Origin of the sequence: Campylobacter sp. CH186 (genome assembly GCF_004378925.1) — a bacterium.
Lineage (GTDB): Bacteria > Campylobacterota > Campylobacteria > Campylobacterales > Campylobacteraceae > Campylobacter_D > Campylobacter_D jejuni.
This window is the reverse complement of the sequence record NZ_RYYB01000005.1, coordinates 1-57,671: the sequence shown is the minus strand read 5'-3', so window position 1 is coordinate 57,671 and position 57,671 is coordinate 1. Positions and strand designations below refer to the sequence as shown.

The following is a 57,671-nucleotide window of genomic DNA, read 5'->3' as shown; positions in this document are numbered from 1 at the left end:
GGTGGTATAGGTATTTTAATGCTTGTATTTGCTTTTCATATAAAGCCTGGAAAACCAGCCATAGATGTTATGCTTACAATTTTAGCGGTAGTGGTTGCGAGTGCAACTTTGCAAGCAAGTGGTGGTTTAGATGTTATGCTTCAAATAGCAGAAAGAATTTTAAGACGCAATCCTAAGTTTTTAACAATATTAGCGCCTTTTGTAACCTGCTTTTTGACTATACTTTGTGGAACAGGACATGTGGTTTATACTATTATGCCTATTATTTATGATATAGCGATTAAAAACGGTATTCGTCCTGAGCGTCCAATGGCAGCAGCTTCTATATCATCACAAATGGGTATTATTGCATCTCCTGTATCTGTGGCTGTTGTGAGTTTGACTGCTTTGCTTTTAAATGCTAATCATAAATTAGTAGGTTTTGATGGTTATATCAATCTTCTTCAAATTACCATACCTAGTACATTATTTGGTGTATTGTGTATAGGAATTTTTTCTTGGTTTAGAGGAAAAGATTTGGATAAAGATGAAGTATTTCAAGAAAAACTTAAAGATCCTGAATTTAAAAAATATGTTTACGGGGATTCTAAAACACTTTTAGGCGTTAAACTTCCAAAAAGCAATTGGGTTGCAATGTGGATTTTCTTAGGAGCTATTGCTTTAGTAGCTTTATTAGGTGTATTTGATTTCTTGCGCCCAAACTGGGGACAAGTTGTAAAAAATGGCATTCCTCAAGTAGATGCTTTAGGCAACCCTAAAATGGATGTTTTATCCATGGTTTCAGTTATTCAGATGTTTATGCTTTTAGCAGGTTCTTTGATTATCATCTTTACTAAAACAGATGCAAAGAAAATCGGCTCTAATGAAATTTTTAAATCAGGTATGATAGCACTTGTTGCGGTTTTTGGAATTTCTTGGATGGCTGATACTATGTTTGCAGTTCACACTCCTATGATGAAAGCAGCGCTTGGAGATATAGTAAAAGAGCATCCTTGGACTTATGCTGCAATGCTTCTTTTAATTTCAAAATTTGTAAACTCCCAAGCAGCAGCTATTTCGGCTTTTGTTCCTTTGGCTTTAGGAATTGGTGTTGAACCTGGTGTAATTGTTGCCTTTGCGGCTGCTTGTTATGGGTATTATATTTTACCAACTTATCCAAGCGATTTAGCTACTATACAATTTGATAGATCAGGTACTACTCACATTGGTAAATTTGTTATCAATCATAGTTTTATTTTGCCAGGTCTTATAGGTGTAATCACTTCTTGTATAGCAGGATATTTTATTGCTATGGCAGCGGGTTATCTTTAACAATTTTTAGCAGGATTTTTCCTGCTAAATTCTTCATTTATCTTTTTATTTAATATAGATAAAAATTATAAATAAATCATAAAATTAGTATTAATCAAAATATAAGCTTAACAAGGATAGAATAAATCCTATTTTGAATCAATGAGAAAGGGCTATCCTATGGATGTTGTCTTTGCTTTGCTTCTGCTTTTAGCTTTTGGTAGTTTATGGTTTTTTATCCGTTTTTGTGAAATTCAAATTAGGATACGCGGATGATATTTTTGCTAGTTTTAAGCTTAATACTTGCTCTTTATTTATTTTATGCTCTATTATATCCTGAAAAATTTTAAAGGAAAAATATGCTAGAAATTTTAATAACACTGATTATAGCTTTTATATTGGCTTTAATTTTTGGAAATTATCTTTATAAAATTGCAAGCTGTAAAAAAACTATTTTTGATTTTATTTTTAATCCAATTGATAACTTAATTTATAAAATTTGTGCAATTGATAGAAAAAATATGACTTGGCAAAAATATTCTTTGCATTTAATTGCTTTTAATGCCTTAGTGGCTATTTTTTCTTTCGTGATTTTTTATTTGCAAGATAAACTTTTTTTAAATCCCAATTCGATAAATTCTATGAAAGGGGATTTGAATTTAAATACTGTAATTAGTTTTATTACAAATACAAACCTTCAGCATTATAGTGGAGAGAGTGCTTTAAGTTTGCTTTCGCAAAATACAGGCATTTTACTTGCTATGTTTGTTTCAAGTGCAAGTGGATATTCTGCTTGTATGGCTTTTTGTCGTGCTTTATGTGGTATGCAAATGGGAAATTTTTATGAAGATTTTACGCGTATTATTACGCGTTTGATGTTGCCTTTAAGTTTTATTTTGGCTGTAATTTTTATCTCTGAAGGCGTAGTGCAAAACTATCACGCAAATTTTAGCGTGCTTACTTTAGAAAATAAATTTCAAAGTATTGCCACAGGTCCTGTTGCAGCTCTTGAGTCTATAAAACATTTAGGGACAAATGGGGGTGGTTTTTTTGGTGCTAATTCAAGCATGCCTTTTGAAAATCCTACTTCACTTACAAATTTTTTACAAATTTTATCCATGATGCTTATTCCTAGCGCCTGTGTTGTAGCTTTTGGATTGATGGTTTATCATAGAAAAGAAAGACAAGGTTTTGCTCTTATGGGAAAAGAAGGGGGAGTTATTTTTGGTGCAATGGGGATTATTTTTATCATTTCTTTGCTTTTAATTTATTTTAGCGAAAAAATGTCAAATCCAAATTTGGATTCTTTGGGTTTAAATGCAAATTTGGGAAATTTAGAAGGTAAAGAAATAAGATTTGGCACAGATGGTTCGAGTTTATTTAGTGCTGTAACTACTGCTTTTACTACAGGAAGCGTCAATAATATGCACGATAGTTTAAATCCTTTAAGCATCAGTGCTACTTTGTTAAATATGATGTTAAATGTAGCTTTTGGTGGCGAAGGAGTAGGGCTTATGAATATGATTATTTATGTGCTTTTAACCGTGTTTATTTGTGCATTAATGATAGGCAGAACTCCAGAATTCTTGGGTAAAAAAATAGAAAGCGCACAAATGAAGCTTATAGCTTTGGTAATTCTTATCCATCCTTTATTAATCCTTGTTTTAAGTGCATTAGCTGTTGTTTTTGCAAAAGATAGTATAAGCAATCCTAGCTTTCATGGCTTGGCTCAAATTTTGTATGAATTTAGTTCTTCGGTAGCAAATAATGGTTCAGGACTTGAAGGTTTAAAAGATGATAATTTATTTTGGAATTTAAGTACAGCTTTTGCTATGTTTTGTGGGCGTTATTTGGTTTTAATAGCTCAGCTTGCTATAGCTGGATCGCTTTTGGCTAAAAATACACAAGAAAATACTGCAAATTCTTTAAAAACGGATAATTTAACTTTTATGTTTGTGCTTGTTTGTATTATATATATTTTTACTGCACTTACTTTTTTTCCAGTGCTTACTTTATCAAGCGTTGCAGAATATTTATCTTTATGGCATTAAGGAGAGTCAATGTCTAAAAAACAAAATAAACTCATTACAAAAGAAATTTTAAATAATGCCATAAAAGGAGCATTTTTAAAATTTGATCCACGCTTTATGATAAAAAATCCTGTTATGTTTATGGTGGAAGTTGGATTGATTCTTACTTTGATTTTAAGTATTTTTCCTACTTTGTTTAATGGAAATTCCGATGAAAGAATTTATAACATCTTAATCACTTTTATTTTATTTGTAACCTTGCTTTTTGCAAATTTTGCAGAAAGTATTGCAGAAGGAAGGGGTAAAGCCCAAGCAGCTACCTTAAGACAAAGTAAAAAGGATTCTAAAGCTAGACGCATAAAAAGTGATGGCAGTGAAGAAATGCTTAATTCTAGCGAGTTAAAAATAGGTGATATAGTTTTAGTTAAAGCAGGTGAACTTATACCTAATGATGGAGAAGTTATAGAAGGTGCTGCAAGTGTTGATGAATCAGCTATTACAGGTGAAAGTGCTCCTGTTATGCGTGAAGCGGGCGGTGATTTTTCTTCTGTTACGGGCGGGACTACGGTTTTAACTGATTTTTTAAAGATTAAAATTTTAGTTGGAGCTGGGGAAAGTTTTTTAGATAAAATGATCAATCTTGTAGAAGGTGCTGCGCGTCAAAAAACTCCAAATGAAATTGCTCTTAATACTCTTTTAATTGTGCTTAGTTTGAGTTTTTTAGTAGTGGTTGTAAGTTTATATCCTTTTATGCAATTTTTAGGTGTGAGTTTGCCTATTTCGTGGTTAGTAGCATTGCTTGTATGTCTTATTCCTACAACTATAGGGGGGCTTTTATCGGCTATAGGAATAGCAGGTATGGACAGGGTAACGCGTTTTAATGTGATCGCACTTTCAGGCAAGGCTGTTGAAAGTTGTGGTGATGTTGATACCATGATTTTAGATAAAACAGGAACGATTACTTTTGGAAACCGTTTGGCAAATGAATTTTATGAAGTCCAAGGTATAAGTAAAGAAGAAATGATTAAAGCTTGTGTTTTATCCTCTTTAAAAGATGAAACTCCAGAAGGTAAAAGCATAGTTACATTGGCTCAAAAAATGGGTTATGAATTAGAAGGTAATGATATTAAAGAATTTATCGAATTTAGCGCTCAAAATAGAATGAGTGGTGTGGATTTGCAAGATAATACAAAAATTCGCAAAGGTGCTTTTGATGCTATAAGAGCTTATATAAGCGAAATGAATGGAAAAATTCCTAGCGATTTAGAAACTAAGGTAATGGAAATTTCAAATCTCGGTGGCACTCCTTTGGTAGTGTGTAAAAATGAAAAAATTTTAGGAGTAATTTATCTAAAGGATACTGTAAAACCAGGGCTTAAAGAGCGCTTTGATGAGCTTAGAAAAATGGGCATAAAAACTTTAATGTGTACCGGAGATAATCCTTTAACAGCAGCTACTATAGCCAAAGAAGCAGGGCTTGATGGATTTATAGCAGAATGCAAGCCTGAAGATAAAATAGAAGCCATTAAAAAAGAACAAGCCCAAGGTAAGATAGTAGCCATGACAGGAGATGGAACCAATGATGCTCCAGCTCTTGCACAAGCTGATGTAGGTATAGCTATGAACTCAGGAACTCAAGCAGCCAAAGAAGCAGCCAATATGATAGATCTTGATTCTAATCCTACTAAAATTTTAGAAGTGGTTGAAATAGGAAAAGGTTTGCTTATTACTAGGGGTAGTCTTACAACTTTTAGTATGGCAAATGATATTGCTAAGTATTTTGCTATTTTACCTGCTATGTTTAGTGTGGTTTTACCTCAAATGCAAATTTTAAATATTATGCATTTGGCTACCCCGCAAAGCGCTATTTTATCAGCACTTATTTTTAATGCTATTATTATACCTTTGCTCATACCTATTGCTATGCGTGGAGTTAAATTTAAGCCTATGAAAAGCGAGCATTTGCTTTTAAGAAATTTAAGTATTTATGGTTTAGGTGGTATGATCGCACCTTTTATAGGGATAAAAATAATTGATATTCCTACAGCTTGGATACTTAGAATTTTAGGAGTGTGATATGCTTAGAACTTTGCTTAGTTTTTTTGTGGTAATGCTAATATTGTGTACTTTTGTTTATCCTTTTGCTTTAAATACAGTTGCAAAATTTATTTTTCCTTATCAATCAAGTGGAAGTTTAGTGGATAAAGAAGGTCGTCCGACTTTGGATATAAGCAAAGCGGTAGGTTCAAAGCTTTTGGGTCAAGATTTTAATAAGCCTTATTTTCTACATTCAAGAGCATCTGTATCAAATTACAATACAAGTGATACAAATGAAAGCAGTGTAAGTTCAGGTGGATTTAATTATGCTATGTCAAATCCTGCTTTAAAAGAGCGTGTGCAAAAAGATTTGCAAAAATTTTTAGATGAAAATCCGCAAATTACAAAAGAACAAATTCCTTTGGATTTGTTAAGCGCTTCGGGATCAGGACTTGATCCTCATATCAGTCTTCAAGCAGCCCTAGTGCAAATTCCTAGGATAAGTCAATCTTCAAAAATTACCAAAGAAGAACTAGAAAAAATCATTCAAGAAAATACCGAGTCTAAATTTTTAGGGATTTTTGGGGAAGAAAAGGTTAATGTTTTAGCTGTTAATATAGCTATTGCTAAAGCCATGAAAAAAGAATAAACATGCAAAGACAAAGTCCTGAACAAATTCTTAAAAAACTTGAGGTTAAAGCCAAGGAAGAAGAAAAAAACAAACTTGCAAAATTAAAAATCTTCTTAGGTTATGCTGCAGGTTCTGGAAAAACTTATGCTATGTTAAGTGAAGCTAGAACTTTAAGGGATAATGGAGTTGATGTTGTTTTAGGCTATATAGAGCCTCACGATAGACCTGAAACAATGGCTTTAACACAAGGTTTTGAAAGTATAGCTAATCTTGAAATTCCTTATAAAAATATAGTATTAAAAGAATTTGATTTAGACGCTACCCTTAAGAGAAAACCTGCTTTGGTTTTAGTAGATGAGCTTGCACACACTAATGCTAAAGGCTTGCGTAATGAAAAGCGTTTTCAAGATATAGAAGAACTTCTAAAAGCAGGGATTGATGTTTATACTACTTTAAATATACAACATTTAGAAAGTTTAAATGATTTAGTCGCTAATATCAGTAAGATAGAAGTTAAAGAGCGTATTCCTGATCGTATTTTTGATGAGGCTGATCAGGTTGAACTTGTTGATATTGAACCTAATAAGCTTTTAAAAAGAATGCAAGATGGTAAAATTTATAAGGAAAAACAAGCTAAACTAGCACTTGAAAATTTCTTTCGCCAAGAAAGACTTATAGCTTTGCGTGAGATTGCCTTAAGAAGACTTGCTTCAAGAGTGAATTTAAGAGCAAGTGAACAAAGACTTATTAATGATGATTTAGCTTATCATACTGGAGAGCATATTTTAGTTTGTATTAATGCTTCAAATGCAAAGGTTATTCGTGCAGCTGCAAGACTTGCTTTAGCTTTTCATGCTAAATTGAGTGCGCTTTATATAAAAAATCCCAATATTAAAGAAGAAAAAGCCTTAGAAGAAAATATAGAACTAGCTAAAAGTTTTGATGCTGAAATCATTAGCGTATATGATGATGATATAGCAAGACAAATTGCAGAGTATTCAAGCCTTAGCAATGTTTCTAAAATTGTTTTAGGTAAAAATAAAGATAAAAAAAAGTTTAAAGAAGAGATTTTTGAAGCTGTTGCTAAAAAAGCACCCAATATTGATTTATATCTTGTTAATGAAAATCAAATTTCTGCTCCTAAAATACGAAGTAAAAAAGGTTTTGATTTTTTAGGTTTTTTAAAAATCACAGGAGTTTTACTTTTAGCAACTTTTATAGCTTTTGTATTTCATAAATTTAATACTCAGCCAAGTAATATAGTTATGATTTTTATTTTAGCAGTTTTTGCTTCTTCTTTTATTTCTGATAATAAAATTTTCGCCTTTTATTCTTCTTTGGTAAGTGTTTTGATTTATAATTTTTTCTTTTTAGAACCTATTTTTAGTCTTAAAGTTCATGATAGTGGAAATATTATTACTTTTACAACTATGTTTATAGTTGGATTTTTAACAGCTGTTTTTACTAGAAGATTAAAATTGCAATCTAAAGAACTCACTGAAAGAGCTTATAGAACGGCTATTTTGCTTGAAAATAGTGAAAAGTTAGCAAGAGTGAAAAGCAAACAAGAGCTTTGGGAACAACTTGGAAATCAAGCTTTAAAATTATTAAATTTACCTATTATTATTTATCCTATAAATAAAAACAATATTTTATCGAAACCTTTGTTGTTTTTTAACGATGATAAGCAAATGTTAAAAAATTGTTTTAGTGCTGATGAGATTGCTATTGCTCAATGGGTTGCAACAAATAAAGAAAGAGCAGGTGTTTGTACAAATACCTTGCCTAATGCTAATGCTATGTATTTACCTATAGAAGATGGGGAAAAAACTAAAGGGGTCATAGGTATAGTTTTAAAAGAAAAACGTCCCTTGCAAGACTTTCAGTATGAAATTTTAAGTGCTTTACTTAATGAGGCAGGAGTTAGAACAAGGGATATATTTTTATTATAAATCCCTTAATTTATTAATCTCATCTCTAATAGCAGCAGCTTTTTCAAACTCAAGTGCTTTAGCTGCTTCAAGCATTTGCTTTCTTAACTCTTTGACAATTTTTGCTCTTTCGTTAGCAGGCATTTTTTCTAGTTTTTTACCTTTGCGATAAATTTCGCCTAAATCCTCTTCATTTTTCAAGCTCTCTTCAATATGGCGTTTGACTGAAGTTGGCGTGATATTGTATTTTTTATTATAAGCCATTTGAAGTTTGCGGCGTTCATTGGTGGTATCCATAGCTTCTTGCATGGATTTTGTGATTTTTTTGCAAAAAAGCAAAACCTTACCATTGACATTTCTAGCTGCTCTTCCCATGGTTTGGATTAAACTTGTAGTGCTTCTTAAAAAGCCTTCCTTATCTGCATCCATAATGGCAATGAGTGAAACTTCAGGCAAATCAAGTCCTTCTCTAAGTAAGTTAATGCCAATTAGCATATCAAAAGCACCGCTTCTTAAACCTCTTATGATTTCATTGCGTTCTATAGCATCGATGTCTGAGTGCATGTATTTGACTTTTATACCAAGCTCTAAATAATACCTTGTAAGTTCTTCAGCGAGTTTTTTAGTTAGCACGGTTACTAAAACCCGTTCGTTTCTTTGTATGACTTTTTTAGCCTCATCAAATAAAATTTCAACCTGATTATCACTATCTTTTAATTCTATTAAAGGATCAAGCAGTCCTGTAGGACGCATGATTTGATGAAAGATGTTTTCTTTGCTAAGTTCAAGTTCTAAAGGTGCAGGTGTAGCTGAAACAAAAAGAAATTGACAATTTTTATGGATAAATTCATCAAACATTAAAGGACGGTTATCCAAGGCTGAAGGCAAACGAAAACCATAATCCACCAAGGTTTGTTTTCTGCTTCTATCTCCTGCAAACATACCTCTAAATTGTGGTAAAGATACATGGCTTTCATCGACTATAACAAGAAATTTCCTATCTTTAATCGCAAAATAATCAAAAAGTGTATAAGGAGTATCACCTTCTTTAAGTCCTGTTAAATGCCTTGCATAATTTTCAACGCCTTTACACATTCCTGTGCTTGTAAGCATCTCAAGATCAAATTCAACTCTTTGTTTAAGGCGTTGATATTCTACGAGTTTATTTTCATGCTCAAAATAAGCAAGGCGTTCGTTAAGTTCTGCTTTGATATCTTTTATCGCTTGTTTTAGTCTTGTTTCGCCCACGCTAAACTGGCTTGTAGGATAGAGTATGAAGCGTTTTAAATCTTTGCCTTTTTTATTTTCTAAAACATTGTAATGATACATAGCATCAAGTTCATCGCCAAAAAATTCAAGTCTTACTACTTCATCTTCATAATAAGCTGGATAAATGTCTATAATATCTCCTTGAACTCTAAAATCTGTACGATCAAAAAAATTATCATTTCTTTTATAACCCATATCTACAAGTTTTTTTAAAAGTTCTTTTTGTGAAATTTGCATACCTAGTTCAAAGATTAAAACCATGCCTATGTATTCATTTGGATTGCCAAGTCCATAATTTGCTGAAACACTAGCTATACAAACCACATCTTCATAACTTAAAAGAGAAGCAGTAGCACTCAGTCTTAAACGCTCTAAGTCTTCATTAGTAGAGCTGTCTTTTTCTATGAAAACATCAGTGCGTGGGATATAGGCTTCAGGTTGATAATAATCATAATAAGATATAAAATATTCCACATGATTTTTAGAAAAAAAGCCTTTAAATTCGCTATAAAGTTGTGCACAAAGGCTTTTGTTGTGACTCATGATAAGGGTAGGTATATTAAGTTCTTTAATGACATTTGCCATGGTAAAGGTTTTTCCACTTCCTGTAACGCCTAGTAAGGTTTGATATTTGTTGCCTTTTTTTATACTTTTTACTATACCTTTTATGGCTTCTTGTTGATCGGGACTGAGTTTAAATTCGCTGGTAAGTTCTAACATTTTTCTACTTTATTTTTATTTTTGAAAAAATTTTAAAAGAAAATGCTTTAATTAAAAATTAATTGACAATAAAAACCTAAATTTAAATTTTTTTCTGCTACAATATCAAATAATATTTTCCATAAATTACAAATTTCTTAAGAAGGTAAAAATATGTTTGATGAAAAAATAATCAATACTATGACAGATAAAGTAAATGAATTAATTGAAAAGTATAACGAAGTTTGCGAAGCCAATGAGGCTTTAAGAAATGAGCTTGTAAGTGTGAAAGCACAAAATGAAGCAAAAAGCAATCAAATCATGCGTTTAGAAGAAGAACTTAAATCTCGCAATATAGAAAGCGAAGATATTTATAAGAAAATAGAGGCTGTTCTTGGCAGATAATCTAAAACAAGTTATTGTTAATGTCAATGCAAAAGATTTCATTGTTAAGTGCAGTGAAGAATTTGCAAATTTTTTAGAAGATGATATCGCTTTAATTTCTGGCGGTACTAAAAAAATAGAACTTAAACGCTTTGTAGATGCGTTTGTTAAAAAAAGTTATGAAAATTATATTTTAGAAAGAGAACTTAAGAAACTAATAAAAGCAATCAATGAAGAACTCCCGACAAAATGAATAAAGCTTTTACTTTGCTTGAGCTTGTTTTTGTGATTTTGATTTTGGGAATTTTATCAAGCTTATCTTTATCTTTTATCAATACTACAAAAGATGAGGTTAAAATTTTAAAATTAAAAATGGACTATGAAATGCTAAGCTCAGCTCTTGCTTTAATGCGTAGTCAAATGAGACTTAAAAATTTAAATTTTCCAGAAATTTTAGATAATGCACAAAACAATCAAGCCAAAGAAAAACTCTTTTATTGTTTAAATGATTGTGATTATTCTTTGCTTGATACACCTATTTATTCTGATTTTAAATCTTGGATAAAAATAGGTAAAAATCACTATAGATTTGCATTAAATGCCAAAGAGATGGTTGAATTTATTTATGATTCTAAAGAAGGTTTGTTAAAGTGTATAGGAAGTTCTAGATGCAAAGATCTGATATAAGATATTATGAACTTGCAATTTGTGGTTTGTATTTGGATAATTTAACTTTTCATAGTTTTGATGAAATCAAACCTTTAACACAAGTATTAGTGGATTTAAAAACTAAAAAAAACCTTAAAGCTATCGTGCTTAAAGAATGTCAAAAACCTGATTTTAAAACCGTAGAAATTAAAGAAATTACAGGGTATTTTCTAACTCCTTTGCAGTTTGAATTGGTAAATTTTATTGTTTATTATTATGCTTCAAAACTTGGTTTTGTTTTGGGTTTTTTTGAAACTAGTCCTAAGTATAAATGTCACAAAATGTTTTTTAAAGATACCCCTAAGCTAAGCAATCAACAACAAAATGCCTTAAGTTTTCTTCAAAAAGAAAATAATTCCTTGCTTTTTGCTGATACAGGTAGTGGCAAGACTGAAATTTATATTTCTTTGATAAAAGAGTGTTTAGAACAGGGTAAACAAGCTTTACTTTTGATGCCAGAAATCGCACTCACTCCACAAATGCAAAAGCGTTTGGAAGTGTATTTTAAGGATAATTTTTTCCTGTGGCATTCTAAAATTTCAAAGAAAAAAAAGCAAGAATATTTAGAGCGTTTTTGCAAGGGAGAAGTGCTTTTAGTAGCGGGTGCAAGATCGGCTTTGTTTTTGCCTTTTAGAAATTTAGGACTTATTGTAGTAGATGAAGAACACGATAATTCTTATAAGGCTTCTAATCAGCCTTTTATCAATGCAAGAGATTTAGCACTTTTTTTGGGTCAAAAAAATAATATTAAAGTGGTTTTAGGTTCTGCAACTCCATCTTTAACGAGCTTTTATAAACAAAAAAGTTTTAGATTAAAAGGAACTTTTTTTGACAGTAAAAAACATTTTTTATATGATGAAAATGAGCTTGGTATAACACCTATGCTTTTAAGCGAATTAGAAAAAAGTTTAAAACATCAAAAACAAGCTATAGTGTTTTTACCTACAAGGGCTAATTTTAGACAAATCATTTGCAAGGATTGTGGGGAAACGATAAAATGTCCTTTTTGTTCTATCGCTATGAGTATGCATAAAAAGAAAAATGTTTTAAAATGTCATTATTGTAATTATACTTCTTTGATAGAGCAAAATTGTCCAAGTTGTAAAGGAGAAATGTTAGAAGCTAGAAAAATGGGGACTGCTGAACTTTTAGAGCTTTTGCAAAATGCTTTGCCTTTAGCAAAAATAGTAAAATTTGATAGCGATGAAATCACAAGCGTTAAAAGGCTTAATACTATTTTAAAAGACTTTAATGAAAATAAGATCGATATACTTATTGGCACCTCTATGCTTGCTAAAGGGCATGATTATCATAGTGTGGATTTGAGTGTGATTTTAGGGCTTGATGAGTATTTGTTTCGTCCTAGTTTTAGAGCGAGTGAAGAAACTTTAGCTTTAGCTATGCAAGTTGCAGGTAGGGCAGGGCGTAAAGGCGAAGCAAGAGTACTTTTGCAAACAAAAAATAGAGCTTTTTTTGAAAGGTATATAGAGGATTATGATGCTTTTTTAAAAGATGAGTTAGAAAATAGAAAAGATCTTTATCCTCCATTTAAACGCCTTTTAAGAGTTCTTATAGAAGATAAGGATCAACAATCCTCACAAAAGCTTTGCGAAAAACTTGCCTATCAATTTAAAAATATCAAACAAGTAGAATTGGTAGGCTATGGAATTTGTGGAGTTGAAATGCTGCATGGAAAATATCGTTTTTATTTATTACTTAGAAGTGAAAATCACAAAGCTTTAGTGGCAATTGAAAATTATATTTTGCAATTTAAAAATGTAAGTGCAGATATTGATCCTATTGATTTTGTGTAAGCAAGATAATTATTTATCTTTGTATATCTTTTCAAATTCTTTATAATATTTCCAAGAGTCAATAATATGAGGATGTGTTTGTTTTAAATGATTTAGTTCATTTTCAAATATATTAAAAAAAGTATAAATAAGTGATTTATTTTTTATAAAATAATCTATCACATCTTTTTCTTTCATCATTTTTGTTTCTGTTTCGTCTATGGTTATTTTAATTTGATGTAAAAAATTATGTAAATAATGTTTAATTGTTGAAAATAAAAGATTGTTTTGTTCTAATTGCTTAAAATTATTTTTATCAATATATACACCCATATCATTACATAGGTCATTTTTTATAATTTCTTGTATTATGTCTATTTTTTCATTATTAATGTGTTTTCTGTCTAAAATTATGGGAATGCTAGAAGTTTTATCAATATTAAAATTTTTATTATTTTTAGGAGTATTAAGATAAAAGGTATTGTTAATATCCTTAGAATTTGCATAAAGTGTAATAGGAAAAAGATAGCGAATATAACCTCTAAATTCTTTAATTTTAAATAAATCTAATTTATCTTTATGGGGGGGGGTAAAATTAAAATTTATAGCAAGTAAATTCATAGTATCGAAGGCCTTTGATTGGCGGATTTCTTCCATATCAAGATAGTATACATTGTCTTTGTTAAAATATTTTAATAAATAAGAGATGATAAAAACTCCTTGTTGTAGTTCGTTTATATCGATTTTAATTTTATGATTTTGATGAGTAAGATAGTCAATATAATAACGCCAATCATAAGTTAGATTAAATTCAGGGGGATAGTTTCTTAAAACTTTACTCCAATCTCTTCCCCAGTTATGCTTTAAAATTCCTATTGGATCGCGAACTCCACAAATAATTTTAGAGTTAAAATCCAATAAAGATAGATATTTATCAAAATAAGATAGATTAATTTCTGATATATTAATAGCATATTGAGTAATTGTATTGTCATTTAGACACATGTAATTAAGACAATATCTTTCTTTGGCATCAGGTGGTAAAACCCAGGAGGCAAAACAAGTTACATCGCAACATTGATTAAGGTATCTTAAAAATGCTGCTGCTCCAACGCCATGTGGAGAAATATAGATAAATTTATAGTGTTTAGGCAGGGGCAAATTTAAATCCCAAGCTAATTCTGCGCAATGTCGACTAGCATCTATTTCTATAAAATTAGGATTGATTAAAGGTGGATAAGGATGTTTTGTTGATAAATATCTATTCTCAAATTCGCTAGAATTGAGCCAAGTGCAAATTGTTTCAATATTTTCCAAAACAAAGGTAAAAAATTTTTCATTATTCGAATTTTTTAAAGCTTGTAAAAGAATTTGAGCCAAGGTTGGAGTTAGGTTATTTTTTATATAGAGTAAAAGATTTTGCATATAACCTCTTTTAATTGTATTTAATTTATATGTATAATTCATAAATATTTAAATGTCGTGAAATTTAAATATATTATCAAAAATAAACTTTAATTAAAGCAATAAAAAGTTAAAATTTGATATTAAAATTTTTCAAAGAGTGAAGTTATGGAGTATAAAAGATTCAAAACCAGACAAATCAAAGTAGGAAATGTTTTAATAGGCGGTGATGCACCTATTTCAGTTCAATCGATGCTTTTTACTAAAACAAGAGATATAGAAGGTTCTTTAGAACAAATCAATCGTCTTTATTTTGCAGGAGCAAATATAGTGCGTTTGGCGTGCTTGGATATGGCTGATGCAAGGGCTTTAAAAGAGATTAAAGCTAAAAGTCCTTTGCCTTTAATCGTAGATATTCATTTTAATCATAATTTGGCTGTATATTGTGCTGAATTTATCGATGGAGTGCGTATAAATCCTGGCAATATAGGCTCTAAAGAAAATATCAAAGAAGTGGTAAAAGCATGTAAAGAACAGGGTATCCCTATACGCATCGGTGTAAATCACGGCTCCATAGAAAAACAATTTAGCGATAAATTTGGCTATGGTGTCGATGCTATGCTAGAAAGTGCGATGTATAATATCAAGCTTTTAGAGGATTTAGACTTTTTTGATATTAAAATTTCCATGAAGACTTCAGATGCTCAAAAAACTATAGAAGCTTATGAGAGATTAAGACCGCTTTGTGGCTATCCTTTTCACTTAGGGGTAACTGAAGCAGGAACTAAATTTCATAGCACCGTAAAAAGTTCTATAGCTTTAGGAAATTTACTTCTTAAAGGTATAGGCGATACTATGCGTGTTTCTATGACGGGCGAACTTGAAGAAGAAATTCGTGTAGCAAGGGCGATTTTACAAGATAGCGGAGTGCAAAAAAGCGGAGTAAATATCATCTCTTGTCCAACTTGCGGTAGGATTCAAAGTGATTTGTTAAGTGCGATTAAAATCGTAGAGGAAAAAACCAAGCATATAAAAGAACCTTTAAATATCAGTGTCATGGGCTGCGTGGTAAATGCTTTGGGTGAAGCTAAAGGTGCTGATGTGGCTATAGCCTTTGGAAAAAATCAAGGACTTGTTATAAGACATGGTGAAGTTGTAGCTAAATTAAAAGAAAGCGAACTTGTAGATAGATTTTTAACTGAAGTTGAAGATGAGGTTAAAAGTAGGGCTGCAAAAGAATAAAAGCCAAGAAGCAAGGTTTAACCTTGCTTTTAGAATGGCCATATCGCTTCTATAACTTTACTACCCCAAGGTTTTCTTGTGCTTCTATCCACTTCACCTTCTGTTTTATAGAGAATTTTAGCATCTGCTATATATTTACTATCTATAGTATTGTCTTGACCGATGTCATAAGGACGAATAACACCGCTTAATTGTATGATTTGTTTTTCTCCGTTGATTAAAAGCTCTCTTGAACCTTCGATAAAATAGTTACCATTTGATAAAATTTTAATTACACGTGTTGAAATTGTAGTATTGAAACTTTCATTTCTGCTTTGTGAGCCTGTTCCTGTGTAGTTGTTTGAACTATTGGTTTGAAAGCCTATATTAGAATAAGCATTGACTTTATTAAGAGCATTAGCTACCACTCCTGAACTTCCTTTTAAAGCACCTCCGCCTAAATTTGAGGTATTAGTTCTACTTGTTGCTTTATTGGCTTGTGTGCTTTGAGTGGTGCTTTCTTGTATAATAACTGTAACTAAATCATTTACATTCATAGCTTTTTTATCTGAAAATAAAGGATTATCCCCTTTGCCAAAAAGAGATCCTGGTGCACTTTCTATATTATTACTTTGTTTTGGTGCAAGTTCTTCTACATAAGCAGGTGGTTTCATTGAAATTTGTGGATCAACCGTTGCAGAACAACCAAAAAACGCAAACGGTAACACATAAAATAAAACTTTTTTCATTTTCGTCCTTTAAAATATAAATTTTTTATTTTTATTTTGTTAAAATTAGAAAAAGCAAAGAGTGTTCCACATTTATAAATTCAAGGAGAAAATGATGGCAAATCTTTATTTGATGAGATCTAGAAGTGATGAATTAAATACTATTATTAGTACAAATTTGCTTAAAAATTATAGCAAAATTTACAAAAATATCGCAATTTATTGTCCTGTGATATACATACATCGTGTCCCTGTTTTGCAAGGTTGGTTGGAAGAATTTAATATTAACCAAACCGTAAAAAGTGCTTATGGTTTTACCTTTAGAGAAGCAATGGAGGAATTTAGCAAAGATCCTCATAATTTTTTTAATGTTATTTTAGAAGAATACGAAGAGTTAAAACGCAAATACGATTTTGTGCTTGTAAATAGCTTTTGTGAATTTGGAATACTTGATGGATTTGATCTTAGTATAAAATTGGCTAAAAATCTTAATACCCCTATTGCTGCTATTATTAACGATGAAGATAAACTTATAGCTCAAAAATATTTCGATCATGCCCTAGATGGTCGTAATTATGTTTTGATTAATGAAAATTTTAATTTTGAAGAAGTGCAAAAGCTTGAAGAGTATGATTTTATAACTCCGCATCGTTTTAAATATGAATTGATTAAACAAAGCGTAAAAAATAAAAAAACTGTTGTTTTGCCAGAAAGTAATGATGAGAGAATTTTAAAAGCTGCTGAAATTTTATTAAAAAGTAAAGTTGTTGATCTTATTTTATTGGGTGATGAGGAAAAAATCAAACAAGATGCTGCTAGATTAAGTCTTGATTTAAGTACTATACAAATTATGAATCCACTCAATTCAGAATATAATCAAGAATTTACTTCCATTCTTTACGAGGCAAGAAAATCTAAAGGAATGAGTTTAGAAGAGGCTAAGATGCTAGTTCAGGATAAAACTTATTTTGGAACTTTGCTTATACATACTGGAAAAGCTGATGCTATGGTTAGTGGAGCATCGACTACTACGGCTGAAACGATTCGCCCTGCATTGCAACTTATTAAAACCAAAGAAGGTATTAGTTCTGTTTCGGGAATTTTCTTTATGGGGCTTGAAGATCAAGTTTTAGCTTTTGCTGATTGTGCTGTAAATCCAAATCCAAGTGCTGAACAGCTTGCAACTAGTGCTTATGTAAGTGCTATGACTGCTAAGTCTTTTGGACTTGAACCAAAAATAGCTTTGCTTTCTTATTCTAGCGGTGATAGTGGTAAAGGGGAAAGTGTAGATCTTGTAAAAGAAGCATTAAAGATTGCTAAAGAAAAATACCCTGAGTTAAATATAGATGGTCCTATGCAGTTTGATTGCGCTTACGATCCAAAAACTGCAGCAAAGAAAATGCCAAATTCTAAGATAGCAGGCCATGCAAATGTATATATTTTTCCTGATCTTAATGCAGCAAATATTTGTTATAAAGCAGTTCAAAGAACTGCTAATGCTTTAGCAATCGGTCCTATTTTACAAGGTCTTAAAAAACCTGTTAATGATTTAAGTCGTGGATGTTTGGTAGATGATATTGTAGATACTGTTATTTTAAGTGCTATACAAGCTCAATAGAAAGGAATAATAAATGAAAATTTTAGTTTTAAATTCGGGTTCTTCATCGATTAAATTTAAATTTTTTGATAATAAAGTCGTTAAAGCGAGTGGCTTAGTAGAGAAAATCGGAGAGCAAAATTCAAAAGTTATATTAAAAAATGTTTTAAATAATGAAAGTTTTGAAAGAGAATTAACGATAAATAATCACGAAGAAGGACTTAGTATAGTCAATGAGCTTTTTAAAGAATCAGGAATTTTAGCGGATTTAAATGCTCTTGATGGCTGTGGTCATCGTATAGTTCATGGGGGAAGAAATTTAAGTGAGCATTGTTTAGTAGATGACTATGTTCTTAAAGAGATAGATAGGGTTAGTATTTTTGCTCCTTTGCATAATCCTGCCCATTTAGCAGGTATAAAAACAATGATTAAAGCTGCACCTAGTGTTGCAAATGTGGCTATTTTCGATACAGCTTTTCATCGCACTATGCCTGATTTTGCTTATATGTATGCTTTGCCTTATGATTTTTATGATAAGCATAATATTAGAAGATATGGTTTTCATGGGACTTCTCATGCTTTTGTCAGTTCTAGAGCGGCAAGTTTGCTTGAAAAAGATAAAAGTGAACTAAATGTTATCTCCGCTCATCTTGGAAATGGTGCAAGTGTATGTGCCATAGAAAAAGGTAAGAGTGTAGATACTTCTATGGGATTTACTCCACTTGAAGGACTTATTATGGGAACGCGTTGTGGAGATTTAGATCCTGCTATTTTACCTTTTATTAGTCATCTTAAGGGTTTAACTATAGAAGAAATAGATACACTGATGAATAAAAAAAGTGGAGTATATGGAATTTGCGGTTATAATGATTTTAGAGATATAGAAAGAGAGATAGAACAAGGTAATGATAAAGCACGCTTGGCTCTTGATATGTTTTGTTATCGTCTTGTTAAATATATAGGATCCTACTTTGCTGTGTTGCCAAAAACCGATGCTATTATTTTTACAGGTGGCATAGGAGAAAATGATAGTTTGGTTCGACAAAAAGTATGTGAGAGATTAGCTCATCTTGGTATCGAGTTAGATTTTGAACTTAACAAACAAAGGATTTCGGGCGAAAGAATGATAAATCATGCAAATTCTAAAGTTAAAGTGCTTGTTATTCCTACAGATGAAGAATTAGAAATCGCTAGAATCACAGAAGAACTTATCGGTAAAAATTAAATTTTAAAAACTATATAAATCTTTCATTTATATAGTTTTTAGCAAGGTTATATATTCACTTTGCTTTTCATTTAAAACTTTAAAAGTGCTTATCATATAAGAAAATTCATCATCGCTTAAACCATAAAGTTCTTTAACTAATAAATCATTTTTTGCTCTTAAGATATCATAAGCTTTTTTCGTTTTTGGAATTTCTTCATTTTGTATATTAAATTCTTGTTTTAGTTCATCAAAATGATGATTTTTATCATTGTAAAGTTGTAAAAGCAAGGCATTTTTAGTTAGAGTTTTATAGATTTCATTGTTTTGAATTTTTTCATCGCTTGGTTGAGGCAGAGGAATTCTTTCTAGGTAAGTTTTATTTACATTGATTTGCACCATATTTCTTATGATAAAATCAACCACTAAAGAATTAAACAAAGCCAAAACAAATAAAATCTTTTCATAAGGCATTATATCTATACAAATTTTATCATCTTTTAAAATATATTGTTTTGGAATGTTAGAATAAACACTATTTCCACATCCACAATTTTTTGGCAATAAAGAAGCTATCAAAGTTCTTTCGTTAGTGTCACTTGCAACAGCTCTATATCCAAGTCTAAAAAATTCTCTATCGTATTTTATCAATTTAGGATTTAATTCTTTTTGTGTAGCTTTTTTAGCTCTTGAAAGTTCTTTGCTTTTTAAACGCTCATCAAATTTAGACTTTTCTAAAAAATAAGTAGTTTGGCTAAAATTTGCATCAAATTGATGTATCATTTTGCCTTCAAATAAAGGTAAAAGTCCTTCCCTAAACTCTTCTATAAACAAATCTTTATCATTTGTCATATCAAGTTCTCTTCTAAAATCTATATAATCAAAAGATAAGTTTTGAAAAGCATTGTAGCATTTTCTTAGAATTTCTAAAGCCTGTTTGTCTTTTAACTCCATTAAGGCTAGGTGAGTTGGGCTTAGCTTTTTGATATCTTCTAAATTTAGAGTTAAAATTTCATCTTTGTTTTTTAGTGAGTTTATATCTGTTTTATAAAACATCGTTTTGATTTGATGAGTGTGATTTGCTTGTGTGTTTTTTACTTGCATAAGAGCAAATTTATACCTTGAATCCACATCAGCAAATATAGCTTGTCTATTTTCAAAACTATAAAAATATTCTAAAGTTTTATTTTCTAAAATTTCTTTTCTTAAAGTTAAGCTTCCATCTTCAAACATCAAAGCACTAGGTAAAACATAAGCTAAATTTCCATCTTGTTTTAAAAGAGAAAGATTTTTTTCTACAAAAAGACGAAATAAATTTCCATCTCCACTGCCTTTGTTTAAAGGATAAGCTTTTTTATAATACTCGTTTAAATCATTTATATATGCTTTTTGTTTTTCATAATTTTGCTTTATATAATCTTTAGCCAGCAAATTTGCTTGAATTTCTTTTTTCTTGCTAGCGATTAAGCTTCTATAATCGCTTTTATATTGTGGAAAGAAATCATCATCACTAAATTTAGTTTTATCCCAAGGTGGATTACCTATGATGATATCAAAGCCTTTAAAGACTTGATTTTCTATGATTTCAGGAAATTCTAACTCATAGTTAAAGAAATTAAATTCTTTTTGATATTTGCTAATGATGTTTTTTGCTTGTTCATTTTGGCTTAAATTTTGTATATCATCTTGACTTAGGGCTTTTAGAATTTGTAATTCTTCTTTGTTGACAAAATGAAGCGTGTTGATATAGTTTAGATATAAATTTAGTTTATTAAGTTTTGGTGTGATTTCATTTTGATAGATTTGTTTAGATTGTTTGATTTGTTCTTCGTTGGTATCTTTTAGATTGTCAAGTTTTTCAAATACTTCTTGTAAAATTTCAAATTCTTGTGTTATGGAATTTGTAAAAAGGTTGCTTGAGTTTTGTTTTATCAAATCTTTAAAATCACTTAGATTAGAATTTATCAAGGCATTGCCGCACTTTATGTGGTGTTCTATAAAAGAAAGTGGGGTTCCAAAGATAAAACTATCTATCCAAAGGCTAAGTTTAGTAAGCTCTATGCTAAAAGGGTTTAAATCCACCCCATAAATAATGCGTTTTAGTAAAAGTCGTTTTAAAATATCACTCTCATCTACTTCATAGTCTTGCACAAAATCTTTTATATAGTTTAAAATATTTTCTTTTTCTTCTTCGTAAAGTTCTTTTAAATTTGTAAAATGATCAAAATCTGATAAAACAATGTGTGTAATAGCATTTAAAACTCCAACTAAAAAATGTCCACTACCGCAAGCATTGTCTAGTATTTTAAATTTCAAAATATTTTCATTGTTTAGTTTGTCTTTTAAAGCACTTTGGATTAAAAAATTAGCTATGGATTGAGGTGTGTAAAAGCTTGCGCTTGCTTTTCTTGAGTTGCTAGTATTTTTAAGGTAAATTTGCCCTTTTTTGTAAAAGGTGTATTTTTCTACTTTTTTTGATTTTTCTAAAATTTTAAAATCATAATTATCAAAATAACATTCTATTTCTTTTGATTTTTCTTTATAGCTTACATAGTAAATATCTTCATTTGCTATTTCAAAAAAATAAGAAAGCAAGCCTTCATAAATCGTTCCTAAATGTTCTACACTTAAAGTTTTGTAATCTCTTTTAAAGCTTAGATTTTTATCTTTAAAATTTAATAATTGGTTTAAAATGAATTTTAAATCTTTATCGTTAAAGATTTTTGGCGTGCTTAAAAGAGCGGTTTTGCTCTCATCAAACAAACCGCCATTAAAAACAGGCATGTCAAAATTTCCCTTGCCTTTGTTGTAAATGTTGAAAATATTTTCAAGTTCTCCAAAACCACCACTTGAGCTTTCATCTTCTTGTAAATTTTCAAGTAAGGTTCTAAGACTGATTTTACTTTTAAAATACTTATGTTTTTCTAGTATAATTTCAAATTTATCTTCAAAATAAGCAATAAATAAAAGCCTAAAGATAAAATATAAAGAATTTTCATAGATTAGTTTTAAATCCGCCTTTGTTTTATTGTAAATTCTAGAGCCTATGAATTCAAATAAAGATTCATTTCCATTGGTTCCATAAATGATAGATTTTAAATCATCTTCTATTTTGATTTTTGAAAGTTTATTGTTTTGTAGAGTTATTTCTAAATGATCTTCTTTTTCTGTGAAATTAAAAGCGCTAAATACGCTATAAAAATACGCAAAAGCTTCAATATTTTGATCTTCAATGATTTTTTCTAGATTGATTTCGTAAAAAACTTTGTTTGAATTCAGTATAGAATTGTCATAAAAACGCCAAAATCTACCATTGGTTAAAAAACCATAATTTTTCTTAAGATTACCTAGATATCTTAGAATTTGAAAGTGTGGGTTGTCTTTTACTTTTTTATTGTCTATTTCTATATTATAAGCTTTTGACTCTAAAATGATTGTGAAATCATTGCTTGATTTTTTTGTTTCTTTGTCTAAATTTTCGTATTTTGATTTTAATTTGTCATTGCTAAAAAGTAGAAAATCGGGTTTTTCTACTTTTCCTTGTATGATTTTTTCATCCTGTCTTACAAAGTACCACCCTAAAATTTCTAATACTTTTGATATAAATTCATCTTCAAATTGATGTTCATTTTGTTTTGTAAATTTGTTTTTGTCGTAAATTTTTGTAATTTTAGTTAAAATATCTTTAAAGGCTTTTTGATTTGCGTTAAAATTGTAAATGTTAGGAAAGTCAATTTCTAAAGAATAGCTTGTAAAAAGATTATTGTTGAGGTATTTTTTAAGTTCTTGATAGTAATTCATGGCTTTCTTTCTAAAGTATTTTTAAAAATTTGACATTTTAAATTATATCTAAAAAATTTAAAGACTTGTGCTTATTTATGAAAATGATTTTTTAGTTGGAATTAATTTTCTTTGGATAAAATTTTAATTAAAAAATAAAGCATGGATTATGAAAAAATTTAAAGAATTTAGCCTTCGTTTTTTATTTAAAGTATCAGAACAACCTGTTCTTATAAAAGATTTATTAGAAGCAAATGCACTTTTTAATGACGGTATGCTTGTAGATCCCTCTAAGCTAAATTTTAATTTCAAAATTCTAAATTCTTATATTTATTATGGTGTTTTTTGTGCTGTGGTTTTGTTGCCATTGCTTTTAATTACTCATTATTTTTTAACAAAACTTGACTTTCATATAAGCATAGTGAGTGCTGTTATGGTTACTGCTTGTGTATTTATAGGATATGATATTTTTAAAGTTTATACTCGCAAAATAATCTCAAAAAAAATAATACAAAAAGCCTGGGCTTTGCATTTTCCTTATTTTACTTATGAAAAATACTCTATAATGGCAGGTGAAATTTATAAGGAAGCCTTAAAAGAAGAAATTCCAAAAGCAAATTTAGAGCAGTATGTTTTAGATAAAATTATTCATTCTAAATAATCTAAAATTTGATTTTGGAATCGCATATTTTCAAGCCTTCTTTTTAAATCTTTATTTTCTTCGTTTAAAACGCTTTCTTCTGTTCTTAATGTAGCAATTTCTCTACTAAGATAATAAATTTGATTTCTAATATAAATTTGTGGAGCAAATAAAAATAACGCAAAACTAACAAGCAAAGCCGCAAAAAGAAGATGATTGAAATTTAGGTTTCTATCTTCTTTGGTGGCATTAGAGAAGCCTTCTAGTAAAACATTTTTTGCTTTTTGAGTATCTTCATCATTTTGTTGTTTTTCTTGAGCTTGATTAGGTGGTTTTGGAAGTTCTTGTTTATTTTCTTGTGGTGTTATCTTTTTTTGTAAATTTTCCAAACTTTGTTTAATATTGGGTTGTTTTTCTATAGTTTGAGAAATTTGTATCTTGGGCTCAGTTTTTTGAATTTTTTCTATAGATTTTATGGATTCTTTTTTTTCTTTTTTATCTTGGATAGGATTTTGATCATTTTTTGTTTGAATTTTTGGTTTGGTTTGAATATTTTTTATCTCGTTTATTTTTTTTCTTCCAAACGAAAAAATCTTTTTAGTTTTTTTATTTTCTTCTTTTTTTCTTTCTTTCATTTTGGAAAAAATTTTTTTAGCAAGAGATTGCTTTTCTTCTAATTTAACATTGATCAGATCTTCTTTTAAATATATATTTGATTTTTTAGTATGTTTTGACTCATACTCTTCATCGAGTTCTTCTAAGAATTTATTAGGAGTCTTTTTTTTAAAACGACGTCTTAAAATATCATCGCTAGAAATTTCATCTCTTAAATCATCATCAAGCGGTTTGCCTTGATTTATGGCACGAGAAAATTTCAGCATTTTTTGGCGTATGTTTTGGCGTTCTTTTATAAAATCATCTTCTAGCATTATTTATTATCCAAATTATTAAAATAAAAAGCCCGCATTTTAGCACAACTAGAGCGAGAATTTTTTAAAAGTTCTTCCTTGCTTACGCTTATAGCTTTTTTGGTTATTATTTGCCCTAGGCTATGGTTATTTCCACATTCGCAACGCATTATTTTTTCATCACAAATGCAGTTTTTTGACCATTTTTTGAAAAAATTTTTTACTATTCTATCTTCCAAAGAATGAAAACTAATGATTGCTAAAATGCAATTTTTTGGTTTTAAATTTTCTAAATGCCCAAGAAAATCTTTAAGCACTTTAAGTTCTTGATTTACTTCTATTCTAATGGCTTGAAATGTTAAAGTAGCTTTGGAAATTTTTCTATGATTTTGTTTGCCTTTTCCTATGATTTGATAAAGTTCCTTGGCACTTTTGATTGGATTTTTACTTCTTTCTAAGCAAATTTTTTCAGCAATAAAATGTGCATCGTGTAATTCTCCATATTCTTTAAAAATGGAAATTAATTGCTCTTTTGTATAAGTATTAATAATCTCATAAGCCGATATTTTGGAGTTTTGATTCATTCTCATATCCAAAAAGTCAGAATTTACGCTAAAACCTCTTTCGTTATTATCAAGTTGAAATGAAGAAACTCCAATATCTGCTAAAATACCTCTTAATTCTTCTTTGTGTGAAATTTTTTCTAAAACTTCACTAAAATTACTTTGTATAAAAGTTATCCTATTATGAAAATCTTTAAGACGTTTTTTAGAAAATTCTAAAGCTTGTTGATCTTGATCACAAGCAATGAATTTAAGATCAGGATGATTTTTAAGCAAAGCTTCACTATGTCCGCCAAATCCTAAAGTGCAGTCTAAAAAATAACCTGTTTTAAGATTTTTAAAAATCTCTTGAACTTCATTAAGTAAAACTGGGATATGAGGAATTTCCAAAATCAATCCTAATAAATTTTTATAAGCTATAATTATAACTAAATTTCATTGTAAAAATCATAAAATTTAAAGAACAAATATTTTTTTGGTAAAAATTATATAATTAAACTCCACTTAAACACTTCTACGATACAATATCTAGTTTAAATTCAATCAAGGAATGATATGCTTACTTGGATGCAACATCACAAAAAATATCTTGTTGTTACTATATGGGTTAGTACTATAGCTTTTGTTGGCGCTGGCTTTTTAGGTTGGGGTGCTTATGATTTTAATCTCAATAGAAGTTCGAGTGTTGCAACTGTAGGAAATGAAAAGATAGGTTTTAGCGAATTTGATACTAGATATAGACAAATTTTAAGTTATTATAATCAAATTAGCAATGGTGCTTTAACTCCAGAAAATGCTGAGCAACTAGGCATTAAAAATATAGCTTTAAGCTCTCTTGTTGAAGATAAGCTTTTGTTAAATTTTGCCAAAGATTTGGGTATTGGCGTAAACGAGAATGAAATTTTACAAAAACTTGCAAATACTAGAGAATTTCAAGATCCTACAGGGGATTTTAACAAAACAATTTATTATGAACTTTTAAATGCCAATAATTTAACTCCAAAAGATTATGAAACACAACTTGCAAGTGAAGTAATTACCGATAAACTTAATCAAATTTTTAATATTCCTAGCAAAGATGAAGAATTAAAAATGTTAGCTTCTAGTTATTTCATGCAAGATGCTTTAAGTATTGCAAAAATTGATTATGACAAAAAAAATATTAAGATTAACGAAGAAGATTTAAAAAAGCTTTGGAATGAACATAAAGAAGATTATAAAACTAAAAAAATATATGAAATTTCAACTTATTTTTTGCCAGTTAGCAATGAGAAAATTGACGACAAAGAATTAGAAAAATTTTATAATCAAGATGAAAATAAACTAAAATATAAAGATTTTGCAGGTAAAGTGATGGATTTTCAGTCTGCTAAAAATGAAGTTGCTAAAGATTATGCTTTAATGCAACTAAAGAATGTGGCTAATGCTAAATTTTTAGATTTAAAAAATGGGAAAGATAATTTTCAAAAAGATCAAAATATTAGTGAATCTGATGTTTATTATCCAATTGATCTTTTGAATAAAGCTAAAAATGGAGATGTTTTGCGACCAGTACCTTATAATAACGGATATATCATAGTTAAACTAAATAAAGTAGATCCTATAAGAAATAAAACTTTTGAAGAAGCTAGAGAAGAAGTTTTACCTATGTATTTAAGCGAACAAGCTAGAAAAAATTTAGAAGAAAAAGCTAAAAATAGTTTAGTAAATTTTAAAGGCGATGATATAGGCTTTGTAAGTCGAGATAGTTCTCGAGAGAGTGTAAAGCTTAGCGATAAGATATTAAATGATTCTGAGTTTGCTTATTTTTTAATGAATGTATTTAATACTGACCAAAATAGTTCTTATGTGGTCATTAATGACAATAAAGCAATATTATATAAAATAAATAAACAAAAATTAGATATGAACTCCGATAAATTTGAACAATACAAAACTATGCTTGAGCAAAATTTGCGAAATTTAAAAGTAAATGAGCTTAAGCAAGAACTTGTTGATGAACTTAAAAAGATATATCCGATAAAAATTTATTATAAAGGGAATTGATTTTGAATATATTAGGAATTGACTTAGGCTCAACCCAGACTTGTGCCATTATTGCTCAAAAAGATGAAGATGGATTAAAAATTATTGGTTTTTCCAAGTCGAAAACTAACGGGGTTAAAAAAGGTGCCATTACCAATATAGAGCTTGCTTCTAAATCTATCGAAGAAGCTGTTAGAAGTGCTGAGATGATGAGCGGCGTTCATTATGATAAGGTTGTGGTGTCTATATCAGGTGCTTATACTAAAAGCGTTGATAGTATAGGTGTTGTTAATATTCCAAATCATGAAATAGGCATTAAAGAAATTCATCGTGCTGTAAGTACAGCTAAGCATACTGCCAATCTACCAAGTGGTTATGAAATTATCCATGTTTTGCCTTATAATTTTAAGGTTAATGATCTTGAACATGTTGATGATCCTTTGGGAATGAGTGGCAATCGTTTAGAAGTTTCAACCCATATAGTGATTTCGCAAGAATCTCATATTAAAAATCTTAAGAAAGCAGTTGAATTAGCTGATTTAAGAGTGGATAATATAGTTCTTTCAGGATATGCTTCAGCTATAGCTTGTTTAGATGATAGCGAAAAGGAATTAGGCGCTGTTTTGATTGATATGGGTGGAGCGATTTGTGATATGGTTGTTCATACTGGAAATTCAATTAGATATAATGATTGTTTGCAAATTGGCTCGATTAATATTACCCAAGATTTATCAATGGCATTGCATACACCTTTAAAAGAAGCAGAAAAAATCAAGCTTAATTATGCAGCTCTTTCGCAACAACCTAATACCCTTATACAAATTCCTTCAATGGGTGATGAAAGAAAGGTTAATGAAGTTTCTTTGGATATTATTTCAAATGTAATTTATGCAAGAGCGGAAGAAACTTTGATGATTTTGGCAAAAATCTTAAGTGATAATCGTTATGCCAATGCTATAGGCGGTGGAGTTGTTTTAACAGGTGGAATGACTAAGTTAGCAGGTATTGATGAGCTAGCTCCTGCAACATTTGATAATCGCTCAGTTAGACTGGCTACTGCAAGAAAAGATTTGATTACTGGTTTTAGTGAAATTTTTAACGATCCTGAAAATACTTGTGCTATAGGACTTTGTTTATATGGAGCGGGGTATTTTACGCCTTATGAACTTGATTCTAATGAGAAATTAAGATATAAAGGGGAAATTGAAAATTTTAATCGTCAAATTAAACAAGATATTGTTTTGCAAAAAGATACAGAAAGTGGAATAAAATCTGATTTTTTTGATGAAAATTTGCAAGAAAATGATACAATTGCAATACAAGAACAATTAGATTTTAAAGAGCCAAAAGAAAAAAAACCTAGCGTTTTTTCAAATATCTGGCATAAAATTATGAATCAATTTTAACAAGGAGAAATTTTTATGAGTGAATTTTTAGTAGAAGAAATGCAACATAATAAAGGTGCAAAAATTAAGGTTATAGGCTGCGGTGGCGGTGGCGGTAATATGATCAACCATATGGTTAAAATGGGATTAAATGATCTTGATTTAATTGCAGCAAATACTGATGCACAAGCTATTTCAATTTCATTAGCAAAAACTAAAATTCAACTTGGCGAGAAAAAAACTAAAGGTTTAGGCGCTGGTATGCTTCCTGAGGTAGGTGCAGAAAGTGCTAGAGAAAGTTTTGAAGAAATAAAAGCAAGTCTTAGTCAAAGTGATATTGTATTTATTGCTTCAGGTTTTGGTGGAGGTACTGGAACGGGTGCCACTCCAGTTATTGCACAAGCAGCTAAAGAGATTGGAGCTTTAACTGTTTCTGTTGTAACTATGCCTTTTGCATTCGAAGGAAAACAAAGAAAAAAACTTGCTGAAAGCGGTCTCCTTGAGCTTAAAAAAGAAAGTGATTCTATTCTTGTAATTCAAAATGAAAAATTATTGAGCATTATTGATAAAAAAGCAGGCATTAAAGATGCTTTTAGATTGGTTGATGATATTTTAGCTCGTGCTGTAAAAGGTATGGTGTCTATCTTGCTTGATAATGGAGATATTAATGTTGACTTTGCAGATGTAAGAACCATCATGAGTCATCGCGGACTCGCACTTATGGGTGTTGGTAGTGCTAGTGGTGAAAATGCTATAGAAGAGGCTCTTTCAAACGCTATAGAATCTCCTTTGCTTGATGGAATGGATATTAAAGGTGCCAAGGGAGTTATTTTACATTTTAAAACAAGTTCTAATTGCTCTTTGTTTGAAATTTCAGCAGCAGCAAATAGTATACAAGAAATTGTTGATGAAAATGCTAAGATTATTTTTGGTTCTACCACAGATGATAGCATGGAAGATAGAGTTGAAGTAACTATTATTGCGACAGGGTTTGAAGATAAAGATACAGTAGCTAAAAAATCTACCGAAGAAGCTCAAGCTTCTAAGAAAAATCCTTATTTAAGTCTTAAAAAGGTAAGCGGTGGTTATGATGAAGAGATAATGGCGCAAATTGAAACACCAACTTTCTTGCGTCGTCAAATGGATTAAAATTGATTTTTAAAGCAAGATTGAGTCAAATCTTGCTTTTTATAGTTTAAAATTCTCTCCTAACAATCTTTCAAATATTTATTTTTCTTTGTTTCTAAAAGTTGGAACACTCTTTGCTTTTATAGCTATAAAATCTTAATTTTATAGGTGAAAATATGCAAAATGGATATTATCAAGCAACTGGTGGAATGGTAACTCAGTTTAATAAACTTGATGTGATTACTAATAATCTTGCCAATATTAATACAAGTGGGTACAAAAGAGATGATGTGGTTATTGCAGATTTTAAAAGGATTTTTAAAGAAACTCAGGATGAGTTGCCTATAGAAAATCACACAAGAGATGCATCTCGTTTTGTAAATACTACAATAGATGGAATTCCGCAAGTTTCTCAAGAATATACAGATTTCAGCCTAGGTTCTTTAAAGGCCACAAACAATCCTTTGGATTTGGCAATGACTAGAGAAGATGCTTTTTATTTGGTTCAGTCCAAAGATGGAGAAGTAAGATTAACTAAAGATGGAAATTTTCAACTTGATGATGAGGGTTATTTGGTAAATAAGCAAGGATACAAGGTATTAAGTAGTGATTATTTTAATAATCCTCAGAATGCTGGCATACGCATTCCTAATGGTGCTGTTCAAATTAGCGTTGATAAAAACGGAAGCATTGAGGTTGATGGAGCTCAAAATGCAAGATTATTTGTAGCACAAGTAGATGATATAAGAGCTTTGCAAAAAGATGGGGATAATGTCTATAAAATAGATGATCTAACCCGCATTAGAGATTTGGAAAACTCCAATGCTATTCGCCAAGGTTTTTCTCAGGGATCAAATGTTAATCCAGTTACTGAAATGGTAGGACTGATTGAAGCAAACAGAATGGTAGAAATGTATCAAAAAGTTATGACAGCTCATATGGATGACTTAAATCAAGAAGCTATCAATAAGCTTGCAGCTGTTAAATAATTTAAAATAAAATAAAAAAAAGGATTAAAAATGATGAGATCACTTCATACTGCTGCTACGGGAATGGTAGCGCAGCAAACACAAATTGATGTTACTTCAAATAACATCGCCAATGTTAATACAGCAGGTTTTAAGAAAAGTCGTGCAGAATTTGCTGATCTTATGTATCAAGTTATGAAGTATGCAGGAACTTCAACTTCAGCTACTACTCTTTCTCCTTCGGGTATAGAAGTGGGTGTGGGTGTGCGTCCAACAGCGGTAACTAAAGTTTTTACTGAAGGAAATTTAAAATCAACAAGTACTGATGGTCTTGATATGGCTATTGCAGGTAATGGGTTTTTTCAAATACAACTTCCTGATGGCACTATAGGATATACTAGAAATGGGCAATTTACAAAAGATAATGAAGGTAATATTGTAAATTCAGATGGTTATAGACTTTTACCTGAAATGACAATACCTGAAGGCGCAACAGCAATTAATGTTGCTACAGATGGAACCGTTTCTGTAATGCTACCAGGGGAGCAACAAGAAACTCAAATTGGCCAAGTGGAGCTAGTTCAGTTTATAAATCCAGCAGGTCTTCATTCTATGGGTGATAATCTTTATCTTGAAACAGGAGCAAGCGGTGCACCTGTTGCGGGTATAGCAGGACAAGATGGACTTGGAACGATAAGACATGGATTTATAGAACTTAGTAATGTTCAGCTTGTTGAAGAAATGACAGATCTTATCACAGGACAAAGGGCTTATGAAGCGGGTTCTAAAGCAATTACAACAAGTGATGATATGCTAGGAATTGTAAATCAGCTTAAGCGATAGTTGATGCAAAATAAATAATTTTTTAATTCTTTTTTAGTTTAATGGCGTGTTAAACGCCATTAAATTTTTTAGCAGGAGTAGCAAGTTTTAAATTCATAAGCAGTTGGACGAGCTTCTACTGGCCAAACTTGTGTTTCAAATTTTAAATGCTGATAGTCATCGATAAAAATATCGCTCATTACAGGTTTTAAATAAGAATTATGTCGGATTAAAGCTTCTAAACTTCCTCTTAGAGTATGTGGTAATTGCTCTATCCCTTTTTCACGTATTTCATCCAAAGTAAGATCAAATAAATTTTCATCCATGGGACCCACAGGAATGGTTTTATTTTTGATTCCATCAAGACCTGCCATTAAAAGACTAACAAAAGCTAAATAAGGATTAGCAGTGCTATCAGGGAAGCGAATTTCTATACGAGCTGAATTTTTACCTATACCATAAGGAACGCGACAACTTGCTGATCTGTTTTGACAAGAATAAGTTAAAATACAAGGAGCTTCAAAGCCAGGAACTATTCTTTTGTAAGAGTTGGAACTTGGATTTGTAAAAGCTGCAACACTTCTAGCATTTTTTAAAATTCCACCTATATAATTTATAGCAGTTTGACTAAGTCCACTGTATCCATCTTTATCGTAAAATAAATTTACTCCATCTTTCCATAAGCTCATATGAACATGCATACCATTGCCATTATCTCCGTATAAAGGTTTTGGCATAAAAGTGGCAGTTTTGCCATTTAAATGAGCTACCATTTTTACAACATATTTATAAATTTGAACATTGTCAGCTGCTTCTACAAGCGTGCCAAAATTTACTCCTATTTCAGCTTGTCCTTGTGCAACTTCATGATGATGAACAAAAGTTTTAAGACCTACTTTTTCAAGGGTTTGAACCATTTCAGAACGAATATCTACTAAAGAATCAATTGGCTGAACTGGAAAATATCCACCTTTGTTTCTTGGCCTGTGTCCAGTATTGTAGCTATCGGTAAATTCTCTATCATCATTCCACTCTCCTTCTTCGGTATCAACTTCATACTTAGAACAATGAGTAGTATCAACTATTTTTACACTATCAAAAACAAAGAATTCATTTTCTGGTCCAAAGTAAGCAGTATCAGCTATGCCACTATTTTTAAGGTGTTCCATTGCTTTTTTTGCTATGCTTCTTGGACATTTTTCATACATTTGTCCTTTGTAAATATCATACACATCACAAAATACTATGATAGTAGGATCAGCCGTAAAAGGATCTAAAAAAGCACTTTGCGCATCAGGTTTTAAAATCATATCTGATTTTTCTATAGGTTGCCATCCATGGATTGAGCTTCCATCAAATGGAATGCCAGTTTGAAATGTTTCTTCATTGATTGCATGAAGATTATAGGTAATATGATGCCAAGTTCCTATCATATCCGTAAAACGAAAATCAACAAAAAGCACTTCATTTTGTTTGCAAAATTTGAAAAAATCATCTATATTATTAACAAATTTTCCCATATTTTTACTCCTTTATGTAATTAAATTTATAAAATTATATCATAAAATTTTTAATTAAGATTTAATTAATATATTTTTTTTAATAAATTTAAAAATTTAATTTAAAAAGATTAAAAAAATAAAAATTTATATTTTTGTTTTAGATAAAATTGATTATAATTTTGAGCAATTATTGAAAATCTAGATTTAAAAAAAGGAAAAAAATGACTCAAGAAGAGCTTGATGCTTTGATGAATGGTGATGTTGATCTTGATTCAGAGACAGAAGCAGAGGTAAAAACCGAAGAATCGAATACCGAAGAAGATGCTTTGATGCTAGAAGATGTCAAAATAGCTGATTACAAACCTAATCCTAGTGTAGTATGGCCACCACCCCCACCAAATCAGGAGCATAAAGTTGTACATCAGTTAGATGATGTTACAAAAGATAGCGAGCTTAAAGCAACGGAAATGATGGATAAGCTTGAAAGTATTAATAATTTTTTTGCGGATTCTGAAAGTTTACTCAAAGAAATAAATAAAGCAATAGAAAAAAATATTGATATTTTTTCTAAACTTAATGAAAAATTTCCTAATGTGGAAAGTTTCGGTGAAGCTTTAGAATTAAACAATCAAGCTAAAAAAAGTTCTAAGGAGATTGTCGGAAATCTTCAAAGTGGACAAGATGAAGTGATGATGGCAATGGATGCAATGCAGTATCAAGATATACATCGTCAAAAAATCGAACGTGTTATTAATGTAATGCGTGCTTTAAGCCGTTATATGAGTTCTTTATTTGAAGGTAAAATTGATGATAAAAAACGTGTAAGTTCTGCAGTGCATATTGAAGGCGATAGTACTGCTGATGTTGTAAGTAATGATGATATAGAAGCTTTAATTGCAAGTTTAGGGCAAAAATGATCATTCCTGAAATAGTAGCTCCTGCAGGAAATTTCACAAAATTAAAAATTGCTTTGGCTTATGGCGCAGATGCGGTTTATGCGGGTGTGAATAATTTTTCTTTAAGATCACGCACTGCAAGAGAATTTAATTATGAAAGTTTTGAAGAAGCTATCAAATATACTCATGAGCGTGGTAAGAAAATTTATGTTACTTTAAATGGTTTTCATTTAAGCTCTCAAATTGAAGGTTTAAAAAGACATATATTAAAATTACGTGAGATGAAACCTGATGCTTTTATCGTAGCTTCTGTTGGAGCTATGCGTCTTGTTAAAGAACTTGCACCTGAAATTTCTTTACATGTTTCTACTCAGGCAAATATTTTAAATTATTTAGATGCTCAAGTTTATAAGGATATGGGTGCTAAAAGGGTTGTAATTGCCAGAGAATTAGGGCTTAAAGACGCTAAAGCTTTAAAGGAAAATTGCGATATTGAACTTGAAGCTTTTGTGCATGGTTCTATGTGTTTTGCTTATTCAGGGCGTTGTTTAATAAGCTCTGTGCAAAGTGGAAGAATGAGCAATCGTGGATCTTGTGCAAATGATTGTAGATTTAATTATGAGCTTTATGCTAAAAATCCAGAAAATGGCACTTTATTTCGCTTAGAAGAAGATGAAAATGGTACTCATATTTTTAATTCTAAAGATTTAAATCTTTGTTCTTATATAGAAAAAATCATGCAAGAAAATTGTATCAGTGCTTTTAAAATAGAAGGGCGTACTAAAAGCGAATATTATGTTGCGCTTACAACAAGGACTTATAAAATGGCTATACAAGATGCTTTAGAGGGTAAATTTGAGTCAAGTAAGTATGAAAAAGAGATTGCTACACTTAAAAATCGTGGTTTTACAGATGGCTATCTTGTTTCGCGTCCTTTGGAAAAAACCGACACGCAAAATCATAATACAAGCATAGAAGAAGGTTCTCATCAAGTGCATGCTATAAGCGAAGATGGAAGCTTTTTTAAATGTAAAGGGAAAATCGTTTTAAACACGCCTTATGAAATTTTAGCCCCTTTAGGCGATGTGATTCAAACTTGCGATAATGAACTAGGTAAAATTTATCAAAAAGAGGATAAATATTTTATAGAGTTTAAAAAACTCATTGCTAAAAACAATAAAGAATTTAGCGAAATTCATAGTGGCAATGAACATGAAATCCAATTACCAAATAAAATCAGTGCATTAAGTTTTTTAAGAAAGGAAATATAGATGAATTTTGTTTCTATTTTAATGGGAAGCAAGAGTGATTATGAGACTATGAAAGAGGCTGCTAAAACTTTAGAAAGTTTTGGGGTAAAGTATGAACTTATTATCTCATCAGCTCATCGTAGTCCAAAAAGAACAAAAGAGTATATTGCAAATGCTGAAGAAAAAGGTGCGAAAGTTTTTATAGCAGCAGCTGGAATGGCAGCACATTTAGCTGGAGCTGTTGCAGCTTATACAACAAAACCTGTTTTGGGAGTGCCTATGTCAGGAAGCAATCTTGCAAGTATGGATTCTTTGTTTTCTACGGTGCAAATGCCTAGTGGAATTCCTGTAGGAACTTTAGCTATTGGTAAGGCTGGAGCGATCAATGCTGCTTATTTGGCTATGCAAATTTTAGCTATTTATGATGTTGGTTTAGCACAAAAGCTTAAAGAAGATCGTCTTGAAAAAGAAAAAAAACTTGTATCTGATTCAAAAGAAGTAGAAGTTTTATTATAAGGGATAAAAATGCAAACCTATCTTGAACTTGAAGAATTTTGTAAACTTGTGCATTTAAATGAAGATGTGGTTAAGGGTATGATGGCCAATGGGGCTTTAAATTTTAAAGAAGAAGAGGGTAAAATTTACATCGAAGCTCATCAAGGCACTTTTAGTGTAGTGCCTAGTTCTGCAAAATCTCAAACTGCAATGGTAAATTCAATGACTTTAGCAGGAGAAAGTTTTGTTGAAAAAACAATAGGAACTATTTTAAATTTACATGAAAAAGTTTTAGATGCTAAAGATGAAACACTTGAAGCATTAAAAAATGAGAATAAATTTTTAAAAGACGCTCTTTATTCTATGCAAGAACTTTATGATGAAGATAGAAAAACTATAGAAACTTTAAATAATGAGTTAAAACATGCGCGTGAAGAGATAGAATTTCTCAAGCGTAAATATAAATTAATGTGGAGTAAAACCGCAGAAATTTTTGGAGCTAAGACAGAGCCTGATTTGGAAATGAATAAAAATTTAGAAAAACCTATTGAAAATATGGAACAATAAAGAGAGAAACAATGACTTTTTCACAAATGATACTTAATTTACAAAATTATTGGCAAGAGCAAGGTTGTGCGATTATGCAACCTTATGATATGCCAGCAGGTGCAGGAACCTTTCATCCAGCAACTTTTTTAAGAAGTTTAGGAAAAAAACCTTGGGCAGCTGCTTATGTGGCTCCAAGTAGAAGGCCTACTGATGGACGTTATGGTGAAAATCCTAATCGCTTAGGCGCTTATTATCAATTTCAAGTTTTGATTAAACCTAGTCCTGATAATATTCAAGAATTATATCTTAAAAGTCTTGAAAATTTGGGTTTTGATTTAAAAAGTCATGATATTCGTTTTGTTGAAGATAATTGGGAGAGTCCAAGTTTGGGTGCTTGGGGTTTAGGCTGGGAAGTATGGCTTGATGGTATGGAAGTCACTCAATTTACTTATTTTCAGCAAGTTGGCGGTATAGCAGTAGATTTAGTAAGTGCTGAAATTACCTATGGTCTTGAAAGAATAGCCATGTATCTTCAAAATGTTGATAATGTTTATGATATAGTTTGGAGTGAATTTAATGGAGAAAAAATTAAATACGCAGATGTGCATAAGCAAAGTGAATATGAATTTAGTAAATACAATTTTGAAGTAAGTGATGTTAAGATCTTAAATGAGCAGTTTGAAAATTCTTACAAAGAATGTAAAAATATTTTAGAACAAGGACTAGCTTTACCTGCTTATGATTATTGTATGCTTGCTGCACATACTTTTAATCTTTTAGATGCAAGAGGAGCAATTTCTGTAGCACAAAGACAAGATTATATGTTAAAAATTCGTGAGCTTTCGAAAAATTGTGCTGAAATTTATAAGAAAAATTTAAATGAAACTGAGTGAAATTTATAATTTTTTAGATCAATTAAGTCCCTTTGATATCCAAGAATCATGGGATAATAGTGGAATTTTGCTTGGAGATAGGGATAGTGAAATTTCAACTGTTTATTTAAGCTTAGATATTGATGAAAATATCATTAAAGAAGCGAGTGAAAATTCTTTAATTATCACACACCATCCTTTGATATTTAAAAGTTTAAAAGATTTATATGACAAGACTTATCCTAGAGCTTTTATTAAAGAAATGATTTGTAAAAATATTTCTTTAATCAGTATGCATACAAATTACGATTTAAGTCATTTAAACACTTATTTTACGGAAGAAATTTTAGGTTTTAAAATTTCTTTTAAAGATGAATTTTTAATTTATGTCGAAAATTCTATGTCTTTTGAAGCTTTGTGTGACTGGGTGAAAAAAAAGTTAAATTTACAAATTTTACGTGTAAGCAATTGTGGTAAAAAAGACATTAAGCGTATTGCTATATGTACTGGAAGTGGTGGGGATTTAATTTCTAAAGTAGATGCGGATTGTTTTTTAAGCGGAGATTTTAAATATCATCAAGCTTTAGAGGCACTTAGTAATCAAATCAGTCTTATTGATTTGGGTCATTTTGAAAGTGAGAGATATTTTTCTCAATGTTTAGCAAAAGACTTGAAAAATTTGCCGCTACAAGCTATAATAACAGTTTCAAAAAATCCATTTCAATATTTTTAAGGAAAATAAATGAATAAATATCTCGAACAATTAGTGCTTTTATCAAAAATAGATCAAGAAATTGATAGTTATGAACCAAAAATAGACAGTATTAATAAGACTTTAAAAGATGCTGAGTTAAAAATAGGAAAAATCAACACAGATTTAGAAAAAATCGATGAAGAAATCAAAGATATAGAAAATCAAAAAGTACAAAATAATGCTCATATTTCTGAGTTTTCGGCAAAAATTAAAGAGCTTTCTAAAAAAAGTAGTGCAGTAAAAACAGAAAAAGAAGCTAATGCTTTAAAAATTGAAGAAGATATTGCAAAAGAGCAATTAGACGCTGCAAATGATGAAATTGTAAGACTGGATAAAATTTTAGAGAATAAAGAAACTTATAAAAAAGAACTTGAAGAAGAAAAAATTAAACAAGAGCAAAATATTAATGAGATTAGAGTAAGCATTAAATCTGAAATGGAAGTTCTTGAAAAAGATAGAATGAGTGTTTATGATAAAAAAACCAAACTTGTGGGCGAGATGAATCAAAAAGTTTTAAGTTTTTATGAAAAAATTCGCAAATGGGCGAAAAATACTGCTGTAGTTCCTGTTAAAAAACAAGCATGCTATGGATGTTTTATGAAAATTTACGATAAGACTTATCTGTCTGTTGTAAAAGGTGAAGAGATTGTAACTTGCCCTCATTGTGGAAGAATTCTTTATAAAGATCAAGAAGAACAAAATTGATCTTTTTTTATTATTTTTTAACTTGGGCGGCATTTTTATTTTGTGCCGTCTTTATTCTTTTGCTTTCTTTTTTAAAATCCAAATATAAAACTAGTTTAAAATCCCGATTTTTTCTTTATAAAAATTTACATCAAGAAAAAGCTGATGTACATTTTCATGCTTGTTCTTACGGGGAGGTAAGAAGTATTAAAACTTTGGTTTTGAAATTTGATTCAAGAATAACTACTATTACTCAAACAGGTTTTGAATATGCAAAAGAATTTTGTAAAAAGGTAAATTATCTTGCTTTTGAAAATTTTTTGCCTTTTTGGTTTAAGCCTTGTAAGGTTTTGGTAATTTTTGAAGCAGAATATTGGCTTATGCTTATTTTCATGGCACACATTTATAAAACTAAGATTATTTTGCTTAATGCAAGAATATCTGATAAATCTTATCATTCTTATCAAAGATTTTCTTTTTTTTATAAAAAAATTTTTTCTTATATTGATGAAGTTTTTGCTCAAAGTGAATTAGATAAAGTAAGACTTGAAAGTTTGGGAGCTAAAAATGTTAAAATTTTTAAAAATATTAAGGCAAATTTAGAAATTAAAAATAATAAAATTTATGCCAAACCTAAGGAAAAGCTTATCATTTTTGCTAGTACGCATAAAGATGAAGAAGAGCTTTTGCTTGATCATTTTAAACTAGAAGAAAATGAAAAACTCATTATCGCCCCACGACACCCTGAGCGTTTTAAAGAAGTTGAAAATTTGCTTTTAAACAAAGGTTTGAAATTTGAAAAATTTAGTTCTTTAAAAGATGAAAATAAGAAATTTGCTAAAAAAATTTTGCTTTTAGATGCTTTAGGAGAGCTTGTAAATTTTTATGCAATTTCTGATGTTGTTGTGCTTGGAGGTTCTTTCATAGAAGGCATAGGAGGACACAATCCTATAGAAGTGGCATATTTTGACAATGTATTAATCAGTGGGAAATTTATTCATAATCAAAAGGCTTTATTTGAAGAAGTAGAAAATGTATATTTTTGCGAAAATTTAAAAGATTTAAATGATAAAATTCATTATTTAAATTTAAAAGCTAAAATTTCCAAAAAAGAAAATTTAGATCTTATCATACAGACCATACAAAAGGGAATTGATGCAAGAAAAAGCTTATAAACTCTTAGCTTTGCAAGAAAAAATTTCAAATCGTGAAGCTAAAGATTTGATTGATAAGGGTTGTGTTTTTTCACATGGAAAAAAAGTTGTGGTTGCTAGAGCTTTGATGAGCGATAAGGCAAGATTTAATGTGATAAAAACCAAAAATCCTCAAATTATTTTTGAAGATGATAAGATTATTGCTATTAATAAACCTTATGCTTATGTGAGTGAAGACTTGGAGAAAAAATTTAATGCCAAGCTTTTAAATCGTTTAGACAAAGAAACAAGCGGTGTGATTTTGCTTTGCAAAGATGAAGATTTTAGAAAGCTTTGTATAGAAGAATTTAAAAAACACAGGGTTTATAAAAGTTATATTGCGGTTTTAGATGGGGTTTTGGCTGAAGAGGTTGAAGTGAATGAGCCTATTTTTACCATAAAAGCAAAAGGTGGGGCATTAAGTAAAGTTTCAAAAGATGGTTTAAGTGCCTTAAGTATCATTACTCCTATCATGATGCAGTCAAAAAAAACCTTAGCAAAAATAGTCATTCAAACAGGTAGAACTCATCAAATCAGAGTGCATGCTAAATTTATAAAACATGGCGTTGTAGGTGATGAAAAATATGCTAAAATTTCAAGCGATAGAATGTATTTACATAGTTATGAAATTAAAATTTTTGATTATTATTTTAAGGCTGAGCTAGATAATAGTTTTACAAAAGTTGGCTTTGAGATAAAAAATTTAGATTTTTAAAGCCATTTAAGAAAAAATTTTGTATAATGCAAGGTTTAATTTAAAAATTTTATAGAAAGGTAATAAAGTGTTTGAGTTAGTTAGCGAATCTTTTAAATCAGCGATTAATAAATTACGTTTTGTTGATGATGAAAAAGCACTTAAGAACGCTTTAGAAACCTTAAAAAAAGCTCTTTTAAAAGCAGATGTTCACCATAAGGTAACTAAAGAGCTTTTGACTTTGATAGAAGAAGATGTAAAGCAAAACGGAATAGGTCAAAAACAATTTTTAAATGCCATTAAAGTAAATTTAGAAAATATTTTAAGTGTCAATGGCAAAAATCAAGGTTTTGTTTTTGCTTCTAAACCCCCAACAGTAGTTCTAATGGCAGGTTTGCAAGGGGGCGGTAAGACTACAAGCACTATCAAACTTGCAAATTATTTAAAATTACGCAATAAAAAAGTTTTAGTTGCAGCTTGTGATTTACAGCGTTTAGCGGCAGTGGAGCAGCTAAGACAACTTTGTGAAGCTAATGAAATTGAACTTTTCTTCATAGAAAATGAAAAAGATCCTATTAGGGTTGCTAAAGAGGCCTTAAAAAAGGCTGAAAGTTCTATGGTAGATGTTTTGCTTGTGGATACTGCTGGACGTTTGGCTATAGATGAGGCTTTGATGAATGAATTAAAAGCAGTTAAGGATGTTTTAAATCCTGATGAGATTTTCTATGTTGCTGATGCAATGAGTGGTCAAGATGGGGTTAAGACTGCGGCTAGTTTTAATGAAGTTTTAGGTATCAGCGGGGTAATTTTATCAAAATTTGATGCAGATACTAAAGGTGGAGTAGCCTTAGGTATAGCAAAACAAATCGGTATTCCTTTAAGATTTATTGGTGTGGGTGAAAAAGTAGCAGATTTAGAAGTTTTTATACCAGATCGTATAGTAAGTCGTATTATGGGTGAGGGTGATTTGGCAACTTTAGCTGAAAAAACTGCTGCGATTATTGATGAAAAAGAGGCTAAAAAACTTAATCAAAAAATTAAAAAAGGTGAATTTAATTTTAATGATTTTCTTAATCAAATGGAAAGTATTAAAAAATTAGGAAGTATGAAATCTTTAATTGGCATGATACCAGGACTTGGCGGAATGGCAAATGCGGTAAAAGATATAGATTTGGATAATTCTAAAGAAATTATACGCATTAAAGCAATGATTTCTTCAATGACTCCAAAAGAAAGAGAAAATCCTGATTTGTTAAATAATACTAGAAAACGTCGTATAGCAGATGGAGCGGGTCTTTCTCAGGTAGAAGTCAATCGTTTTTTAAAACAATTTAGCAATGCAGCAAAACTTGCAAAAAGATTTTCAGGTAAAAAAGGAATGGAAAGTTTAACACAGATGATGAGTCAAGCTAGAAGACAATTTTAAATTTTATTTATAAATACTTTTTATAGTATCTATAAATAAAATTTTTAATTTTTAAGGAGTATAAATGACAGTTATTAGACTTACAAGAATGGGTAGAACTAAAAGACCATTTTATCGTATTGTAGTTACAGATAGTAGAAAACGTCGTGATGGTGGTTGGATAGAAAGTATTGGGTATTATAATCCTATGGTAGAACCTGAGGTAATTAAAGTTGATGCAGAGCGTTTAGCTTATTGGAAAAGTGTTGGTGCAAAACTTAGCGATAAAGTTGCTTCTATCACTAGTAAATAATCATGGTAGAGAATTTTCTTAGAGAATACGCAAAATTAATTGCAGATTATCCTGAACAGATTGATACTCAAAAAATTGAATTAAGTGAAAATTTTTTTGAGATTGTTCTTTTTGCACATAAGGTTGATACAGGTAAGCTTATAGGTAAAAATGGAAAAATGATCAATGCTATAAAAACCGTAATCTCTGCTTATAAGAGTAAGGATGCAAGTTCTTATAGAGTAACGGTAAAAGCACTTGAGTGAAAAAGATTTTGTTCAAGTTGCAAAACTTGGTAAAACTGTGGGTCTTAAGGGTTATGTAAAATTGCATAACCTGAGCGACTTTTCTTCTCAATTTAAAAAAGATGCTACTTTTTTTATAAAAAACACCAAAGAAATGTTAAAGATTAAGCATTATAATGCAAGCAATTCTACTGTTTTATTTGAAAATTATGAAGATATAGAAAAGGCCAAAGAATTAACTAATCTTATTCTTTTTCAGAGTATCGAGAAAAGCAGACAAACTTGTAAATTAAAAAAAGATGAGTTTTTTTATTTTGATATTTTAGAGTGTGAAGTTTTTGAAGAAGATAAAAGATTAGGTAAAGTGGTTGATATCTTGGAAACTGGAGCTTCTTATTTATTTGAAATTCAAAGTGATGAAAAATGGGTGGAAAAAAAATATCCTAAAATATTTTTTATTCCATATTTAGATAAATTTATTAAAAATATAGATATAGAAAAACGACAGATTTTTTGCACGCAAGATGCTTTTTTAATTTTAGAAAATTCATGAAATTTAGTTTCGTTTCTTTGTTTCCTAATCTTATGGAATTTTACTTTCAAGATTCTATACTTGCAAGAGCAAAAGAAAAAAAACTTTTTAAACTTAATTTTTATAATCCAAGAGATTTTTCTAAAAATTCCTATCATAAAGTCGATGATTATAAAATAGGTGGCGGAGCTGGACTTTTGATGCAAGCTGAACCTATGTATGAGGTGTTAAGAAGTATTCAAGAAAAAAAAGAAAATCCCTATTTTATTTTTTTAAATCCAAGTGGTAAAACCTTTAATCAAAAAGATGCCAAACGCTTAAGTAAAAAAGAACATATAGTTTTTGTATGCGGGCGTTATGAAGGTATAGATGAAAGAGTGCTTGAAATTTTTGCGAATGAAGTTTTTAGCATAGGGGATTTTATTTTAACAGGAGGAGAATTACCTGCGCTTGTAATGTGTGATGCGATTTTAAGAAATGTTAACGGGGTTTTAGGGAATATGGAAAGTTTGGAAGAAGAAAGCTTTGAAAATAATTTACTCGAAGCGCCTGCTTTTTCAAAACCTTTTATTTTTGAGAAAAAAAATAAAAAATTTTATACTCCTTCAGAGTTTTTAAAGGGTAATCACGCTAGAATTGCAAGTTTAAAAACTACTTTGGCGTCTTGCAAAACGAAATTTTTTCGTCCAGATTTATTTTTAGAGCATGAACGCAAAAAATAAGGGATTTTTTATGAAAAATAAATATATAGAACAATTTGAAGCAAAACAAATTGAAGGTAAAAATGTTCCAGATTTTCGTGCTGGTGATACTTTAAAGCTTGCAATTCGCATCAAAGAAGGGGATAAAACAAGAATCCAAAATTTTGAGGGTATTTGTATTGCTAGAAGAGGTAATGGCGTAAGTGAAACTTTTATCGTGCGTAAAATGGGTGCTAATAATGTTGGCGTTGAGAGAATTTTCCCTATTTATAGTGAAAGTTTAGAAAGTATTACTGTTTTGCGTCGTGGTCGTGTACGCCGTGCAAGATTATTCTACTTAAGAGATAGACGCGGTAAAGCAGCGCGTATTAAAGAGCTTAAAAAATAATTTATAATTATTTTTTATTATAAGTCTAACAATTAAATAATTATAATTAATTTATAATTTTTATTATTTGATTTTAATTATTAATAATACTCTTGTATAATATTCTTTGTAAATATTATACAAGGAGAGAAAATGTTTTCTATTAAAAAAACTTTATTAATACTAGCAAGCGTGCCAATGTTTTTGAGTGCTACTGAATATCAATTAAGTACTCATGTTTTGGATATTACTTCTGGACAACCTGCTCCTAAAGTAAAAGTTGAGCTTTATAAGTTGGAAGCAAATCAACAGTGGAAAAAAGTAAGTGAAGAATTTACCGAAGAAAATGGTAGAATAGGAGATTTATTACCATATGAAAAAGCTGAAAATAGGGCTTTTGGAATTTATAAGCTTAAATTTTTCACAAAAGACTATTACACATCACACAAAATAAATACTTTTTATCCTTTTGTAGAGGTAAGTTTTGAGCTTTCTAAAGATCAAAAACATTATCATGTTCCAATAACCCTTTCTCCTTTTGGTTATTCAACTTATAGAGGAAGCTGATAAATAAAACGAAAGAAAAAACTATGTGGACTAAGAATTCTTGGAAAAACTATCCTATAAAACAGCAACCTATCTATCCAGATCAAGAGGAAATGAATAGAGTTTTAGCAAGACTTGAGAAGCTTCCTCCTTTGGTTTTTGCTGGAGAAGTGAGAAATCTTCAAAAGTCTTTAGCAAGAGTTTGTAAAAAAGAAGCTTTTTTACTTCAAGGTGGAGATTGTGCTGAAAGCTTTGAAAATTTTGGCGCTGTAAATATCCGTGATATGTTTAAAATTTTACTTCAAATGGCTATAGTGCTTACATTTGCCGGTGGATGTCCTGTTGTAAAAATTGGTCGTATTGCAGGGCAGTTTGCCAAGCCAAGAAGTAGTGATTTTGAAGAGTTAAATGGTATAAGTCTTCCTAGTTATCGTGGTGATATTATTAATGGTTTTGAATTTAGCGAACAAGCACGCATTCCTGATCCACATAGAATGCTTGAAGCTTATTATCAAAGTGCAACAACGCTAAATTTGTTGCGTGGATTTGCTAAGGGTGGTTTAGCAGATTTGCATGAAGTGCATCGTTGGAATTTGGGCTTTTTAAAAAAGAGTGAACTCCATAAGCAATATACTGATATCAGTGAAAAAATTTCACAAGCTTTAGCTTTTATGGAAGCTTGTGGAATTAATACAAGTAATACGCCGAGTCTAAGAGAAGTTAGCGTTTATACTTCACATGAAGCTTTACTTTTGCCTTATGAAGAAGCTTTAACTAGAGTGGATAGTTTAAGTGGGGAAATTTACGATTGTTCAGCTCATATGCTTTGGATAGGTGAAAGAACAAGGGCGCTTGATGAAGCTCATGTACATTTTTTAAGAGGAGTAAAAAATCCTTTAGGGGTTAAAATAGGACCTAGTGCAAGTGCAGATGATATCATAGCTTTAGCAAATGTTTTAAATCCAAATAATGAAGAAGGAAGATTAAATATTATTATCCGCATGGGTGCAGATAAAATTATCAATAATTTGCCAAAAATTTTCTCTAAACTTAAAAGTGAAGGTTTAAATTTAGTATATAGCATAGATCCTATGCATGGAAATACAGTAAAAGCAGGTAATTTTAAAACACGTGAGTTTGATAAAATCATGCAAGAAGTGAGATCTTTTTTTGAGATTGCAATAAGCGAAGGAGTTTATCCAGGTGGAGTGCATCTTGAAATGACTGGTAAAGATGTAACAGAATGCACAGGTGGTGCAAGCAATGTTACTGCTCAAAGCTTGGAAGATCGTTATGAGACTCAATGCGATCCAAGACTTAATGCGGATCAAGCATTAGAGCTTGCTTTTTTAATTGCAGATTTAGTAAAAAAGGCTAGAAAATGAAACTTTATGGTATTAAAAATTGCAATTCTGTAAAAAAAGCTATGGATGCTTTAACACAAAAAGGCATTGTGTTTGATTTTATGGATATTAAAAAGATTAGTCAAGATATTTTATATACATGGTTAAAACAAAAATCTTTTGAAGAACTTATCAATACTGCTGGATTAACTTCTAAAAAACTTGGTTTAAACAAAGAAAAAGTTAAAAGTTTAAATGAAAAAGAACTTGAAAAAATTGTATTAGAAAATCCAAGTTGTATTAAGCGTCCTATTATCGAGTATGAGCAAAACATATATATTGGTAAGGAATATGAAAAAATGTTATAATAGAGTGTTTGATTACACTCTATTTTTTATCAATTGATTAATTTCATTTTGATGTGGAAATCTTTCACTTTCGCAATTAATAAGTTGTGTTTTAGAGAAGATAACTTTTCCGTCTACTTCAACGATAAAATCACCTCTGCCGCCAATTTCAAATTCTACTTCAACATCTTTGAAATCGCTTTGTAGTTCTTCTGCAACCCTTGCAGCTTGTGGGTGATAATTTCAAAGATTGCAATAAGCAATTTTTACTTTCATCATTTCATCCTTTGAAAAGTTCTTTTTATTAAGATTAAAATCTTAGATTTTATTATAGTTTATTTTGGCTGAATTTTTGCCTTTTTGTCAAAATTTAAGTTGAAATTTAGGGCTAATTTCTTTCAAATTCAGCGAGAAAAATTTATAATTTTTATCAAAATTAAAATAAGCCTTAAAAAATTAAAGGAAGAAAATGAGCCAATTTACACACTTGCATTTGCATACAGAATATTCTTTACTTGATGGAGCTAATAAGCTTAAAGAATTAGCTTTGACTTTAAAAGAACAGGGTGCTACAAGTGTGGCTATGACAGATCATGGAAATATGTTTGGGGCAATTGATTTTTATCAAACAATGAAAGCACAAGGTTTAAAACCTATCATTGGCATGGAAGCGTATTTGCATAATCACGATGAATTAGATGATAAAAGTTCTCGCCAGCGTTTTCACCTTTGTTTGTATGCAAAAAATGAGATTGGATATCAAAATTTAATGTATCTAAGTTCTCAAAGTTATATTAAAGGCTTGTATTATTATCCGCGTATCAATAAAAAGCTTTTGGAAGACTATAGTGAAGGTCTTATTTGCTCTTCTGCTTGCTTGCAAGGTGAAGTAAATTGGCACTTAAATACTTATAGTGAAAGAAATGTGCGTTTTGGTGCAAAAGGCTATGAAGCAGCAAAAGAAGCGGCATTATGGTATAAAAAAGTTTTTAAAGATGATTTTTATTTTGAAATCATGCGTCATGGTATAGGCGATCAAAGAATGATAGATGATGATATTATCAGACTTTCTAAAGAATTAAATATAAAAATTATTGCTACAAATGATACGCATTATACTTTTAAAGAAAGAGCGGCTGCCCATGAGGTTTTTATGTGTATAGCCATGGGAAAAAAACTTAACGATCCTGATAGAATGCGTCATAGTGTGCATGAATTTTATGTTAAAAGCCCTGAGCAAATGAGTGAGCTTTTTGCAGATATTCCAGAAGCTATAGAAAATACACAAGAAATCGCGCAAAAATGTAATTTAGAGCTTAATCTTGGCAATCCCACTCCACCGAATTTTAAATTTACAAGAGAATATGCTAAAGATCATAATATTATCTTACCTGAAGAAACAAAAGAATTTAGCTTTGATAATGATGACATAGTTTTTGAAGAACTTTGTAAAAAAGGACTTGAAGAGAGATTAAAATTTATTGATGAAAGTAAGCATGAAGAATACAAACAAAGACTTGAAGTAGAAATTAACATCATTAAAAATATGAAATTTTCAGGTTATATGCTTATTGTTCATGATTTTATTAAAGTGGCTAAGGATAAAGGTATTCCAGTAGGCCCTGGAAGAGGATCAGCTGCAGGAAGTTTGGTTTCTTATTGTTTAAGGATTACGGATTTAGATCCTATTCCTTATAGTCTACTTTTTGAGCGTTTTTTAAATCCTGAGCGTGTGAGCATGCCTGATATTGATGTGGATTTTTGTCAAGACAGACGTGCTGAAGTGATTGATTATGTGATTGATAAATATGGAGCGGATAAGGTTGCACAGGTGATTACCTTTGGTAAACTTTTGGCTAAAGGGGTGATTCGTGATGTGGCTAGAGTTTGTGATATGAGTATTCAAGATGCTGATGAGCTTGCTAAACTTGTGCCTGAAGAGCTTAAAATCACTCTTGATGCTGCTTATGAAAAAGAACCTAAAATCAAAGAATTTATCGATCGTCATCCTAAAGGTCCTGAAGTTTGGGAGTATGCAAGAGCTTTAGAAGGATTAAATCGCAATGCGGGTATGCACGCAGCAGGTGTTGTAATTTCTAATGAAAGTTTATGGAAGAAAACTCCGCTTTTTAGACAAAGTAAAAATGATGAAAGACATTTAGTAACGCAGTATTCTAAAGATCATTTAGAAGATGTGGATTTGATAAAATTCGACTTTTTAGGTCTTAAAACTTTAACAGTAATCAATAATGCGATCAAGCTTATTAAAAAGCGTTACAATAAAGACATTATTTGGGAAACTATAGATGTAAATGATAGCAAAGTTTATAAAACCATACAAAGTGGAAATACTTTGGGAATTTTTCAAATCGAATCAGGCGGTATGCAAAGTTTAAATGCACGCTTAAAACCAGAGCGTTTTGAAGATATCATTGCGGTTCTTGCGCTTTATCGTCCAGGTCCTATGGAATCAGGAATGCTTGATGATTTTATCGATAGAAAGCACGGTTTAAAAAGCATAGAATATCCTTTTGACAGTTTAGAAAAGGTTTTAGAACCTACTTATGGGGTTATTGTTTATCAAGAGCAAGTTATGCAAATTGTTCAAATTATAGGTGGCTTTTCTTTAGGAGGTGCTGATGTAGTGCGTCGTGCTATGGGTAAAAAAGATCCTGAGAAGATGAAAAAGCTTAAGACTGATTTTGCAGATGGAGCAGAAAAACAAGGATATGATAGAGCAAAAGCTGAGGATTTATGGGAGCTTATCGTAAAATTTGCAGGATATGGTTTTAATAAATCTCACTCTGCGGCTTATGCGTTGATTACTTTTCAAACAGCTTATTTAAAAACTTATTATCCTAGTGAATTTATGGCAGCGCTTTTAACAAGCGAAGAAAACAATGTGGATAAAATTGCTGTTTATATTGATGAGATGAAAAAAATGAATATTAAACTTTTACCTCCATCGATTAACAAAGCGATCCGTGAATTTAGTGCTTTAGAGCAAGATGGCAAGGATGCTATTATATACGGACTTGGGGCTATAAAAAGTGTGGGTATTCCTGCAGTTGAAAATTTACTTGAAGCAAGACAAGATGGAGAATTTAAGGATATTAATGATTTCTTAGGTAAGATAGATCCTACCAAAATAAACCGTAGAACATTAGAAAGTCTTATTAAGGCAGGGGCTTTTGATGAGTTTGGTTTTACTAGAAAAGCTTTGTTTGATAATATGGAAAATCTTAGCGAAGCATCGCGTAAAATGGCTGAAGTAAGAAAAAATGCTGCAAGTTCTCTTTTTGGTGAAGAGGAATTAACTTCAGGTGTTCAAGTAAATTTTACTCCCAAAAATGAAGAATTTGAAGTGATGGAAAAATTAGGATATGAAAAAGAAATTTTAGGAATTTATGTTTCAGGCCATCCTTTAGATCGATTTTATGAACAAATTAATGCCATAAATTATGTTAAAAGTTTAGATTTTGAAAGTTTAAAAAACAATGGAGAAATTTTAAGTATAGGTAAAATTGAAGATTTCAAATCCATGATGAGTAAAAATAATAAGCGTTATGGTAGAATTGAAATTTTGGATTATTATTCTTCGTTTGATGCTACTGTATTTGAAAGCAATGTAGAAGAAATAGAAAACATCATCAAAGATGAAAATTTAAAAAATAATGCCTATGGTTTTGTATTGGGATTTAAAGCTGAGGGAGGGGAGAAGCCTAGCTTTTTTTTAAAAGCAATTAAAGATTTACAAAGTCTTGAAGATGGTGAGATTAAAGCTATAAAAAAATTTGGAGCAAAAAAAGATTTCAAAAATAAAGAAGAAAATCATTTTACCGCAGAACCTAAGGAATTTGAAAAAAATATCATAGAGCTAGATTTGACAAGGTTAAATAGAGAATTAATCTATGAAATTCATGAAATTGCTAGAAATGCACATAATCCTAATGAAAAAAATAATAAAAAACTTGTTTTAAAAGTTATTAGCGCGGGATCTTGCTTGCTTTATCATACAGATTTTATTATCTCTGATAGTATAGTAGAGGAAATTTCTAATAAATATGCTTAAGTAAGATTGTTCTTACTTAAGATTTTTAAATAAAATACTTCCAAGTCTTACTAAGTTAGATCCGCATTTTATAGCAATTTCAAAATCATTACTCATCCCCATAGAGCAAATTTTAGCCCCATGTTTTTGAAGAATTTCATAAATTTTAAATGTAGTTTCAAAGCTTTTTATAATACTTTCTTTATCTTGGCTGTGTGATCCTATACTCATTACGCCACAAAGATTTAGATTGGAGCATTCTTCTTGTATTTGTAAATATTCTTCTACAGCTTGATTTGGATCTAGACCGCTTTTGCTATTTTCATTTGCACTATTGATTTCTAATAAAGTATTTAATTGATAATCAAGTCTTTTGTCCATAGCTTTAGCTATTTTAATACCATTACAAGAGTGCCATAATATAGGTTTTTGTTTGATTAAGAGATTGATTTTGTTGCTTTGTAGAGTTCCTATAAAATGCCACTTTATGTCTAATTTTTTTTCATCAAGATTTTCTTTTTTTTGTGCTAGAGCTTGGACTTGATTTTCTCCAAATTCTACTATACCTTGATCAAAAAGCTTTTCAATTACACTTGCATCGATATACTTGCTTGCGGCTACAAGACGAACGTTTTTGGTTTTTTCTAAAATTTGCTCTAAAGTCATTTGATAAAGAAATAAGCCCTATTTAGGGCTTATATTATTGTAACAAATTAGCAATTTTGCTTTGAAGCTGTATGTTGGATTGCGCAGCAACAAAAGCAGCAGCATTTTCTTTTAGATAATTGGCATTAAAATCATTAACATTTTTTGCCATGTCATTATTTAGTAAATTATTTTCAGCTGCTTTTGAGTTGATGCTGTTTTGAACACTTGCATTAATATTTGATGTAATGGCATTGATACCTGAGCCTATTTCACTTCTTAAACTTCCAAGTTGATCCATAAAATTTGTAATACTATCTTGATTATCTATGCTTAATCCACCTGTTGCTAATGGATTTAAATTTGTAGTTTCAGTTCCGCTACCTACTACAAAATTCATAGTTTGAAAGACATTTTTTCCATTATAAGTTGCATTATTAAAAGAATCATTGATGGATTCTTGTATGCGTGTTGCTTCTGTTCTTAGCATTCCTTTTTGAGAATCATTAAGTGCAGCATTGTTCATTTTTACTGAAAGTTCATTAAGTCTATCTGCGCTTTGAGAGATATTGGTAAGGCTAGCATCTGCAATTTGTAAAACCCCTATAGCATCATAAGCATTTGCGACACCTTGATCTATAGTGCTTGATTGAGATCTTAAAGAATCAGCAATAGCTAAATTAGCACTATCAATTCCACTTATTGCGCGAACAGCTGCAATATTTTCTAAAGCTTTATCGCTAGCTTTTTGTGCATTGTTTAAATAATAATTTTGTTGCATCATAGTTGCATCAGAGATCATCATGGCCTACTCCTTCTCTTTTGGATTTATTTAATATTTTATCATTTTTTTGCTATTTTAAAGCTTAAGAAATATAAAAAAACTTGCATTATCAAGATGATTTTAATCACCACTTCACTTGCATTATGGATACTGATAAATTCTTGAGTTTTTGTAGCGTTTTCGCCTAAGTTTTGGAGTTCAATTATGGTATTAGTAAAATAAAAAACAAATATTAAGCTTAAAATCAAAATAAGCAAACTCAGCATAAATTTTGAAAATTTTATTTGAAATTTCATTTCATCTTTTATAAGAGAATAAATTTCATATAAAAAATTAACCGCTGAAACAAAAATCAGTAAATATCCCATTTTAATAAAAATTTGCGTCATCATTAAGCCACTTTGAAAATGGCTCAACACTCCTTCTCCTATAAGATTTTGAGGAAAAAAAATTGTTGGTGCAACAACTATTCCTAGTATGAGTTCAACCCCTATGATGGAGGCAAGTAAAAATAAATTAACAGCTTTCAAGAGTTTCTCCTTTTATTTTTTATCATAACGCATATTTGTAAATTTAGCTACAAAAGCACGATTATAACCTTGTTCATCTTTGAAAAAATCAACAATGAAATTATTTTGATATAAAATTTTTTCCAAAATTTCTTTTTGATCATAGCCAAATTCGCAAGCTAAAAATTTAACTTTTTTATCAAGGGAAAAATGTATGATTTCTTCTAGAATTTCATATCCTTTTTCTCCGCCAAATAAAGCCTCTTTGGGTTCTTTTTGCACCCAAATATCTATAGGATATGAATTTTTAATATAAGGTGGATTTGAAAAAATAAAATCATAATTTTCTTTAATTTGCTTAAAATTACAAAGTTTAAAGTCAATCAAGTGATCGACTTTGTGTAATTTGGCATTCTCTAAAGCTAATTCTAAGGCTTTGGGATTGATATCACAGGCTGTGATTTTTAACCCAAGTTCTTTGGCTAAAACAATGCTTAAAATTCCGCTTCCAAATCCTATTTCTAAAATCCCATTAAAAGTATTTTTTTTGCATAAATTTAAAATTTGAAAAAGTAAAATTTCACTATCGTAGCGAGGGATTAGAACGCCTTTTTTTATCTTAAATTCTAAGCCCCAAAAATCCACTTTTTCAAATATATATTCAAAAGGTTCTCCAGATTTAAAACGCTTTATAAGCTCAAAATAAGGTTCATGATCTATTTTTATATCTTGGTTTAAAAATAACCAAGCTTTATCTTTTTTTAGATATTCGCAAAGCATAAATACAGCTTCATTTTCATAACCTTTTAAGCTAGATTTAGCTTCCATAAGAGCATTTTTTATAGTCAAGAAAGAGCCTTGATTCTATCACTAATACTTGGATGACTGAGATAAAAAAATGTATATATTTTACTTGTTTTGATAAAAGCTTTATTTTCTCTTGCTAGAGCTATCAATGCATTTTTCATATCTTCTTTGCTTGTAACTTTAGCTCCGTGTTGATCAGCTGCAAATTCATTTTTTCTACTTAAGGCATTAAGCATAGGAGAGATTAAAAAGCTAAAAATATTTGCAAAGATAAATAAAAGAGCGAACACACCACCATTTACTGCTTCTAGATGACTTTCTAAGTAAACAAATTCAGGTAAATTTGCAAAAACAAAAAAAAGTAAAAACATAGTTATAGCGCCGTTAAATAAAGCTTTGATAATATCCTTATGAACAAAATGTCCAAGCTCGTGTCCCAAAACAGCTAAAAGTTCTCTTTCATTTAAGGCTTTTAATAATGTATCAAAAAGCACCACTCTTTTGCTTTTAAAAAGTCCACCAAAATAAGCATTTAAACGCTTATCTCTTTTGCTTGCATCAATAACATAAACCCCATTTGCACTAAACCCACATTGTTTCATTAAAGAGCTGATTTTTTTCAGTAAATTTTCATCGTCTAGTTTTTCCATTTTATTAAAAATAGGTGCTATCAAGGTAGGGTAGATGAGATTTATAATCACTATAATACAAAAGGCAAAAATAAAGGCCGCAATCCACCAAAAAGTTCCAAAAAAATCATAGCAAAAAAGCAAAGCATAAAGGATTAAAAATCCAAATATTAAAGTTAAAATAAGACTTTTCATAGTATCTTTGATAAAAAGTTTTACAGTCATATTTGAAAAACCATGGGCTTTATCTTTGATAAAACTTTCATAAATACTTAAAGGTAGATTTAAAATACTTGTGATTATCAAAAAAGATAATAAAAATAAAGTATTTTCAAAACGAGTGTTGCTTGAGATAAGCAATTCTTTAAGATATAAAAATCCAAAACCTATCCATGCAATACTGATGATTAAATTATAAAAATTGGAAAATAGTTTAAATTTTTCATTTTCGATGGCAATATTTGCTGCATTTTGATAGTCTTTTTCGCTTAAAATTTGAGCTTGTTTGTCTTTTTCTCTTTCTAAGAAATGAATTTGAGTATAGGAAATCCAAGATAAAAGTGCTGTGTAAAGACATAAAATTGCAATTAAAGTCATTATTTTTCCTTGATTAGTTTTTTGCAAATTCTAGCTTAAAATAATGAAATAAAGTTAATAGTTTAAAATCTAAAATAATATTCTTTTCAACTAAGTTGGTGTATATTTATAAAAAAAGGATTAAAGAATGTTTTTTAAGAAAAAGATTTCACAAAAACAAAAAGAAAAGCCTAAAATTCCAATCAATGATGCGATTTTAGATGACAGACTTTGTAAGTTTAAAAATAAAGTGCAAAAGATAAGCAAAGATAAAGCTTCGGCAAGTCTGCTTGCTAGACAATTAAGCAGACTTATCAGAGCTAATAAATTTTAATTTTGACATTTTTTCTTAGGGCGAAAAACCTTAATAACTTCATCATTTGCTTGTATATAAGCACCTTCTATTAAATCAATGCAATAAGGTATAGCTGGAAAAACAGGCTCTAGACATTCTTTTATAGCTTTAGGATTTCCTGGTAAATTAATGATAAAAGATTTATTGCGAATTCCTGCACTCTGTCTTGAAAGTATAGCTGTTGGCACATATTTTAAACTTTCTAAGCGCATAAGCTCTCCAAAACCTGGCATCATTTTATCGCACACGGCTTCCGTAGCTTCTGGGGTTACATCACGAAGTGCTGGACCTGTACCTCCGCTTGTAACAATCAAATCGCATTTTTTTTCATCTGCTAAATAAAGTAATTTTTTAATGATTAAATCATAATCATCAGGGATTAATTCTTTATGATAAATAATATCATTTTTTATATATGAATTTAACACTCTTTCAATTTCAGCAGTAGCTTTATCTTCATATATGCCACTACTTGCTCTATCGCTTAGGGTTAAAATTCCTATGTTTATTGTATCCATTGTTTCTCCTTAATAAATTTTTATAACCATCCTTTTTTCTTGAAAACAACCAAAGGTAAAATGATAGAAATTACCATCACACCAAGTACTATGGGATAAGCATAGTGAAGTTCAAGTTCTGGCATGAATTTAAAATTCATACCATAAACAGTTCCTATTAAAGTAGGTGGCATCATGGCAACAGTTGCAACGGTAAAAATTTTAATGATTTTATTTTGTTCTATGTTGATTTGGCTGGCTAAAATGGTTTGAATATTGTCTAAAATATTAAGTTGCGAAACACTAAATTCAACCAAAGAATTTAAGTCTTTTAAAACTATAGTGAGATTTTGTTTTATATCTTTATCGATTTTATCACTTTTTAGCAAAGAAGTCATAGCACGACGTTTATCAAATAAAGAATCTCTTACACGCATATTAAGCTCTTGTAAACTTGAAATATCCTTTAGCATTTCATCATAACTATATTCATCTTTTTTTTCTAAAACACTTGTTCTTAAGCGTCTTGCTTCTTTATCTATCCATTCTAGCAAATCCGCATCTTTTTCAACACGCACTTCAAACATTTTATCAATAATATCAAAACCATCTTCAAAATTCTTCGGACTAGCTAAAATCCTTGCTTGAATTTCTTCAAAAGTGCTAAATTCGTTATATCTTATAGTAAATAAGATATTTTTAGCGGTAGCAAAAGTAACAATTTCTGTGCGAAGCTTGATTAAATTCCTATCTTCTTCATTGCTTTTAAGATCTCTTACTAAAAAATGAGCATTGATGGTTATTGTTGCATTATCTTCCCAATATTTTGCACTAAGTTCTATTTCTTCTCTTTCTTCTTTTGTAGGAAATTCAAGATTAAACTCACTTGATATAAAAGCAATTTCCGCTGCACTTGGATGAAGTAAATCAATCCACAAAATATTTTGTGGTAGTTCTTGGCTATCGAGATTAAAGTTGATTCTTTGAACTAAAGCATTTTGAGTTTTGATATAAACATATAGCATAGTTATTCCTTATTTTTAACTTTAAAATTATACCTTGATTAGTTTAAAAATCAATTTTTTAATTTTTGCAAATCAAAAACCAAATTTTCCATCTAAAGCTCTTAAACTAAGCTTTAGTTTAAAATATCTTTAATCAGTTTTTGCAAATTCCTTTTTGTTTCTTCTTGTTCTTTTATGATAAAACATTTTGCTTTTGGCCAAAAATAACTTTTAGGATTTTCAAATTTTCCCCAACGCCAATCAAACCTAGGATGTAAAAGAACTATAGTAGGAATATCCATAGCTAAGCTTAAATGTGCTATAGCACTATCAATACTAAGCATACAGTCAATATCATATAAATAATTTAGAGTATCATTCCAATTTTTTATAAGCTTGCTTCTATCTTCTATTTCCTTAGGCAATTCTTCTTTTAATTGCATTTGAAAAGAAATGATTTCATAATCTAAGTCTTTTAATATATTAAATAAAAATTCAAATTTTACATTTCTTAATAAATCAGAATTTTCAGCATTAGGAGTAGCATAAAAAATACCAAGTTTTTTTCTTTGATTATGCGGTTTTTTCTGTGGCAATATAGGTGTTTTTAATCGTGAAATCTCATTAAGCTTAATATCAATAAAAAAAGGCAAAGAGCAAATAGGAATAGCATAATCAAAATTTGTAGGTAGATTTTTTAAAACCTTTATATTTTTAAAAATATCATCATTTTGATTTAAAAATTTGATTTGATTTTTAAACATTTCATACATGGCACTTTGAGGAGCAAATAAAACCTTTGAAGCGATTTTACAAAGTTTTTTTAAGCATCTTGCATACATTATAGTATCGCCAAAGCCTTGCTCGCAAAATACCAAAACTTCTTTATTTTTAAAAGCATCAACGCCAAATTTATTAAAAGCTTTTATGCTTTCATTATAATGATAAGTAGAAAAAGTTTCATTATGAGCATAAAACAATCTGCTTTCATAATATTTTTTGCCCTCTTCAAAATTATCATCCACTCCCATACGCATCAAAAGATAAGCCAAATCAAATTGATAGGTTGCATGAGAATCCAAGCTAAGACATTTTTTATAAGCATGATAAGCTTCTTGATAGTTTGAGTTAAATTCTAATACCTTAGCATAGTTTTGCCAAAACTGTGCATGGTGTTGATTGGCTTCTTGTAGTGATTGAAAAAGTTCTAAAGAATCAGATATTCTAAAAAGCTTAAAAAGCAAGTATGCTTTTTGGGGTAAAATTTGATGAGTTAAAAAATCTTCTATTTTAGAAATGGTAATATTTTCTTTGGTTTTACTATGAAGCCTATCTTCGAGTTTGACTAAGTTAAGATTGGTTTGTTCAGCAATGATTCCTTTTTGTAGTTTATCAATCAAATCTTGCATAAAATGACACAAGTGTTCATGTGCATTTAATGCCTTAGTAAAATCATGTTTAAAATAAATTTCTGCATAATTTTTCCATAGATTAAGATTATACATATCTTTAGAAAGCAATTCTTTGAAAATTTTTTCAGATTCTTCTAGTTTGTTGCTTAGTTTATAAACAAAAGCCAATTCTAACTTAAGTTCATCTTCTAAATCATCTTTGCGAGTTAAAAGTGTTTGTAATAAATTCAAGGCTTCATCAAGTCTTAAATTTTCAATATAGCTTTTAGTAAGCATAAGACCATTAAAACTTGTAGGATTTAAAGAAAAAAGCTCTTGAGCATAATATAAAGCTTTTTGAAAAAGAGAAAGTTTATAAGAAGAAAGCGTAGCAAATTCTAAAGCAAATTTTGGACTTTCTTTTAAAAATTGCTCACTCAAGTTTAAACATTTTTCATAATTAGCATTAAAATAATAATAATGAATTTTATCAAACATATTTTTCCTTGATAGTTACATTAAAATCTAATATTATCTTATAAGCTGCATAAAAAGATAATTATATTTTTATAAAATTAAATAATAAAACAAAAATAAAAAAATAAATACAA

At 30.0% G+C, this 57,671-nt stretch carries 54 protein-coding genes and 1 pseudogene (1 of these 55 running past the window's edge); 39 read left to right on the top strand and 16 right to left on the bottom strand.

What is annotated here, in order from left to right; translation table 11 throughout:
- From ELQ09_RS05740 to ELQ09_RS05715, 6 genes and pseudogenes are all read left to right on the top strand, one after another.
- Positions 1–1,311: the 3' portion of an anaerobic C4-dicarboxylate transporter gene (locus tag ELQ09_RS05740; protein ID WP_070316951.1), read on the top strand. It extends 114 nt beyond the left edge of the window; the window shows 1,311 of its 1,425 coding nt (coding positions 115–1,425); its start codon lies off the left edge, out of view; the stop codon is at positions 1,309–1,311.
- Between the two features lie 141 nt (positions 1,312–1,452).
- Positions 1,453–1,640 (top strand): annotated as a pseudogene (gene kdpF, locus ELQ09_RS05735) (K(+)-transporting ATPase subunit F).
- A gap of 9 nt (positions 1,641–1,649) precedes the next feature.
- The gene (gene kdpA / locus ELQ09_RS05730) at positions 1,650–3,341 is read left to right on the top strand and encodes a potassium-transporting ATPase subunit KdpA (RefSeq protein WP_070316952.1); all 1,692 of its coding nucleotides are present in this window, start codon (positions 1,650–1,652) and stop codon (positions 3,339–3,341) included.
- Between the two features lie 9 nt (positions 3,342–3,350).
- A complete protein-coding gene (gene kdpB, locus ELQ09_RS05725) occupies positions 3,351–5,396 on the top strand; it encodes a potassium-transporting ATPase subunit KdpB (RefSeq protein WP_134263826.1) in 2,046 nt (681 codons plus the stop codon).
- A gap of 1 nt (position 5,397) precedes the next feature.
- Positions 5,398–6,006, top strand: coding sequence for a potassium-transporting ATPase subunit KdpC (gene kdpC / locus ELQ09_RS05720; protein ID WP_002921944.1), 609 nt, complete (start codon positions 5,398–5,400; stop codon positions 6,004–6,006).
- A 2-nt stretch (positions 6,007–6,008) separates the two neighbouring features.
- The gene (locus tag ELQ09_RS05715) at positions 6,009–7,940 is read left to right on the top strand and encodes a sensor histidine kinase KdpD (RefSeq protein ID WP_134263825.1); all 1,932 of its coding nucleotides are present in this window, start codon (positions 6,009–6,011) and stop codon (positions 7,938–7,940) included.
- Here ELQ09_RS05715 and uvrB read toward each other — a convergent pair.
- A complete protein-coding gene (uvrB, locus tag ELQ09_RS05710) occupies positions 7,935–9,908 on the bottom strand; it encodes an excinuclease ABC subunit UvrB (protein WP_134224809.1) in 1,974 nt (657 codons plus the stop codon). The two genes, ELQ09_RS05715 and uvrB, sit on opposite strands and share 6 nt — an antisense overlap.
- A gap of 153 nt (positions 9,909–10,061) precedes the next feature.
- On the opposite strand from uvrB, the gene ELQ09_RS05705 reads away from it, so the two are divergent.
- Genes ELQ09_RS05705 through ELQ09_RS05690 form a run of 4 tightly spaced genes read left to right on the top strand, consistent with a single transcriptional unit; the run spans position 10,062 to position 12,793 of the window.
- Positions 10,062–10,292 carry a hypothetical protein gene (locus ELQ09_RS05705; protein ID WP_002852327.1) on the top strand — a complete coding sequence of 77 codons (231 nt, stop codon included), beginning with the start codon at positions 10,062–10,064 and terminating at the stop codon, positions 10,290–10,292.
- On the top strand, positions 10,282–10,524 hold the full coding sequence (locus tag ELQ09_RS05700; protein ID WP_002854947.1) for a hypothetical protein: 243 nt from the start codon (positions 10,282–10,284) through the stop codon (positions 10,522–10,524). Before ELQ09_RS05705 ends, ELQ09_RS05700 begins: the two co-directional genes overlap by 11 nt.
- The gene (locus tag ELQ09_RS05695; RefSeq protein ID WP_002852324.1) at positions 10,521–10,958 is read left to right on the top strand and encodes a prepilin-type N-terminal cleavage/methylation domain-containing protein; all 438 of its coding nucleotides are present in this window, start codon (positions 10,521–10,523) and stop codon (positions 10,956–10,958) included. Before ELQ09_RS05700 ends, ELQ09_RS05695 begins: the two co-directional genes overlap by 4 nt.
- On the top strand, positions 10,940–12,793 hold the full coding sequence (locus ELQ09_RS05690) for a primosomal protein N' (RefSeq protein WP_044780529.1): 1,854 nt from the start codon (positions 10,940–10,942) through the stop codon (positions 12,791–12,793). The genes ELQ09_RS05695 and ELQ09_RS05690 overlap by 19 nt, the downstream gene beginning before the upstream one ends.
- A gap of 9 nt (positions 12,794–12,802) precedes the next feature.
- Here the strand turns inward: ELQ09_RS05690 and ELQ09_RS05685 are convergent, their stop codons facing one another.
- On the bottom strand, positions 12,803–14,197 hold the full coding sequence (locus ELQ09_RS05685; RefSeq protein ID WP_134263824.1) for a DUF2972 domain-containing protein: 1,395 nt from the start codon (positions 14,195–14,197) through the stop codon (positions 12,803–12,805).
- A gap of 147 nt (positions 14,198–14,344) precedes the next feature.
- On the opposite strand from ELQ09_RS05685, the gene ispG reads away from it, so the two are divergent.
- Positions 14,345–15,418, top strand: coding sequence for a flavodoxin-dependent (E)-4-hydroxy-3-methylbut-2-enyl-diphosphate synthase (gene ispG, locus ELQ09_RS05680; protein ID WP_134239950.1), 1,074 nt, complete (start codon positions 14,345–14,347; stop codon positions 15,416–15,418).
- 29 nt (positions 15,419–15,447) lie between these two features.
- Here ispG and flgH read toward each other — a convergent pair whose 3' ends face one another.
- A complete protein-coding gene (flgH, locus tag ELQ09_RS05675) occupies positions 15,448–16,146 on the bottom strand; it encodes a flagellar basal body L-ring protein FlgH (protein ID WP_134263823.1) in 699 nt (232 codons plus the stop codon).
- Between the two features lie 91 nt (positions 16,147–16,237).
- Here flgH and pta point away from each other — a divergent pair, with 91 nt between their 5' ends.
- Both pta and ELQ09_RS05665 read left to right on the top strand, forming a co-directional pair.
- Positions 16,238–17,743 (top strand): phosphate acetyltransferase, encoded by a 1,506-nt coding sequence (gene pta, locus ELQ09_RS05670; protein ID WP_079862139.1) that lies wholly within the window; start codon positions 16,238–16,240, stop codon positions 17,741–17,743.
- A gap of 13 nt (positions 17,744–17,756) precedes the next feature.
- A complete protein-coding gene (locus ELQ09_RS05665; protein ID WP_134224812.1) occupies positions 17,757–18,947 on the top strand; it encodes an acetate kinase in 1,191 nt (396 codons plus the stop codon).
- A 27-nt stretch (positions 18,948–18,974) separates the two neighbouring features.
- On the opposite strand, the gene ELQ09_RS05660 is transcribed toward ELQ09_RS05665, so the two are convergent.
- Positions 18,975–22,727: a class I SAM-dependent DNA methyltransferase gene (locus ELQ09_RS05660; RefSeq protein WP_134263822.1), complete on the bottom strand. Its 3,753-nt coding sequence runs from the start codon at positions 22,725–22,727 to the stop codon at positions 18,975–18,977.
- Between the two features lie 148 nt (positions 22,728–22,875).
- Here ELQ09_RS05660 and ELQ09_RS05655 point away from each other — a divergent pair, with 148 nt between their 5' ends.
- Positions 22,876–23,367, top strand: a complete 492-nt coding sequence (locus ELQ09_RS05655; protein WP_134224814.1) for a hypothetical protein — start codon at positions 22,876–22,878, stop codon at positions 23,365–23,367.
- Here the strand turns inward: ELQ09_RS05655 and ELQ09_RS05650 are convergent.
- The gene (locus ELQ09_RS05650) at positions 23,355–24,275 is read right to left on the bottom strand and encodes a hypothetical protein (protein ID WP_134224815.1); all 921 of its coding nucleotides are present in this window, start codon (positions 24,273–24,275) and stop codon (positions 23,355–23,357) included. The two genes, ELQ09_RS05655 and ELQ09_RS05650, sit on opposite strands and share 13 nt — an antisense overlap.
- Positions 24,275–25,213 carry a 16S rRNA (cytosine(1402)-N(4))-methyltransferase RsmH gene (gene rsmH / locus ELQ09_RS05645; RefSeq protein ID WP_134224816.1) on the bottom strand — a complete coding sequence of 313 codons (939 nt, stop codon included), beginning with the start codon at positions 25,211–25,213 and terminating at the stop codon, positions 24,275–24,277. The genes ELQ09_RS05650 and rsmH overlap by 1 nt, the downstream gene beginning before the upstream one ends.
- Before the next feature lie 159 nt (positions 25,214–25,372).
- Here rsmH and ELQ09_RS05640 point away from each other — a divergent pair, with 159 nt between their 5' ends.
- The 5 genes from ELQ09_RS05640 to flgG all read left to right on the top strand — a co-directional run bounded on the left by ELQ09_RS05640 (position 25,373) and on the right by flgG (position 31,166).
- Positions 25,373–26,863, top strand: a complete 1,491-nt coding sequence (locus ELQ09_RS05640) for a peptidylprolyl isomerase (protein WP_134224817.1) — start codon at positions 25,373–25,375, stop codon at positions 26,861–26,863.
- Positions 26,860–28,248: a cell division protein FtsA gene (gene ftsA, locus ELQ09_RS05635; RefSeq protein ID WP_134224818.1), complete on the top strand. Its 1,389-nt coding sequence runs from the start codon at positions 26,860–26,862 to the stop codon at positions 28,246–28,248. Before ELQ09_RS05640 ends, ftsA begins: the two co-directional genes overlap by 4 nt.
- A gap of 15 nt (positions 28,249–28,263) precedes the next feature.
- Complete coding sequence (gene ftsZ / locus ELQ09_RS05630; protein WP_002852071.1) at positions 28,264–29,376, top strand: cell division protein FtsZ; 1,113 nt, start codon at positions 28,264–28,266, stop codon at positions 29,374–29,376.
- Between the two features lie 155 nt (positions 29,377–29,531).
- Positions 29,532–30,344: a flagellar hook-basal body protein gene (locus tag ELQ09_RS05625; RefSeq protein WP_134224819.1), complete on the top strand. Its 813-nt coding sequence runs from the start codon at positions 29,532–29,534 to the stop codon at positions 30,342–30,344.
- A 30-nt stretch (positions 30,345–30,374) separates the two neighbouring features.
- A complete protein-coding gene (flgG, locus tag ELQ09_RS05620; protein WP_002852142.1) occupies positions 30,375–31,166 on the top strand; it encodes a flagellar basal-body rod protein FlgG in 792 nt (263 codons plus the stop codon).
- A 68-nt stretch (positions 31,167–31,234) separates the two neighbouring features.
- Here flgG and glnA read toward each other — a convergent pair whose 3' ends face one another.
- The gene (gene glnA / locus ELQ09_RS05615) at positions 31,235–32,665 is read right to left on the bottom strand and encodes a type I glutamate--ammonia ligase (RefSeq protein WP_002854995.1); all 1,431 of its coding nucleotides are present in this window, start codon (positions 32,663–32,665) and stop codon (positions 31,235–31,237) included.
- A 203-nt stretch (positions 32,666–32,868) separates the two neighbouring features.
- Between glnA and ELQ09_RS05610 the strand changes: the two genes are divergently transcribed.
- From ELQ09_RS05610 to ELQ09_RS05525, 18 genes are all read left to right on the top strand, one after another.
- The gene (locus tag ELQ09_RS05610; protein ID WP_070300924.1) at positions 32,869–33,564 is read left to right on the top strand and encodes a chemotaxis protein; all 696 of its coding nucleotides are present in this window, start codon (positions 32,869–32,871) and stop codon (positions 33,562–33,564) included.
- A complete protein-coding gene (locus ELQ09_RS05605) occupies positions 33,561–34,814 on the top strand; it encodes a peptidase U32 family protein (protein WP_044258389.1) in 1,254 nt (417 codons plus the stop codon). Before ELQ09_RS05610 ends, ELQ09_RS05605 begins: the two co-directional genes overlap by 4 nt.
- On the top strand, positions 34,815–35,309 hold the full coding sequence (purE, locus tag ELQ09_RS05600; RefSeq protein ID WP_070300926.1) for a 5-(carboxyamino)imidazole ribonucleotide mutase: 495 nt from the start codon (positions 34,815–34,817) through the stop codon (positions 35,307–35,309).
- A 9-nt stretch (positions 35,310–35,318) separates the two neighbouring features.
- Entirely contained in the window at positions 35,319–35,855 is a 537-nt protein-coding gene (locus ELQ09_RS05595; protein ID WP_002852251.1) for a DUF3972 domain-containing protein, read from the top strand.
- 11 nt (positions 35,856–35,866) lie between these two features.
- A complete protein-coding gene (glyQ, locus tag ELQ09_RS05590; protein ID WP_002861386.1) occupies positions 35,867–36,730 on the top strand; it encodes a glycine--tRNA ligase subunit alpha in 864 nt (287 codons plus the stop codon).
- Positions 36,717–37,442: a Nif3-like dinuclear metal center hexameric protein gene (locus ELQ09_RS05585; RefSeq protein ID WP_052834165.1), complete on the top strand. Its 726-nt coding sequence runs from the start codon at positions 36,717–36,719 to the stop codon at positions 37,440–37,442. Before glyQ ends, ELQ09_RS05585 begins: the two co-directional genes overlap by 14 nt.
- A 9-nt stretch (positions 37,443–37,451) precedes the next feature.
- Positions 37,452–38,168, top strand: a complete 717-nt coding sequence (locus tag ELQ09_RS05580; RefSeq protein ID WP_134224821.1) for a zinc ribbon domain-containing protein — start codon at positions 37,452–37,454, stop codon at positions 38,166–38,168.
- Positions 38,165–39,322: a lipid IV(A) 3-deoxy-D-manno-octulosonic acid transferase gene (gene waaA, locus ELQ09_RS05575; protein WP_070316966.1), complete on the top strand. Its 1,158-nt coding sequence runs from the start codon at positions 38,165–38,167 to the stop codon at positions 39,320–39,322. The genes ELQ09_RS05580 and waaA overlap by 4 nt, the downstream gene beginning before the upstream one ends.
- Complete coding sequence (locus tag ELQ09_RS05570) at positions 39,303–40,055, top strand: RluA family pseudouridine synthase (RefSeq protein WP_070316967.1); 753 nt, start codon at positions 39,303–39,305, stop codon at positions 40,053–40,055. The genes waaA and ELQ09_RS05570 overlap by 20 nt, the downstream gene beginning before the upstream one ends.
- A 67-nt stretch (positions 40,056–40,122) precedes the next feature.
- A complete protein-coding gene (gene ffh, locus ELQ09_RS05565) occupies positions 40,123–41,460 on the top strand; it encodes a signal recognition particle protein (RefSeq protein ID WP_134224822.1) in 1,338 nt (445 codons plus the stop codon).
- A gap of 64 nt (positions 41,461–41,524) precedes the next feature.
- Positions 41,525–41,752 carry a 30S ribosomal protein S16 gene (gene rpsP / locus ELQ09_RS05560; protein ID WP_002852274.1) on the top strand — a complete coding sequence of 76 codons (228 nt, stop codon included), beginning with the start codon at positions 41,525–41,527 and terminating at the stop codon, positions 41,750–41,752.
- A gap of 2 nt (positions 41,753–41,754) precedes the next feature.
- A complete protein-coding gene (locus tag ELQ09_RS05555) occupies positions 41,755–41,997 on the top strand; it encodes a KH domain-containing protein (RefSeq protein WP_002852144.1) in 243 nt (80 codons plus the stop codon).
- Entirely contained in the window at positions 41,990–42,529 is a 540-nt protein-coding gene (rimM, locus tag ELQ09_RS05550) for a ribosome maturation factor RimM (RefSeq protein WP_070316969.1), read from the top strand. Before ELQ09_RS05555 ends, rimM begins: the two co-directional genes overlap by 8 nt.
- The gene (trmD, locus tag ELQ09_RS05545; RefSeq protein WP_002868040.1) at positions 42,526–43,230 is read left to right on the top strand and encodes a tRNA (guanosine(37)-N1)-methyltransferase TrmD; all 705 of its coding nucleotides are present in this window, start codon (positions 42,526–42,528) and stop codon (positions 43,228–43,230) included. The genes rimM and trmD overlap by 4 nt, the downstream gene beginning before the upstream one ends.
- Positions 43,231–43,240: 10 nt before the next feature.
- Entirely contained in the window at positions 43,241–43,597 is a 357-nt protein-coding gene (rplS, locus tag ELQ09_RS05540) for a 50S ribosomal protein L19 (protein WP_002854824.1), read from the top strand.
- A 132-nt stretch (positions 43,598–43,729) separates the two neighbouring features.
- A complete protein-coding gene (gene uraH, locus ELQ09_RS05535) occupies positions 43,730–44,143 on the top strand; it encodes a hydroxyisourate hydrolase (protein WP_002852246.1) in 414 nt (137 codons plus the stop codon).
- A gap of 23 nt (positions 44,144–44,166) precedes the next feature.
- Positions 44,167–45,507, top strand: coding sequence for a 3-deoxy-7-phosphoheptulonate synthase class II (locus ELQ09_RS05530; RefSeq protein ID WP_002857190.1), 1,341 nt, complete (start codon positions 44,167–44,169; stop codon positions 45,505–45,507).
- Positions 45,504–45,833, top strand: a complete 330-nt coding sequence (locus tag ELQ09_RS05525) for an ArsC/Spx/MgsR family protein (protein WP_070300932.1) — start codon at positions 45,504–45,506, stop codon at positions 45,831–45,833. The genes ELQ09_RS05530 and ELQ09_RS05525 overlap by 4 nt, the downstream gene beginning before the upstream one ends.
- 12 nt (positions 45,834–45,845) lie before the next feature.
- Here the strand turns inward: ELQ09_RS05525 and ELQ09_RS08485 are convergent, their stop codons facing one another.
- On the bottom strand, positions 45,846–46,088 hold the full coding sequence (locus ELQ09_RS08485) for a SelT/SelW/SelH family (seleno)protein (protein ID WP_276322053.1): 243 nt from the start codon (positions 46,086–46,088) through the stop codon (positions 45,846–45,848).
- Positions 46,089–46,281: 193 nt separating this feature from the next.
- Here ELQ09_RS08485 and dnaE point away from each other — a divergent pair, with 193 nt between their 5' ends.
- Positions 46,282–49,884, top strand: coding sequence for a DNA polymerase III subunit alpha (dnaE, locus tag ELQ09_RS05515; RefSeq protein ID WP_087684596.1), 3,603 nt, complete (start codon positions 46,282–46,284; stop codon positions 49,882–49,884).
- A 12-nt stretch (positions 49,885–49,896) separates the two neighbouring features.
- On the opposite strand, the gene ELQ09_RS05510 is transcribed toward dnaE, so the two are convergent.
- The 5 genes from ELQ09_RS05510 to ELQ09_RS05490 are packed head-to-tail and all read right to left on the bottom strand — an operon-like array spanning position 49,897 to position 53,834.
- A complete protein-coding gene (locus tag ELQ09_RS05510) occupies positions 49,897–50,529 on the bottom strand; it encodes a YggS family pyridoxal phosphate-dependent enzyme (RefSeq protein WP_087684595.1) in 633 nt (210 codons plus the stop codon).
- Between the two features lie 34 nt (positions 50,530–50,563).
- Positions 50,564–51,313 (bottom strand): flagellin C, encoded by a 750-nt coding sequence (gene flaC, locus ELQ09_RS05505; protein ID WP_087684593.1) that lies wholly within the window; start codon positions 51,311–51,313, stop codon positions 50,564–50,566.
- Between the two features lie 38 nt (positions 51,314–51,351).
- Complete coding sequence (locus tag ELQ09_RS05500) at positions 51,352–51,822, bottom strand: DUF4149 domain-containing protein (protein ID WP_057042779.1); 471 nt, start codon at positions 51,820–51,822, stop codon at positions 51,352–51,354.
- Between the two features lie 12 nt (positions 51,823–51,834).
- The gene (locus ELQ09_RS05495; RefSeq protein WP_134224823.1) at positions 51,835–52,650 is read right to left on the bottom strand and encodes a HemK/PrmC family methyltransferase; all 816 of its coding nucleotides are present in this window, start codon (positions 52,648–52,650) and stop codon (positions 51,835–51,837) included.
- Entirely contained in the window at positions 52,647–53,834 is a 1,188-nt protein-coding gene (locus tag ELQ09_RS05490) for a M48 family metallopeptidase (RefSeq protein WP_134263821.1), read from the bottom strand. The genes ELQ09_RS05495 and ELQ09_RS05490 overlap by 4 nt, the downstream gene beginning before the upstream one ends.
- A 127-nt stretch (positions 53,835–53,961) precedes the next feature.
- Between ELQ09_RS05490 and ELQ09_RS05485 the strand changes: the two genes are divergently transcribed.
- Positions 53,962–54,147: a hypothetical protein gene (locus ELQ09_RS05485; protein ID WP_052785396.1), complete on the top strand. Its 186-nt coding sequence runs from the start codon at positions 53,962–53,964 to the stop codon at positions 54,145–54,147.
- Here the strand turns inward: ELQ09_RS05485 and mog are convergent.
- The 3 genes from mog to ELQ09_RS05470 all read right to left on the bottom strand — a co-directional run bounded on the left by mog (position 54,144) and on the right by ELQ09_RS05470 (position 57,558).
- Positions 54,144–54,686 (bottom strand): molybdopterin adenylyltransferase, encoded by a 543-nt coding sequence (mog, locus tag ELQ09_RS05480; RefSeq protein WP_052785397.1) that lies wholly within the window; start codon positions 54,684–54,686, stop codon positions 54,144–54,146. The two genes, ELQ09_RS05485 and mog, sit on opposite strands and share 4 nt — an antisense overlap.
- A 20-nt stretch (positions 54,687–54,706) precedes the next feature.
- Entirely contained in the window at positions 54,707–55,690 is a 984-nt protein-coding gene (corA, locus tag ELQ09_RS05475; protein WP_052785398.1) for a magnesium/cobalt transporter CorA, read from the bottom strand.
- Between the two features lie 113 nt (positions 55,691–55,803).
- Complete coding sequence (locus tag ELQ09_RS05470; RefSeq protein ID WP_052799588.1) at positions 55,804–57,558, bottom strand: hypothetical protein; 1,755 nt, start codon at positions 57,556–57,558, stop codon at positions 55,804–55,806.
- Positions 57,559–57,671: the final 113 nt, after the last annotated feature.

What these genes read in the sequence shown, in the direction of transcription:
- kdpA (WP_070316952.1), top strand. Translation starts at nt 1,650, where the DNA reads ATGCTAGAAATTTTAATAACACTGATTATAGCTTTTATATTGGCTTTA.
- kdpB (WP_134263826.1), top strand. Translation starts at nt 3,351, where the DNA reads ATGTCTAAAAAACAAAATAAACTCATTACAAAAGAAATTTTAAATAAT.
- kdpC (WP_002921944.1), top strand. Translation starts at nt 5,398, where the DNA reads ATGCTTAGAACTTTGCTTAGTTTTTTTGTGGTAATGCTAATATTGTGT.
- ELQ09_RS05715 (WP_134263825.1), top strand. Translation starts at nt 6,009, where the DNA reads ATGCAAAGACAAAGTCCTGAACAAATTCTTAAAAAACTTGAGGTTAAA.
- uvrB (WP_134224809.1), bottom strand. Translation starts at nt 9,908, where the DNA reads ATGTTAGAACTTACCAGCGAATTTAAACTCAGTCCCGATCAACAAGAA.
- ELQ09_RS05705 (WP_002852327.1), top strand. Translation starts at nt 10,062, where the DNA reads ATGTTTGATGAAAAAATAATCAATACTATGACAGATAAAGTAAATGAA.
- ELQ09_RS05695 (WP_002852324.1), top strand. Translation starts at nt 10,521, where the DNA reads ATGAATAAAGCTTTTACTTTGCTTGAGCTTGTTTTTGTGATTTTGATT.
- ELQ09_RS05690 (WP_044780529.1), top strand. Translation starts at nt 10,940, where the DNA reads ATGCAAAGATCTGATATAAGATATTATGAACTTGCAATTTGTGGTTTG.
- ELQ09_RS05685 (WP_134263824.1), bottom strand. Translation starts at nt 14,197, where the DNA reads ATGCAAAATCTTTTACTCTATATAAAAAATAACCTAACTCCAACCTTG.
- ispG (WP_134239950.1), top strand. Translation starts at nt 14,345, where the DNA reads ATGGAGTATAAAAGATTCAAAACCAGACAAATCAAAGTAGGAAATGTT.
- flgH (WP_134263823.1), bottom strand. Translation starts at nt 16,146, where the DNA reads ATGAAAAAAGTTTTATTTTATGTGTTACCGTTTGCGTTTTTTGGTTGT.
- pta (WP_079862139.1), top strand. Translation starts at nt 16,238, where the DNA reads ATGATGGCAAATCTTTATTTGATGAGATCTAGAAGTGATGAATTAAAT.
- ELQ09_RS05665 (WP_134224812.1), top strand. Translation starts at nt 17,757, where the DNA reads ATGAAAATTTTAGTTTTAAATTCGGGTTCTTCATCGATTAAATTTAAA.
- ELQ09_RS05660 (WP_134263822.1), bottom strand. Translation starts at nt 22,727, where the DNA reads ATGAATTACTATCAAGAACTTAAAAAATACCTCAACAATAATCTTTTT.
- ELQ09_RS05655 (WP_134224814.1), top strand. Translation starts at nt 22,876, where the DNA reads ATGAAAAAATTTAAAGAATTTAGCCTTCGTTTTTTATTTAAAGTATCA.
- ELQ09_RS05650 (WP_134224815.1), bottom strand. Translation starts at nt 24,275, where the DNA reads ATGCTAGAAGATGATTTTATAAAAGAACGCCAAAACATACGCCAAAAA.
- ELQ09_RS05640 (WP_134224817.1), top strand. Translation starts at nt 25,373, where the DNA reads ATGCTTACTTGGATGCAACATCACAAAAAATATCTTGTTGTTACTATA.
- ftsZ (WP_002852071.1), top strand. Translation starts at nt 28,264, where the DNA reads ATGAGTGAATTTTTAGTAGAAGAAATGCAACATAATAAAGGTGCAAAA.
- ELQ09_RS05625 (WP_134224819.1), top strand. Translation starts at nt 29,532, where the DNA reads ATGCAAAATGGATATTATCAAGCAACTGGTGGAATGGTAACTCAGTTT.
- flgG (WP_002852142.1), top strand. Translation starts at nt 30,375, where the DNA reads ATGATGAGATCACTTCATACTGCTGCTACGGGAATGGTAGCGCAGCAA.
- glnA (WP_002854995.1), bottom strand. Translation starts at nt 32,665, where the DNA reads ATGGGAAAATTTGTTAATAATATAGATGATTTTTTCAAATTTTGCAAA.
- ELQ09_RS05610 (WP_070300924.1), top strand. Translation starts at nt 32,869, where the DNA reads ATGACTCAAGAAGAGCTTGATGCTTTGATGAATGGTGATGTTGATCTT.
- ELQ09_RS05605 (WP_044258389.1), top strand. Translation starts at nt 33,561, where the DNA reads ATGATCATTCCTGAAATAGTAGCTCCTGCAGGAAATTTCACAAAATTA.
- purE (WP_070300926.1), top strand. Translation starts at nt 34,815, where the DNA reads ATGAATTTTGTTTCTATTTTAATGGGAAGCAAGAGTGATTATGAGACT.
- ELQ09_RS05595 (WP_002852251.1), top strand. Translation starts at nt 35,319, where the DNA reads ATGCAAACCTATCTTGAACTTGAAGAATTTTGTAAACTTGTGCATTTA.
- glyQ (WP_002861386.1), top strand. Translation starts at nt 35,867, where the DNA reads ATGACTTTTTCACAAATGATACTTAATTTACAAAATTATTGGCAAGAG.
- ELQ09_RS05585 (WP_052834165.1), top strand. Translation starts at nt 36,717, where the DNA reads ATGAAACTGAGTGAAATTTATAATTTTTTAGATCAATTAAGTCCCTTT.
- ELQ09_RS05580 (WP_134224821.1), top strand. Translation starts at nt 37,452, where the DNA reads ATGAATAAATATCTCGAACAATTAGTGCTTTTATCAAAAATAGATCAA.
- ELQ09_RS05570 (WP_070316967.1), top strand. Translation starts at nt 39,303, where the DNA reads ATGCAAGAAAAAGCTTATAAACTCTTAGCTTTGCAAGAAAAAATTTCA.
- rpsP (WP_002852274.1), top strand. Translation starts at nt 41,525, where the DNA reads ATGACAGTTATTAGACTTACAAGAATGGGTAGAACTAAAAGACCATTT.
- ELQ09_RS05555 (WP_002852144.1), top strand. Translation starts at nt 41,755, where the DNA reads ATGGTAGAGAATTTTCTTAGAGAATACGCAAAATTAATTGCAGATTAT.
- trmD (WP_002868040.1), top strand. Translation starts at nt 42,526, where the DNA reads ATGAAATTTAGTTTCGTTTCTTTGTTTCCTAATCTTATGGAATTTTAC.
- rplS (WP_002854824.1), top strand. Translation starts at nt 43,241, where the DNA reads ATGAAAAATAAATATATAGAACAATTTGAAGCAAAACAAATTGAAGGT.
- uraH (WP_002852246.1), top strand. Translation starts at nt 43,730, where the DNA reads ATGTTTTCTATTAAAAAAACTTTATTAATACTAGCAAGCGTGCCAATG.
- ELQ09_RS05530 (WP_002857190.1), top strand. Translation starts at nt 44,167, where the DNA reads ATGTGGACTAAGAATTCTTGGAAAAACTATCCTATAAAACAGCAACCT.
- ELQ09_RS05525 (WP_070300932.1), top strand. Translation starts at nt 45,504, where the DNA reads ATGAAACTTTATGGTATTAAAAATTGCAATTCTGTAAAAAAAGCTATG.
- dnaE (WP_087684596.1), top strand. Translation starts at nt 46,282, where the DNA reads ATGAGCCAATTTACACACTTGCATTTGCATACAGAATATTCTTTACTT.
- ELQ09_RS05510 (WP_087684595.1), bottom strand. Translation starts at nt 50,529, where the DNA reads ATGACTTTAGAGCAAATTTTAGAAAAAACCAAAAACGTTCGTCTTGTA.
- flaC (WP_087684593.1), bottom strand. Translation starts at nt 51,313, where the DNA reads ATGATGATCTCTGATGCAACTATGATGCAACAAAATTATTATTTAAAC.
- ELQ09_RS05490 (WP_134263821.1), bottom strand. Translation starts at nt 53,834, where the DNA reads ATGACTTTAATTGCAATTTTATGTCTTTACACAGCACTTTTATCTTGG.
- ELQ09_RS05485 (WP_052785396.1), top strand. Translation starts at nt 53,962, where the DNA reads ATGTTTTTTAAGAAAAAGATTTCACAAAAACAAAAAGAAAAGCCTAAA.
- mog (WP_052785397.1), bottom strand. Translation starts at nt 54,686, where the DNA reads ATGGATACAATAAACATAGGAATTTTAACCCTAAGCGATAGAGCAAGT.
- corA (WP_052785398.1), bottom strand. Translation starts at nt 55,690, where the DNA reads ATGCTATATGTTTATATCAAAACTCAAAATGCTTTAGTTCAAAGAATC.
- ELQ09_RS05470 (WP_052799588.1), bottom strand. Translation starts at nt 57,558, where the DNA reads ATGTTTGATAAAATTCATTATTATTATTTTAATGCTAATTATGAAAAA.